The organism is Segatella sp., from assembly GCF_977051555.1.
Window position 1 is genome coordinate 1 of record NZ_CDRSSE010000007.1, and the last position, 57,671, is coordinate 57,671.

Genomic DNA, 57,671 nt, shown 5'->3' on the forward strand with positions numbered 1-57,671 from the left:
TTTCAAATCAACCTCTAAAATGCAATACCCAAATTCTGTGTGATGAATATCTCAGGATTTATTAACCGAGATGTTCATCCACAGAATTTTCACTTATCAATATCAATCGTTAAAAAACATACATTTTATTGTGTATCCAATAAATTGTTGTGTTTTTGCAAACGAAAAGAGTTGTTTGACAAGCAAACATATGCACATTGCAGAATTCAGATATATTCCTATTCATTTATAATATCACCCTTACTGACATAAGAAAGAACCAAACGGCGAACCACGGCATGAATGTCTTCATTAGGGAACTTCTGGCGATATTTCTCCGTAAGGTCTTCGCAGAAATACATCTTGCTATGAACCAAAGAAGAAGGAATATTTTGATGCATAAACACATCGTATGTTGCAACAGGCTTGCCATCCTTTGTGTCGACAGGCACAATATCCATCTTATACCAAGCATTTGCAGAAGCGGCAGAGAACAATCTATAATTGTCCTTACTCTCCACTTTACCAGCGATGCTCAGTATATATCCGTCAGCAGACTTATCGTCCTCAGGATTCACCGCATATAGCATATATACAGCAGGAAGCGTCGAGTATTTTTTTGTGATAAACTGATATTTCTTGCTTCCTCCAAAAGGAGGGTTTGCCTTCAAATCCTGCTCTATATCCTCACGAATTTGTGGCGCATCCACCACAAACTCTACTTCGCCAGTATAATTGACGACAGATTTCGATGACTGTGGATTTGGCGGAGTAACTTCACCATTGTCATTGCTGTTGTCACACGCACAAAAAGCCAAGACTACCAACAGTAGTAAGACTGATTTTTTTACTAGATATTTCATATCCTAATTTGTTTATTAAACCTATTTTGATATTAAACGTAGAATATGCCTAAAGCTTGCTCTATTTTACGTTTTTAACATTCCATCTAAAACTTGCCAACACTCACAAGAAGCCATCATTTCCCCGCTTCCTACTGTCCCTTACGATAGATGGCAACAAAGCGGTTAGCGATATTGATGAGTTTCTGCCGGGCGTTAGGATCTTTCACATCCTTAAAACTCCAGTTGGGGAATTCGCCGCGCATCTTGGAGAAACGCTTGGAGATGGCACTAGCATTGGTCAGATTGGAAGGCATGTCCAACTGTTCTGTAAGATACTTGCAGAAAGATGCGCCATTTTCAAAGTCGCCGTCAAAATCATCGATACTGGAGAGCGCTACCATAATCAGGGCATAGTCTTTCTTCAAAGGAATAGCCTTCTCGTTTATCATCTTCTGCAAGGCTCGCTTTACTCTTTCTTCCTGGCTCAAGTTGCTCCATTCCTCCTCATGTTCTTCTTCCGTTTTTTCCTGCCCGCCGTTTTTCTGCACCTCAAAATCTGTCACTTCCAATTCCAATGTTCTCTTCAGCTTGGGCTCGAATCCGTGAAGATAATCTTCATCATTGTTCTGGCGCATCAGTTCATTGATCTGAGATGAAACGAAGAAACCATCCTCGCCATAATAACCGATATTGGCTGCCAGCCGCTCAACCACCTCATGGTTCTTCACGACTGCTCCGAGGCACCGCTGAGAAAACTCCTGAGTTACGTAGCCTCTCCATTGCCCCATAATCATTGAGCAAAACTGAAACACTTTCGACTCCAAAGGCATCATCTGAAGTATCACAGCTGCCATATACAGGATGACAAATACGATCCTCTGCCGCTCTTCCTGAGCTGTAGCATACCCATCCTCGTCGACATAGTTTTTCTCATATTGCCCTATTCCCTCCACAAAGGCAAGGCGGCTCTCGGTATCGGTATGCGAAAACATCATTTTGTCTACGATGCAGAACACCTCATAAAAAACATCCTCGCATGAACATCTGGACGTAGGAAACCACGTCTTATCATTGAAGATATCATGGGTGATGGCTCGGAAAACCTGATAAATCATGTGTTGCGAAAAAGATTTATCTACCATCTGTCTGGTCTTCATCTTAAATAACCTCATCGTCGTAACCATTTAAATCATCAAGAATCACATCAAGAGAATTGATCAAAGCAAACTGAGAATTCCCATGACAATCGCAACAGACAGCATCTCCATTAACCAGAGCAACAATCTCAACATCGGAGATTTTCACCTTGGTTCGTTTCAGCGAACGGGAAGAGGTGCACGGACCTTTCCAATAATATACCTTGATGCCGTAATCTTCCTTGCTGCACAGGTTCACCATCAAGGCAATGTCTCTGTTTGCCTTGTCTAAGTGCAGCTGGTCACCTCTATCTGTACCAAATTTTACCTCATACATACTGGCATTGAGACACTCCATTAATGATTGCTGCATCTGTAATTGCATGACAAAGGAATATGGCGCGTCGCTGAGAGATTGATGGCGAGGAAAAGAAAACACCACAGCCCTTGGCCTGCAACCAGCCTTGATTCTTTCAGCCACGGCATCAAAGAAATCACCAGGTGGCAACTTGGCAGAAATCACCATATTCCAGCCATATTGATTCGCCACCCTGTTGATATTATCACGCAGAAGAGCCACCACCTTGTCCTGTCCCCTTTTGCCGCCGAAGATTCTAGATTCTTCCACAAAAAGGAAACCTCTGTTGGGGCGATTATCAATGATTACCTTGCAGAAAGGCTGGTTGTGAATTTCATTCTCCTTAAAGTTACTCCAATAAAATTCTTTTTTGTCTGCGCATACATCCAGCACAGCCACACCTTCGCGAAATCCCAATATTCGGTTGTCGTGAATAACGTCTTCCTCATTCTTCCGTGATTCCACCAAAGTCATTTTCTTGCTTTTCAGCAAACTGTCCATTACCTTCTCGAAACCAGTCTGACATTCCTGATATTTTTCAGGCGATGACATTTCGAGAAAATCCAAGGGTAGAGTACCCTCGATACTTGAAAGATTCCGGCTTTTGCAGAAATCAAACTTGAAGACAACGTAAGAAGTCTTTTCGGTGCTGTTTTTGGTTCGTCCAGTCATTGGCTTGCGATTTAAGTTGTACCATGAAAGTTATTTTTCATAGCAACTACAAAAGTAACACTTTTTCCCCGAATAAACAAATAAATTCTAAATTATTTTTTATCAAATTGTCTTTTTTTTATAAAACCATCAAAACGAAATGTGAATGTGAATGTGAATTTGAAATGTAAATCAATGTATCGGGTTGTTCCATCCATTCCTTTTATTGGATATTGTGAATGAAAGTCAGTCCTCGCGCGCGTACCTTATTATATATATAATATGAACCTATAATAATGGCTACTATTACTTAAACACTATTATACGCTTCTCCTTCAGGTAACATTGAAAAACATTTCAAATTCACATTCACATTCACATTTTCGGTTTAACATACATCCTTTGATGTTCCGTACTGCAAACTATCAATTCAACTGATCTTCCCCCAAACTGCGTCCCGACGTAGCCGAGATTACGTCCCGACGTAGCTGGCGATACGTGGCGACGTAGCCCTGGCTGCGTCGCCACGCAGTTTCAGCCCCCTCGCTGCATACCTTCACCATCGGAAAAACAGGGGGAATGCACGTGATTCGGGACAACTATTGCATTTCCCAGAAAAATGTTGTATCTTTGCATTGTCATTCAAAGAAAGACTGAATTAACCACTAAAAAAACTGACTGTTTAACCATTAAAAAAAGAAAGGAAAAAAGAAAATGAAAAAGGAAGTTTGGAAAACTATCTTGCAGGTGATTATCGCTGTACTTACTGCCGTAGGCACTACGCTCGGCGTAACCAGCTGCATGTAGGCTGATTCAAGTTTCGCAAGTTCAGAAGTTAAAGAAGTTAAAGAAGTTAAAGAAGTTATCACTCCCTACGGTCGTTCGGGAAGTTAAGAGACAATAGTCTTCTAGCATAAACTTAGGACATTTGTCCCTTTACTTCCCTCTAACTTCCCTTAACTTCCCCACATGCGAAACTTCAGTAAACTGATTTGTTTAACCATTAAAAAAAAACGATTTGAATTATGGGTATTAAAGTAAAAGCAATTGAGCGCAACGTAGCGTTCGAAAAAGGTAAGCAAAAGTGGGCATTCGTGATGCAGGCTGAACTCTACAGCCAACTCAACGCCACGAAGGTGATAGAAGAAGCTGCCGTTCGCAGCGGATTGCCTAAGGCGGTGATCAACGCCGGATGGTCGGCCATCGGCGAAGTGATTGCTGCATGGGCCACCGAGGGCCACAGCGTGGCTGTGCCAGGACTGGGCAGCCTCCGATTCGGTCTTAACTCTACCGCCGTAGAGGATGTGAACAAGGTGAGCGCCAACCTCATCACCCGCCGATACATCATCTTCGTGCCTAACACCGACATCAAGAAGGAACTCGAAGAGACCTCCGTCAACATCACCTGCTACGACCGAAACGGCAAGGTGGTGAAGCAGGTTACCTCTACCGATACGCCTCCTACTACCCCATCCGGAGGCGATAATCCATCCGGAGGCGATAATCCATCCGGCGGCGACACCCCATCGGGCGGCGATTCTACTGGCGGAACCGGAAGCGAAACCGGCGGCGACGGACTTGAATAAAAGGTGCTGAGCCTGAAAAGTAAAACCCTCCCCAGGTCTTAAAAAGTCCTAGGGAGGGTAAACTTTGTCTGGCAATTTAGATAGAAGGCAATTTGCCAGACGTCCCGAACACAACATGCTAACCCACACATAACCCCTTCGAAATCAGCATGTCGCTAACAATCCTTTGTGCCTCAAATAAATAATACTTTTTTTCAAACCAAATCAACAGCCTAGCCTCACGGCTAAAACGTATATAATGTTCTTATCTTATTTCAAAACATGATGGTAACATATTCTGCAGCGATATCAACCAGCTTCTTGCGGCGGGCTACACCTATTATATAATGAGCCTCCTTCGCCGAACAGTGGAAGTATTTCTTCACAGCTGTTACCAGTTCTTCCTTGCTTATCGAGCCTATACCCTTAGGATAAGCCTTGCGGATAGCCTTCTCGATGTCTGCCATCTTATATTCATGGTGGCGCTTGTGGAAGTACTGCGATACAATGATAGAGAGAACTATCACGAGCAGGATGATGATAAATACTATAGACTTGTTCATTTCTTTATCTCCTTTTAATTGATTAGACATATCAGGTTCCCCGAATCACCCTTCCGGGGTCTTCGTGTTTTTAGGCATCACCGATAGCTGTTATCGGTAAAACCACTGCAAATATAGCATTTTTTCTTGAAACAACAATATTTTTCGGCATTTTTTTCACTATTTCTGCAAAAAAACTTGCAAAATACAAAAAAAACACTTATTTTTGCAAGAAAATAACCCTTAAGACAGAAAGATAATGCAAGAAACTGTAAAGAAAGTATTGAATGGCGATTTTAATCGCAAGAAAGCATTGCTGTTTCTCATAACGGCTCTGCTTACCGTTATCGTCTGGAACCTGCCCATAGATAGCTTCGGCATCGACGGGCTCACCATTGTGCAGCAGCGCGTCATCGCCATCTTCGTCATGGCCGTGATGCTCTGGCTCACCGAGGCCATACCGGCATGGGCTACCAGCGTAGTGATCATCTTCGTGCTGCTGTTCTTCGTCAGCGACTCCGCCTTTAAGATTATGCAAGGCTCGGAGGCTGAGATGGGCAAGCTGCTCGACTATCAGGGTGTGATGGCGTGCTTCGCCGACCCTACCATCATCCTCTTCCTGGGCGGTTTCGTACTCGCCATTGCCGCTACCAAGAGCGGACTCGACGTGATGATGGCGAAGGCCCTGATTGCGCCATTCGGCAAGCGTTCTGAGAACGTGCTGCTGGGCTTCATGCTCATCACCGGCATCTTCTCGATGTTCATTTCTAATACAGCCACCGCCGCCATGATGCTCACCTTCCTCACACCGGTATTCAAATCGTTGCCGCCTTCGGGCAAGGGCCGCGTGGCGCTCACCATGGCTATCCCTATCGGAGCCAACCTGGGCGGTATGGGAACTCCTATCGGAACACCGCCTAACGCCTTCGCCTTCAAGGTACTGAACGACCCAGCAGGACTGAACCTGGGCATCAGCTTCGGCGACTGGATGCTCATCATGGCACCTATGGTGTTCATCATGCTCCTCATGGCATGGGTCATCATCCGCAAGATGTTCCCGTTCTCTGCCAAGACCATCGAGCTCAATATCGAGGGCAACATGCAGCACAACTGGCGCACCACGGTAGTGGCCGTCACCTTCCTCGTAACCATCCTGCTCTGGGTATTCGGCAAGCAGCTGGGCATCAACGCCAACACCGTGGCGATGCTCCCTATCGCCATATTCGCCCTTACGGGAGTGATTACAGCTAAGGATCTGAAGGAGATTGACTGGGCTGTTATCTGGATGGTGGCAGGCGGATTCGCCCTGGGTCTGGCGATGAACGGCACCGGTCTTGCCGAGGCAGCCGTAAAGAGCATTCCGTTTGCAGAATTCAATCCGCTGGTCATCATGATTGTATCCGGACTGGTATGCTTCATCCTGAGTAACTTCATCTCCAACACCGCCACCGCCGCCCTGCTCATCCCTATCCTTACGGTGGTATGCGCCGGCATGGGCGATAAGCTCAACACCATCGGCGGCACCTCTACCATCCTCATCGGAGTAGCGGTATCAGCCAGCTGCGCCATGTCGCTGCCTATCTCAACCCCTCCTAACGCCATCGCCTACTCTACCGGCCTCATCCAGCAGACCGACATGGTGAAGGCAGGTCTCACGGTGGGCGTGCTGAGCATGATTGTGGGCTACGCTGTGCTCATCACCTTCTGCAAGATGGGCGTGCTCTAAAGGGGCATCATCTGCGAAAATACACATTATTATATATATAAGGAATGAAAAAGATTGTTATAGGAATCGACGTAGGCATCTCTACGACCAAGATTGTGGGTATCGATGAAAGCGGCGTGGTGGTTAGCCCCATCCGCATCAAAGCCACCGACCCTATCACCTCACTCTACGGAGCCTTCGGCAAGTATCTGCACGACAACAAGATTGCGCTGAGCGATGTAGAACAGGTGATGCTAACAGGCGTAGGTTCAGCCTATATCGACGAGCCCATCTACGGACTGCCTACCTCGAAGAGCGAGGAGTTCGTGGCCGACGGACTGGGCGCCCGATACGAGAGCAAGCTCGACCGCATGATCGTGGTGAGCATGGGAACCGGAACATCGCTCGTAAAATGCGATGACAGCGGAATAAGACACATCGGAGGCATAGGCATAGGCGGCGGAACCCTGGCAGGACTGAGCCGCATCATGCTCAAGACCGATGACATCAAGCAGATTATCAACCTCGCCAAAGACGGCGACGTGAGCAAGATAAACCTGCTGATAGGCGACATCAGCGCCAAACCTCTGCCCGGACTCCCGATGAGCGCCACCGCATCGCTCTTCAGCAACGCCAAGGCAAACGCCTCGCGCGAAGACATCGCCATGGGACTCATCTGGATGGTGCTGCAGTCGATAGGTTCAGCTACCATCCTCTCATCGCTCGAATCGGGCATCAAGGATTTCGTGCTCATCGGCAACCTCACCCTGCTGCCGCAATGCCGCGAGGTATTCCCAGCCATGGAGAAACTCTACGGAGTGAGGTTCAGGATACCGAAATACTCGGAATTCTGCACCGCCATCGGAGCAGCGCTCGACTATAAGCAGAATGCAAAATAATCACCCATAAATCGCCGCAATGCCCTATACACGGGCGCTGCGGCGATTTTCTTTTCCACCCCCTGCCACGGCACACAGACAACAAGTTGGAAACGCACACAAGCGCACAAAATGCGCAACACGCTGATAGATAACAACTTAAACGTTTCGGAAAACAGAAATTTGTCAAAGTTTTCCAAAACTTTTTCGTTTTTACCTGATTATCAGCGACTTAATATTTTTTAACTATAAAAAAGTTGTCCAAAAGTAATTACTTTCAGAAATATTTTATACCTTTGCAATGTCGAAAAGAGATACTAAGATACCTCTTCAAGTCATAATGACTTAATACTAAGTAATTTAAATATTAATCGTAAAAGTAATACTAAAATGATCCAGACAGTAGTAAAGCGTGACGGACGCATCGTTGGATTCAACGAACAGAAAATCATGGCAGCCATTCGCAAGGCCATGTTGCATACCGACAAGGGTGAAGATACAACCCTTATCGAGCAGATAACCGACCACATCTCTTATCGCGGCAAGAGCCAGATGAGCGTTGAGGCCATTCAGGACGCCATCGAGATGGAACTCATGAAGAGTGCCCGCAAGGATGTTGCCCAGAAGTATATCGCATACCGTAACCAGCGTAACATCGCCCGCAAGGCGAAGACACGCGACGTATTCATGAGCATCGTCAATGCCAAGAACAACGACATCACCCGTGAAAACGCCAACATGAATGCCGACACACCAGCCGGCATGATGATGAAGTTCGCTTCAGAAACCACTAAACCATTCGTCGACGACTACCTCCTCTCAGAGGATGTACGCGACGCCGTCATGCACAACTATATACATATTCACGATAAGGACTATTACCCAACCAAGAGTCTCACCTGCGTGCAGCATCCGCTCGACGTGATTCTGAACCACGGTTTCACAGCCGGTCACGGTTCAAGCCGTCCTGCCAAGCGCATCGAGACCGCAGCCGTGCTGGCTTGTATCTCTCTCGAGACCTGCCAGAACGAGATGCACGGCGGTCAGGCTATCCCAGCCTTCGACTTCTATCTGGCTCCATACGTACGCATGTCGTATCAGGAAGAGGTGAAGAACCTGGAGAAGCTGACAGGCGAAGACCTGAGCGACCTCTATGATGCGCCAATCGAGGACTACATAGAGAAGCCACTCGACGGACTGCAGGGCCGCGAGCGCCTGGAGCAGCACGCCATCAACAAGACCGTGAACCGCGTGCATCAGGCCATGGAGGCATTCATCCACAACATGAACACCATCCACAGCCGCGGCGGTAACCAGGTAGTATTCTCAAGCATCAACTACGGTACCGATACAAGTGCCGAGGGCCGCTGCATCATGCGCGAAATCCTGCAGAGCACCTATCAGGGCGTAGGCAATGGCGAAACAGCCATCTTCCCTATCCAGATCTGGAAGAAGAAGAGAGGCGTAAACTATCTGCCTGAGGACAGAAACTACGACCTCTACAAGCTGGCCTGCAAGGTAACAGCCCGCCGTTTCTTCCCTAACTTCCTGAACCTCGACGCTACCTTCAACCAGAACGAGAAGTGGCGTGCTGATGATCCGGAGCGCTACAAGTGGGAGATTGCAACCATGGGCTGCCGTACCCGCGTGTTCGAAGACCGCTGGGGCGAGAAGACCAGCATCGCCCGCGGTAACCTGAGCTTCTCTACCATCAACATCGTGAAGCTCGCCATCGAGTGCATGGGCATCGAAGACGAAAAGCAGCGCATCGACATGTTCTTTGCCAAGCTCGACAATATCCTCGACATCACAGCCAAGCAGCTCGACGAGCGCTTCCAGTTCCAGAAGACGGCAATGGCTAAGCAGTTCCCTCTGCTCATGAAGTATCTCTGGGTAGGCGCAGAAAATCTGAAGCCGGAAGAGACCATCGAGAGCGTTATCAACCACGGAACCCTGGGTATCGGCTTCATCGGACTGGCAGAGTGCCTGGTTGCCCTCATCGGCAAGCACCACGGCGAGAGCGAGAAGGCACAGGAGCTGGGACTGAAGATCATCACCTACATGCGCGACCGTGCCAACGAGTTCAGCGAGCAGTATCATCACAACTACTCTATCCTGGCTACTCCAGCCGAGGGATTGAGCGGTAAGTTTACAAAGAAAGACAGAAAGCAGTTTGGCGTCATCCCTGGCGTTACAGACCGCGACTATTATACCAACTCCAACCACGTGCCTGTATACTATAAGTGTACAGCCCTGAAGAAGGCTCAGATCGAGGCTCCATACCACGACCTGACCCGCGGCGGCCACATCTTCTATGTAGAGATTGACGGCGATGCTACCCACAACCCTTCTGTTATCGAGAGCGTGGTAGACATGATGGATAAGTACAACATGGGTTACGGCTCAGTAAACCACAACCGCAACCGCTGTCTCGACTGCGGCTACGAGAATGCTGATGCCAACCTCGAGGTTTGTCCTAAGTGCGGCAGCCACCACATCGACAAGCTGCAGCGCATCACCGGTTATCTGGTAGGTACCACCGACCGTTGGAACAGCGGCAAGCTTGCCGAGCTCCACGACCGAGTAACCCATATCGGAGGAGAAAAGTAAAAATGATCAGCGTTTTAAGCATCGTACATGATACGATGGTAGACGGTCCGGGCTTCCGCACATCCATTTATTGTGCGGGATGCCCCAACCATTGTCCGGGCTGCCATAATCCGCAGTCATGGGACATCAGCCACGGCACGATGACCTCTACCGACGAGCTGATGAAGGAAATCATGAGCGACCCCTTCGCCAACGTCACCTTCTCGGGCGGCGACCCTATGTTTCAGGCAAAGGGCTTTGCCGAGCTGGCGCGCGCCATCAGGGAGCAGAGCAGCAAGAACATCTGGTGCTTTACGGGCTATCTCTTCGAAAACCTCGTGAAGAATCCCGAGCAGCTGGAACTCCTCCGCCAAATCGATGTATTGGTAGACGGCCCCTTCGTACAGGCATTGCACGATGAAGACCTCTTCTTCAGGGGCAGCAGCAACCAGCGCATCATCAACGTGCAGAAGTCGCTGAAAGAAGGAAGAGTAATAGAACTCAATCTTACAACAGAAAACCCGAATCCGGTATTGTAAATCTACATACCAGATTCGGGTTTCCCGTTTTCTTTTTTCAGACACGGATTACACGGATTTTCTTATCTTAAATATCTCCTATCCCTCTTAGCATCCGTTTCTTCGAGGTAGCTGATAGAACTCTGAATATAATCACGCTCCCACTCGCTCTCGTGCAATTTCTCATCGCCATAGAGCAGAAGGTCGAGATCCAGCGGAACATCTACCTTACGATAAGGACCACGGATTCTGCGTCCGCATCTCTGCTCCACACTCCGCAGCGCAGCAAGCACAGACTTCTTGGAGCAGATGGTCTCCCCCAACATCACCTGATTCAGAAACTTGTCTGAATTCTCCAGTCCGATAGGCTCAGTCCACATGCGCGGACCGAAGAGGCAGTTCTTGAACATCCATCTCAGATGTTCATGTGCCTTCAACACATTCTCCTCCTGATTTCTGTTAGAGCCGATAGCTATAATTACTTTTGTACGAGTTCTCATTATTAAAATCTTTATTTCTACAAAACAAGTCAGTTTCTCTCAGAAGAGACAGATTGCCCCTGCATTTGTATGTCATATTTTGTGCAAAGATATTAAAAATTTTGTAATAAACCGCGATTTATCCGTTTTTTTTTATATTTTTGCAGAATGAATCATCTAAAAGCAAACATTTTAGGGCTCGCTCTGCTCTGCTGTCTCCCGATGGGCGCACAGCTGAAGTGGAACCAGGCCTATCAGACATATATCAACCAGTATAAGGATCTTGCCATCGAGCAGATGCTCCGTTACCGCATTCCAGCCAGCATCACCCTAGCACAGGGACTGTTTGAGAGTGCGGCAGGAAGGAGCGACCTCGTACGCCAGGGCAACAACCACTTCGGCATAAAATGTCACAACTGGACGGGACCCACCCAGTACCACGACGATGATGCCCGGGGCGAATGCTTCCGCGTATACCAGGACGCAAGAGACAGCTACGAAGACCACAGCAAGTTTCTGGCGCGCCAGCCACGCTACGCACGCCTCTTCGAACTCTCGCAGCACGACTACAAGGGATGGGCTCGCGGACTGAAAGCCTGTGGCTATGCTACCAACCCGCAGTATGCCAGCAAGCTGATACAGATTATCGAGCTCTACAAGCTCAACGAGTATGACAAGGCCAAGCGCTACGACCGCTTCATGGCAACCCACAGCGGTACCGACCAGCCTGTAAACGCCGAAGGATTGCTGCACCCTATCCACATCTTCAACAAGAATTACTATCTCTATGCCCGCGAAGGCGACACCTTCAAGAGCATAGGCAAGGAGGTGGGCATCAGCTGGCGCAAACTGGCACGCTACAACGAGCGCGACAAGCATACCGTGCTGCACAAGGGCGACATCATCTATCTGAAGAAGAAACGCTCCAAGGCACCTAAGCAGTATAAGAAACGCCCTCACGTGATACAGCCGGGCGAAAGCATGTACACCATCTCGCAGAAGTATGGCATCCGACTGGAGAAACTCTACAAGATGAACCATCTCGACCCTAACATCCCGGTAAGCGTAGGAACACGGCTGAGGGTGAGATAAGTGATTAGTGATTCGGTCACTTGGTGATTCGGTGAGAAATGTGAATGTGAATGTGAATTTTAAATGAAAATACAATGAAGAGAATAATATTATCCCTCGCCACCATGGCGATGCTGATGGCGCCCGGCACCATAAAGGCGCAAAACTTTGACGACTATTTCACAGACAAGACGCTGCGGGTAGACTATACCTTTGCCGGCAACCAGAAGCAGCAGATGATAGCCGTAGACGAACTCAACGTAATGCCACGCTGGTACGGCAAACGGCAGCGACTGGCTGAACTCCCGGTAGAGGGCAACGGACAGATAACCGTACGCGACCACCGCTCGGGCAAAATCATCTACCGCAACTCCTTCTCCACCCTCTTCCAGGAATGGCTCTCCTATCCAGAGGCAGAGAAGAACACGCAGAGTTTCGAGAACGTATTCCTCGTTCCCATGCCGAAAGATACCGTAGACATCACCCTCGACCTGCGCAACAACCGCCGCGAGATAACCACCACGCTCACCCACCAGGTAGCGCCGAAAGACATTCTGATTCATCAGAAAGGCAACAAGCCTACACCATACGTCACCCTGCAGCAGGCTGCCGACACCACCCGATGCATCCACATCGCATACGTGGCAGAAGGCTATACCGATGCAGAGATGCCTGTCTTCCTGAAAGATGCGCAGGAGGCTACAGAGGCCATCTTCGCCCACGAACCCTTCAAGAGCATGAGAGACCGATTCAACATCGTAGCCGTAAAGTCGCCATCCAAGCAGAGCGGACCTAGCATCCCAGCCCAGGGCATCTGGCACGAGACCGCCCTCAGCTCTCATTTCGACACCTTCTACAGCGACCGCTACCTTACCACCCTGCATCTCAAAGACCTGCACAACTGGCTGGCAGGTACCCCTTACGAGCACATCATCGTGCTGGTAAATTCGGATAAGTATGGCGGTGGCGGCATCCTCAATTCATACAATCTCACCACCTGCCACCAGAAATGGTTCAAGCCGGTAGTAGTGCATGAGTTTGGCCATTCCTTTGCCGGACTTGCCGATGAATACGCCTACGAGCAGGAGCAGATACCGATGTATCCTCACGATGTAGAGCCTTGGGAGAAGAACATCACTACCCTTGCCGATTTCCACGGAAAATGGGAGAACATGATAGACAAGAAGACCAAGATTCCTACTCCGCTCTCAAAGAAAGAGAAGGAGGCGGTGAGCAAGGTGGGTGTCTTCGAAGGTGCCGGATACAGCTTGAAGGGCGTTTACCGCGGTGTGCAGGACTGCCGTATGCGCATCAACGAAACGCCAGAATTCTGCCCGGTATGCAAGAAGGCGCTGCAGGACATCATCGACTTCTACACGAAATAAAGAAATCATAAAAAAATTATATCTATGAAAGAGCAAAACCTAAACATCAGATACATGGTGGCTCAGCTCTCAGAGTTGAGCCAGCAGGAGCAGAAGCTCGTAAACAGGGCGAAGGCTGCCACCAGCAATGCGTATGCTAACTACAGCCACTTCTATGTGGGAGCAGCCCTGCTGCTGGGCGACGGAAGAATAGTGATTGGAGCCAACCAGGAGAACGCCGCCTTCCCGTCGGGACTCTGTGCCGAGCGCAGCGCCATCTTCGGTGCCCAGAGCAACTATCCCGACCAGCCTATCCTGGCACTCGCCATAGCAGCGAGAAACGGCAACGGCTTCCTCAAGTCGCCTATCTCGCCATGCGGAGCCTGCCGCCAGGTGATACTGGAGATGGAAGACCGCTACCAGCGCCCCGTACGCATCCTGCTCTATGGCGAGAACGGAACCTACTGCTTCGACAGCATCAAAGACCTTCTCCCCTTCTGCTTCGTAGATTCGAACATGAAGGAATAAGATTACAGAGCCCACTTTAAAAAGGGCTCAGGATATAAGAAAAAGCCCTACAGGAAGTTTGCATCATGCAGACTTTCCTGTAGGGCTTTCTTCTTATTCCTCCTTATACTCATTATTCCTCCCTATATTCAAAGCATCCTGCGGCAGGCTGCTCTTTCTTTCTCGGCAAACCATCACGGTCGGTTGCAGGCAGGGTTTCGGCATCAGCCTTTCCTATTGCTGCCGACTCCTTGCGCAGATGGAAATCATACTTCAGATTGTCGGTGTCGAAAAGGCGGAAATGCTTCTCGGCAAACACCGTCGTATCCTTGATGTCCTCATAAACCACATGGGTGAACTTCAGACTGTCGTCCGTCTCCAGCTTCTCCGTGCGCAACACACAATGGTCGAAGAGGAAATTGAAGGCATCCTCCTCTTTCGGAGCCTCCCAGACCACCTCATCATCATGATAGCCCGTTACGAGCGAATTTCTCACCTCGAAACGAGGCAGCGGAGAGGCAAAACCGATGGCAGACTCGCGGCGCCCGTCAAACGGATAGAACTGGGCTATGGTGCAGCCGTTTACCTCAACATCTCCACCCTCAACATAGAGCGGATGCTTCAGACAGTTGGTTATCTGCGAGTTATAAATCTGCACCTTGGCAGAATCAATCCTCACACCGTAGCCCTGACTGTTATGAATCGTAGCATTCTCAACTAGCAGTTTCTGCTTCGTAGCATCGCCCGCTTCTATCATCACAGCATCGTAGGCACTATGAATATCAGCAAATGAAATCTTGCAATCGTGAGCCGAAGACATCAGTCTGATGCCCTGCCATTGTCCCGGTGTGCGGTCGTAAGGCAGATAATCGAACATATGGTCCAGTCGGTCGCCCCGCATCACCACTTCCCTGTCCTTTTCGCCCTCAATCTTCAGCGACCCGAACACCTGCAAACCCGCATTCTCGTGGAAATAGAGTTGGGTGCCCGGAGCAATGGTCAGCGTAGCCGCCTCATCAACCCTGATTCCCCCATAAACCACTACCGGCAGCGTGCTCTCCAGAAACTTGTCTTCCTTCACCTCGAGCGAATTGAGTTTCATCGCATCCCATGAAAACGCCCTCAGATTCACCTTCTGTTCCACGCCACTTTCCAGCGCAAACACCAGGTTGTCGCTCACCAGCTGCGGCTTTTCGCTGTTCTGCATCGCCGAAGTCAATTCTACGAACACGCGTATGCTGTCACCCTTTCTGATCTCCACATTCTGCGTCTGGAATCCCGCTTCGCTGCCCAGATAAGATCCGTCAACATTCACCCTATAGCCCTTCTGGTTACCATTTTCCAGACGCACCGACTGGCAGCGCAGAGCCTTGCCCGTACGGTTGTAAACCCAGAAGCTTCGGGTAGGCGTAGGCACATTCGAGAAGGTGGTGTCCATCTTCAGCGTATCTACTGAAAACGAGAGCACATCTCCCCTCGACGTTGAAAAACTCTCATCGTCGGCACAACTGGCAAGCAGGGCGCTCATCGCCATCCCTACACCCATTATATACAAAAATCCCTTTTTCCGTTTCATATCTATAAAAACGGAAAAAGGGAAATATTATTGTATCTGCCTCTACATAAACAGAGCAAAGATGGATGAGCCAACAACCGTCATCACACCGCAAACCACTATGCTCAAGCTGCTCATGGCTCCCTCTATGGTACCCATTTCCATCGCCTTTGCCGTACCCAGCGCATGGGCAGAACAGCCGATGGCAATACCTTTGGCAATAGGCTCCTTGATGGAGAGAAGCTTCAGGAACTTCTCGGCAAAGATGTTGCCCAGCACACCCGTTACGATGATGACAACCACCGAAACCGAAACATGACCGCCCAACTCCTCAGAAACGCCGATACCGATGGCGGTAGTGATGCTCTTAGGCAGGAAGGTAACGTAGGACGCATGGTCGAAATGGAAGATGAGGGCGAGAATGAGCACGGAGCAGAGACTCGCCAGCACGCCCGAAACGATGCCGATCAGTACAGCCCGATAATTCTTCTTCAGAAGCTCAACCTGCTGATAAAGCGGCACTGCCAGACAGATGGTGGCTGGTGTGAGCAGATAGCTGATGCTGTTGGCGCCCGCCGAATAGGTCTTGTAATCTACGCCCGTCAGCAGGAGCGTGATGATAACGAGGATGATGGAGATGAGCAGCGGGTTCATCAGCGACCATCCCGTCTTCAGCTTCAGCAGCATGCCTATGCCGTAGGCAGCCAGACTGATGAGAACGCCGAAGAAAACTGAATCCTGGAACAACTGGTTCATTTCTTCGCCTCCTTTCCTTTTCTGATTACCAACTGCGTAATCCAGCCCGAAGCACCCATCACGACGAAGGTGCTGACCACCGTAACTACGATATACTGGAACCATGCATTACCGATATCCTGATAAGAATCAATCAGTCCTACGGCAGCCGGAATAAACATCACGGGCATGATGGCAATGAGGAAACTGCTGGTTTCGCGGATATGCTTCACTTTGATCAGTTTTGTTTCCAGCGCAAGGAAGAGCAGGATGATGCCATAGATGCTTGCCGGAATAGGCAATGGCAGCAAAAAATGGAGCAATTCCCCAGCAAAGGAGAACGCTATGATTATCAAAAATTGAATTAAAAACTTCATGTTGAATTACTTTAAACCTTGAAACTTTGAACCTTTGAATCTAAATCAAGCTAACATACTGCTCAATGAGGCTTGCCGTCTCTTCTACGCCCAGGCGCACAGTATCCAGGCAGATGTCATAATCATCGGCATTTCCCCAGGTAAGGCCTGTATAATACTTATGATAAGCCACTCTGCAATCCTCGGTGTGCTCCACAAACTCCTCAGCTTCCTCATACGAAAAGCCCTTCTCCTCCTGAATTTCCTTGATGCGAGCCTCCAGATTGCCGCTCAGGAAAACAGAAATCAAGTCCTTGCGCTCGCGGAAGATATAGTTTCCGCAACGGCCGATGATGATACAATCTTCATCGCCTATCATATCGGCAAGTGTACGGAGCGGTTTTTCTGTCAGCGCCCTCCGCGTTTCGCCAAGCGACGACATCGAGAAGAGCAGTTCATCTACCGGCCGCTCATCGAAGAAAGCCTCCATCTCGTCGAGCACTCCTCTCTGTTCAGCCATTTCCATCATATTTTTACGGGTATAAAAAGGAATACCATACTTTTCGGCGAGCAGCTTGCCCACGCGAATAGCGCCACATCCACACTGGCGCGCTATCGTTATAATCATGATTCTATAAAATTAAAACGTATATAATAATTACTCTGTTCCGTTATCCCCCTCCAGCCCATCCAGAGCGGGAGTTTTATATAGCAAAAAAGCTAAGAAGATTTGACTCTTCTTAGCTTTCTTGTGTCGGGGCGACAGGATTCGAACCTGCGACCACCTGTTCCCAAAACAGGAGCGCTACCGGGCTGCGCTACACCCCGCTTATGCTTTGCTAAAGGTTTGAGTGAGAGAAAAATAGAGTCGGGGCGACAGGATTCGAACCTGCGACCACCTGTTCCCAAAACAGGAGCGCTACCGGGCTGCGCTACACCCCGCTTACTCATCTCTACGATACCTCTTAAGCATTGCTTTAAGCATCATTTCTGAATTGCGAGTGCAAAGGTACTACATTTTTTCGATTCCACCAAATTTTTCCCTAACTTTTTTCAAAAAAATATGCATTTAGATGCAAAATCCTTGAAAACCGGGCACAAAATAAGGGCAACCCCTATCCGGAATTGCCCTTATACCTTATTATATATAGTAGCGGCAAAGAACCGTAACCATACTTGCTAAACTTTTAAATCAGAAACCGACTGCCCGAATCTGTCAAACCGAGAAGACCGGCAAATCTGATTTTACTTGATGATTCCCTCTTCTACGAAAATCTTCTTCAAGATCTGGACAGCCTGCTCAACCTGCTTTCTTGTATGAGTAGCCATGAGTGCGAAACGTACCAATGTATCCTGAGGAGCACAAGCTGGAGGAATAACAGGGTTGATGAACACACCTGCATCGTAAGCCATCTTGGTAACAACGAATGTCTTCTCAGCATCGCGTACGTAGAGAGGAATGATAGGACTCTCTGTCTCGCCAATCTCGAAACCTTCCTCGCGGAAACGCTTCAAGGCATAGTTGGTTACATCCCAGAGATTCTCGAAACGCTCTGGCTCATTCTGAATGATGTGGAGAGCCTCGAGAGCTGCTGCTGTGGCAGCTGGAGTGTTAGAGGCGCTGAAGATGTAAGTACGGCAGTTGTGACGGAGGAAGTTGATCGTATCCTTGTCTGATGCGATGAAACCACCGATAGAAGCCAGACTCTTAGAGAATGTACCCATGATGAGGTCTACCTCGTCGGTCAGACCGAAGTGGTCGCATACACCACGACCCTGCTTGCCGAATACGCCAAGACCATGAGCCTCGTCTACCATGATAGAGCAGTTGTACTTATGCTTGAGCTTAACGATTTCAGGCAAGTTAGCCAGGTCGCCCTCCATAGAGAACACACCGTCAACAACGATGAGCTTGATAGCCTCCTCAGGGAGCTTAGAGAGCACGCGCTCCAAATCTTCCATATCGTTGTGCTTGTAGTGGAGCTGGGTAGCGAATGAGAGGCGGCGGCCATCTACGATACTTGCATGGTCGCGGTCATCGCAGATAATATAGTCGTTACGACCTACTACGCAAGCCAAGACACCCTGGTTTACAGAGAATCCTGTAGAGAAACACAAAGTTTCATCCTTGCCAATAAACTCAGCAAGCTCCTTTTCGAGCTGCACGTGCAAATCGAGCGTACCATTGAGGAAACGGCTTCCTGCACAACCAGAACCATACTTGTCGAGCGCAGCCTTTGCTGCATCAATAACACGCTGGTCGTTAGTCAAACCCTGATAAGCATTAGAACCGAACATCAGGATTTTATGACCATCGATGTCGGTTACCTCTGTCATCTGCTTACTTGTGATCTCGCGGAAATATGGATACACACCGGCAGCCATATACTTCTGAGGTTCACGATAATTCTTGTATCTTTCTTGTAATTGTCCCATTATTAATAGGTGTACTTTATTTCTTTTTTATACTTTTCTAAGTTTCAGGGTGCAAAGATACAAAAAAGAACTCAATAAACGGCTTTTTTTATAAGAAAGTTTACTTTTATAGTTTTTTTAATCGATATTTCTTGTTATTTTGGGTATTTTTATTACTTTTGCAGCCTAAATTTTACAAACTCTTGACTATATAATGAAGAAAAAGATACTTTTCATCATGAATCCGATTTCAGGAACAGCCAGCAAGGCAGCAGTTCCCAGTCTGATAGATTCTGTTTTGGACAAAGAGCTTTTTGAGTACGAGATAAGAATGACTGAAAGAGCTGGGCACGCTTCGGAAATTGCTACCGAAGCGAAGAACAACCATGTAGATGTAGTTGTGGCGGTTGGTGGTGACGGAACCGTCAACGAGGTGGCCCGCTCACTGGTTCACTCCGATACTGCCCTCGGCATTCTGCCTTGCGGTTCGGGCAACGGACTGGCGAGACATCTGCTGCTCCCGATGAACCTGAAGAAATGCATAGAGGTCATCAACCAATGCCAGATTAGAGATCTGGATTATGGTGTCATCAACGACCACCCGTTCTTCTGCACCTGCGGCATGGGCTTTGACGCTTTCGTCAGCATGAAGTTTGCCGAGAGCGGCAAGCGCGGTCCTATCACTTATGCCGAAAATATCCTGCGCGAGGGATTGAAGTATAAGCCTGAGACTTACACTCTGGAGGACGAGACGGGCACCAAACAGTATAAGGCGTTCCTCATTTCCTGTGCCAACGCATCTCAGTATGGCAACAATGCCTATATTGCCCCTCAAGCATCCATGAGCGATGGTTTGATGGATGTCGTCATCATGGAACCATTCGATGTAATCGAGGCGCCTCAGGTAAGTTTCGACATGTTCAACAAGACGTTGGACAAGAACTCGAAGATCAAGTCGTTCCGCTGCAAGAAGCTCCATATTACCCGCAGTCAGCCAGGCTTAATCCATTATGATGGCGACCCTGTGATGACGGGTGCAGAGATTGATGTTCACCTGGAAGAAAAGGGAATCAAGATGCTGGTGAACCCATTTGCCAACAAGAACGACCGCAAGCCGAACATGATTCAGTCTGCCTTTGCCGATTTCTTCAACGACATCAATGCCGTGCGCGATGATATTCATAAAGACATCCAGCGCCAGAGCAAAAGAGTAGAAGCTATCAGCAAACTGGTACAGAAGAAGCTGAACCTTTAAGGGAATGTTGAGTGTTGAATTTAGAGGGAGTGTTGAGTGTTGAATGTTGAGTGTTGAATTTAGAGGGAGTGTTCATTCAACATTCAACACTCAACATTCAACACTCCTAGAAAAGATAGAATTCTTCCGTTATTTTCCTATACCATTCCGAGCGGTTTCCCTGCGAATCCATCATCATTTCAACATGCTCTTCATAAGGCGAAATGCGATGCTTTGCAAAACTCAGCATAAAGCGCTTTGGCTGCTTGCGTTCTACCGTCTTTACACCACACTTCCGTATAAGATAAAAACCTAATATACAAGACTCTGCAACAAACTGTTCCACTACTTCTACGGGAACAATTGCAGAGAAAATACCGTCATCAGAAAGTAACCGTTTTACACCCGCAAACAAATCGCGAAACGGAAGACTGTCCGTATGTCTCGCCATCGTCCTCTTACTGTCCGGATTTTTCAAGCTATCAACAAAGAACGGAGGATTACTCACTATCGCATCAAAAACACCGGCAGCCTTCAAACCTTCAGCAGTTTCCAAAGCCTCAGCAGTTTTCGAAACACCGGCTCCCCCGAAATCCTGCAGTCTGCAGCATTCTATTTCCACCCTACCGCGAAACGGACTTGCCATCACATTCTCCCTCGCCTGTCCGCAGGCATCAGCATCCATATCAATCCCTACGACCTCAGCTTCAGGAAAACGCTGCGCCATCATGAGCGAAATCAGTCCCGTTCCGGAACCAATGTCCAGAATCCGCCTGCCACCTTGCGCCCATGCACCCAGCAAAACGCCGTCAGTTCCCACTTTCATGGCACAACGGTCTTGCTCTATCTCAAACTGTTTAAATCGAAAATTACCCATAAATTCTTCTGTCTCTTTACAGAAGAAAACGAATGCGCCGCCGATTTATTTTATCGCAAACAGCAGAAATTGACGCTTCTACCTGCAAAAAGCAGCTACCCACATCTATAAAAACGGGTACTAATATAGAGAAAAAACACTTTTATTATTAAATAATCTATCATCTTCCACGATATTTCATAAAAAATGAGTACCTTTGCACGGAAAATAGAAATCATAACAAAATGGATAATAGAAGAACAAGTACCCGAATACAAATGATTGCAGACTACGAGGGCGACCCGAAAACCCTGATCGAAGACCAGGAAGAAGGCTTGTACCCTACCCTCTGCATGCGAGATATTGTAGTTTTCCCTACCAACATGACCCCTATCGTTGTGGGCAGAAAGGAAAGTCTGAATCTCGTCCGGATGCTGGAAAAGAAACCAGACACCATATTCTGCGTATTCTGTCAGAAGAATAAAGATACAGAATCGCCCTACGAAGAAGACCTCTACCCTGTAGGTGTCTTCGCCAAACTCATCAAGGTGATTAAGATGCCTGGCACAGAGCAGATGAGCATCATCATCCAGGGTCTGGGCAGATGTCAGATGAAACATCTCGTTCAAAAAGAGCCTTACACGGTAATTGATGTAAAAAGTCTTCCGGAGAAATGGCCTGACGAGAACAACGATGAACTCTTCAGAATGCTCTACGAGAACTTCCATTACGAAGCGACAGACTATATCAAATCAAGCGCCAACTATACTGATGAGGCCATCCAGGCCATCAACGAACTCTCGAGCATTCACATGCAGTGCAACTTCATGTGCTCCCTCCTCCCTTTCTCCATCGAGGATAAAATCAAGATGCTGAAAGAGGAAAATCTCAGCGAGCGCATCATGATTGCCATCAGATCTCTGAACAAGGTGCGCCATCTGCTACGCATCCAGACTGAGATTGAGAACAAAACCCACTACGACCTTGATGAACAGCAGAAGGAATACTTCCTCAAGCAGCAGATTAAGAACATCAGGGAAGAACTGGGAGAAGGCAACGCCAGTCCGGAGAAAAAGGAGATTCTGGAGAAGGCGAAACAGAAGAACTGGAGCGAAGAGACTGCCAAGATTTTCAAGAAAGAAATTGCCAAGCTCGACACCCTGAACCCGCAGAGTCCTGACTATTCGATACAGATAGGATTCCTGCAGACCATGGTAGATTTGCCTTGGAACTCCTACACTCAGGACGACCTCAGTCTGACGCGTGCCAAGCGCATTCTGAACCACGACCACTACGGCATGGAGAATGTGAAGGAGCGCATCCTGGAATTCCTCGCCGTAAGAGCACTGAACGGCGGCGGCAAGAGTCCTATCCTCTGCCTCTACGGTCCTCCGGGCGTAGGAAAGACCAGTCTGGGCAAGAGCATCGCAGCAGCCATGAAGCGCAAGTATGTACGCATGTCGCTGGGCGGTCTGCACGATGAAGCCGAAATCCGCGGTCACCGCCGCACCTATGTGGGAGCCATGCCGGGCCGCATCATCAAGAACATGCTGAAGGCAGGCAGCAGCAATCCGGTATTCATCCTCGACGAGATTGACAAGGTGGCGCAGAGCAATTTCAACGGCGACCCTGCATCAGCCCTGCTCGAAGTGCTGGACCCGGAACAGAACAATGCCTTCCACGACAACTATCTCGATATGGATTACGACCTCTCCAAGGTGCTCTTCATCGCCACAGCCAATGACCTGAGCGTCATTCCGCGTCCGCTCCTCGACCGTATGGAGCTGATAGAGGTAGGTGGCTACATCACCGAAGAGAAGACAGAGATTGCCAAGCGCCATCTCGTACCGGAAGAGCTGGAAAGCACCGGACTCGACAAGGTTTCGCCGAAGGTAAGCTTCAACAAGAATGCCCTCGAATTCATCATCGAGCATTACACCCGTGAGAGCGGCGTAAGACAGCTGAAGAAGCAGATAGACAAGAGTCTGCGCAAGATGGCTTACAAACTTGCCTGCAACCAGGAGCTGAAGAACTACACCATCACCCCTGCCGAAGTAAAAGACCTGCTGGGCAATCCGCCGTTCAACCGCGACATTTACCAGGGCAACGACTATGCAGGAGTGGTAACCGGACTAGCCTGGACCTCAGTGGGCGGCGAAATCCTCTACATCGAAACCTCGCTCAGCAAGGGCAAGGCTGGCAAGCTCACCCTGACCGGAAATCTGGGCGACGTGATGAAGGAATCAGCCATTATCGCACTGGAATACGTCAAGTCGCACATCGACCTGCTCCAGGTAGACTACCGCATCTTCGAGCAGTGGAACATCCACATCCACGTGCCTGAGGGAGCCACCCCGAAAGACGGTCCTTCTGCCGGAATCACCATCGCCACCAGCATCGCCTCAGCCATCACCCAGCGCAAGGTGCGTGCCAACACAGCCATGACCGGCGAGATAACCCTCCGCGGCAAAGTGCTCCCGGTAGGCGGAATCAAGGAGAAGATTCTGGCAGCCAAGCGGGCAGGAATCAAGCACATCGTGATGTGCAGGGAGAACCAGAAGAACGTAGAGGAAATACCGGAGAAATATCTCAAGGGCGTAGACTTCCACTATGTAGAGAATGTGGCTGACGTCTGGCAGTTCGCGCTGACCGACGAGAAGGTGAAAAACCCGACAGACTTCAGCATTGAGGAAAATGATAAAAAAGAATAGAAATGAAATTTGAATTACAAGTAACAGATAAAGCAAGCGATGCGCGTACAGGCATCATCACCACCGACCACGGACAGATCAAGACCCCAATCTTCATGCCCGTAGGAACCGTAGGAAGCGTGAAAGGCGTCCACTTCGAGGAACTCAAGAAGCAGGTCATGGCACAGATTATCCTCGGAAATACCTATCACCTCTACCTGCGCCCAGGTCTTGACGTCATTAGGGCAGCAGGCGGCTTGCACAAGTTCAACGGCTGGGACCGTCCTATCCTCACCGACAGCGGCGGCTTCCAGGTCTTCTCGCTCACCGGCATCCGCAAGCTCAAGGAAGAAGGCTGCGAGTTCCGCTCCCACATCGACGGCAGCAAGCACTTCTTCACACCGGAGAATGTAATGGACACCGAGCGCATCATCGGAGCCGACATCATGATGGCCTTCGATGAATGTCCACCGGGACAGAGCGATTACCAGTACGCCAAGAACAGCCTCATGCTCACCCAGCGCTGGCTAGACCGCTGCATCAAGCGGTTCAACGAAACCGAGCCCCTCTACGGCTATCAGCAGAGTCTCTTCCCTATCGTTCAGGGCTGCACTTTCCCGGACCTGCGCCGCGAAGCAGCCAAATACATTGCCGACAAGGGAGCCGACGGAAATGCCATCGGCGGACTTGCCGTAGGAGAGCCTACCGAGGTGATGTATGAGATGATAGAAGTAGTGAACGAAATCCTGCCGAAAGACAAGCCGAGATATCTGATGGGCGTAGGAACTCCGCAGAACATCCTCGAAGCCATCGAGCGCGGCGTAGACATGTTCGACTGTGTAATGCCGACCCGCAACGGCCGCAACGCCATGCTCTTCACCTATCAGGGCACGATGAACATGCGCAACAAAAAGTGGGAGAAAGATTTCAGTCCGGTAGATCCAGACGGCTGCGACATCGACCTCGTAACCACGAAGGCCTACCTCCACCACCTCTTCAAGGCACAGGAGCTGCTGGCGATGCAGATAGCCAGCATCCACAACCTCTCTTTCTATCTGCGCCTCGTGACCGATGCCCGCCATCATATCGAGCAGGGCGATTTCGTGGCATGGAAGAATTCCATCATCGACCAGCTTGGCCGAAGAATTTAAGTAAGCAAGCATCATGAAAGATTTTAAGAAAATAAGAAAACACCGCCGGCTCTACCGCACCGGCCGATGGGCTTCCCGCAAGTTCGGGTGGCTCATCAGGGCTGTACGCTGGCTGGCTCACAAGCTCCGGTTCCTGCGCATATTCCGGTTTCTCAACCCGTTCAGGTACATCAAGAAGCTCGACTGGTACATTATCAAGAAGTTTCTGGGCTACTATTTCTTCTCCATCGCCCTGATCATCTCCATCGCCATCGTCTTCGACTTCAACGAGAACCTGTCAAAATTCACAGAGCACCATGCACCGGCGCGCGCAATCATCTTCGATTACTACGCCAACTTCGTGCCCTATTTTGCCAACCTCTTCAGTGCGCTGTTCGTGTTCGTGGCGGTCATTCTCTTCACCACCAAGCTGGCAAGCAATTCCGAAATCATCGCCATCCTGGCGTCGGGAGTATCCTTCAAGCGTCTCCTTCGCCCATACATGATTACCTGCGTGCTGCTCTCAGCCCTCTCCTTCGGACTCTCAGCCTACGTCATTCCCCACGGAACCGTCATCAGGCAGAACTTCGAGACGATGTACAAGAACAAGAAGAAGAATACCAGTGCCGAGAATGTACAGCTGCAGGTAGACAAGGGAGTGATTGCCTATATGCAGCATTACGACAACAGCATGAAACGCGGCTACGGATTCTGTCTCGACAAGTTCCAGGACAAGAAACTCGTAAGCCACCTTACAGCGATGGAAATCCAGTACGACACCATTTCCGACAGCAAGTATCACTGGCAACTGAGCAACTGGAAAATCCGCAAGCTCCAGGGCATGAAGGAGCATATTACGAGCGGAGCCCAGAAGGACACCACCATCATGATGGAACCTACCGACCTGGTCTATTCCAAGGGTCAGCAGGAAACCTTCACCAGTCCTGAGCTCCGCGATTACATCTCCAAGCAGATCAACCGCGGTTCGGGCAACGTAGTGCAGTACGAGGTAGAATACCACAAGCGCATCGCCTCTTCCTTCGCCTCATTCATCCTCACCATCATCGGTGTCTCCCTCTCAGCCCGCAAGCGCAAGGGCGGCATGGGAGCAGCATTGGGCGTAGGACTTGCGCTGAGTTTCGGCTACATCATGCTGCAAACGGTTTCTGCCACCTTCGCCATCCAGGCCAACTTCCCGCCTGTTCTGGCAGCGTGGCTTCCTAACTTCCTCTTCGCCATCGTAGCCTACTTCTGCTACCGCAAGGCACCGAGGTAATTATCAATTAATAATTAAGAGTTTATAGTTTATAGCAGCTGTGCCCCCCCTATAAACTATAAACCGTAAACTGTAAACTATAGAAGAATGTATTTCGACGAATTAGATTTAAACGACAACGTGCTCGACGCATTATATGACATGCGCTTCGACACATGCACTCCAGTACAGGAAAAGTGCATTCCAGAGATATTAGAAGGTCACGATGTCTTGGGTGTAGCCCAAACCGGAACCGGCAAAACCGCAGCCTATCTGCTCCCAGTATTGAGCAAGCTCGATGACGGCGGTTATCCTAAAGACGCCATCAACTGCGTCATCATGTCACCAACCCGCGAGCTCGCACAGCAGATAGACCAGGCGATGCAAGGCTTCGGCTATTACCTGCAGGGCGTGAGCAGCGTAGCCGTATACGGCGGCAACGACGGCAACCGTTACGATCAGGAGTTGCGCAGCCTCCGCATGGGCGCCGATGTAGTCATCGCCACCCCGGGCCGCCTCATCTCCCATATCTCTCTGGGCAATGTAGACCTCAGCAAGGTAAGCTTCTTCATCCTCGACGAAGCCGACCGCATGCTCGACATGGGTTTCTCTGACGACATCAAGACCATCGCGTCAAAACTGCCAAAGACCTGCCAGACCATCATGTTCTCGGCAACCATGCCTGAGAAGATAGAAGAACTGGCTAAGACCCTGCTCAAGAATCCGGTAGAAATCAAACTTGCCGTCAGCAAGCCAGCCGAGAAAATCAAGCAGGAAGCATACGTATGCTACGAAACCCAGAAGATGACCATCCTCAAGGACATCTTCAAGGCAGGCGACCTGAAGCGTGTCATCGTCTTCAGCGGCAGCAAATTCAAGGTGAAGCAACTCGCAGCTTCCCTCCAGCAGATTGGAGTAAACTGTGGAGCCATGCACAGCGACCTGGAACAGGCTGAGCGCGATGATGTAATGTTCAAGTTCAAGAGCGGACAGTATGATGTTCTCGTAGCTACCGACATTGTGGCGCGCGGAATCGACATTGATGATATTGAGATGGTCATCAATTACGATGTTCCTCACGATACAGAAGATTACGTTCACCGCATCGGCCGTACAGCCCGTGCCAACCGCGATGGTAGAGCCATCACCTTCGTGAGCGAAGAAGACCAGTACTGGTTCCAGCAGATAGAGAAGTTCCTGGAGAAGGTGGTAGACAAGATGCCTCTCCCTGAAGGATGCGGCGAAGGTCCTGAATACATCAAGCTTAACAAGCCGAAGAAGAAAGGCGCAAACGGAAGAAACAACAGACGCGGAAACAGCGGAAACGGCGAGAGCGGAAAGAACAGCGCCAAGAACCGCCGACAGAAAGACCGCGACCAGACTTCTCACAAGCGCAAGCCAAACAAGCCAAACGAGCGTCAGGAAAAAGCACCACGCAGCAACGAGCAGCAGCCTCAGCAAGGTAACAAGCAGCAGAACGCAAAGCAGCAGCCTCAGCAGGGCAACAGGCAGCAGAACGCAAAGCAGCAGCCACAGCAGGGTAACAGGCAGCAGAACGCAAAGCAGCAGAACAGAAAGCCAGCCCAGCCAGGCGAGCAGCCAAAGAACAGCAACAGCCAGAAGCGCCGCAATAACAGCAACCAGCAGCGCCCAGGCACCGAGAACAATGTTCGCCCAGGCAGCAACGGCCGTGGCAGAGGCGTAGCCCAGAAAAAGGGCGACAAGCCGGCGGCACGCAAGCACACCCCTATCGTAAATCCACAGAAGAAAGAAAACGCTGTGAAGAAATTCATCAAGCGCATCTTCGGATTCAAGAAATAGGTAAACAATCATCTTTTTAAAAAAGGAAAGAGGAACGATGAAAGAGCTACCCCTCACCCCGCTCATGACCATCAGCCTCACACTGACGATCGGAATCATCATAGCCAAATGGGGCTATGATGATTTCAATATGCGCTTCTGGCTCATCATCTCCATCATTTCATGCGCCCTTGGCAGCATCATCTTTTTCCTTACTGAGTTCTTAAGCCAAAAAGCTTACTTCAGCAGGAGCCACCAGTTTCTCATCTTCTCCCAATGCGTGATGATTCATTTATGCATCCTGAGCCTTGGGGCTTTTCTTACCTGTAAGCAAATAGCTGATTCCCAAACCTCTACACAACTGAAAAACTGGCAGGAACTGCCTTACCTCACACGGGCAAAAATCAATACCGAACGCTATAAAAGCAATATTGAAAGCAAACTGGTTTCCCTTCACGTAAAACAGCAAGACTATGCAGTCATCGCAGCCATGGCGCTGGGCGACAAGAGCGCACTCGACTCGAACACCCGAAACAGTTACTCCATTTCCGGAGCCAGTCACATCTTGGCAGTAAGCGGACTTCATATAGGCATTATCTTCCAGCTTTTCATCTTTCTGCTAGGCGGCAGAAAGTACTCAGTTTACACCATCATCCTGTCCCTCATCTCCATCTGGACCTACGTTTTTCTCATAGGATTGCCGGCAAGTGCAGTCCGTGCAGCCATCATGCTTTCAGCCTACAGCTTAAGTTTAGCTTTCCATCGTACCAGTCTGCCGCTCAACACATTAGCCTCAGCTTATATATTTATGCTCTTCATCAGTCCGCTCTATCTATTCGAGTTGAGTTTCCAGCTTTCGTTCCTGGCAGTAGCCTCCATTCTGCTGCTCTTCACACCCCTTTACACCCTCCTCCACATCCGCAGCCGTTTCATCCGTTGGGCATGGGGACTCCTTTGCGTTTCACTGGCAGCCCAGATAGGAACCCTTCCGGTCATCGTCTACACGTTCGGCAGAATATCGTGCTATTCACTTCTCACCAATTACATCGCCATTCCCGCAGCAACCCTCATCCTATATCTTGGAGCAGCATTAATCCTGTTCTCCCCACTCACGTTATGGGCGCCCATAGCACCGGTTGTCGCCCCACTCATCAGCCTTACATCAGGCGCCCTGACCAGCATCACCCAGTTTTTGAATACAGCCATAAAACTGATCAGCATGCTGCCTGGAGCAAGCATCGAAAACGTAAGAATCAGTCTGCCTCAGGTAATCGGTCTCTACGCTATCATCCTGCTCATTTATGCCCTATGGCGCAGGATAGATAAACAGAAGTCGTCAGAATGCAAGATTCCCTAAAACGGAGATAAAGGCTTAAACCCCGAAAAACGTCTCTTATATAATAAGGTGTTCGTACACAAAAGCGCTACAAATCGAGGCTAAGAATGTTAAAAAATAACTTTTTCATACTTTTTCTGCATTTTTTCTTTCTTTTTGTTGGTGTTTTCAAGAAAAACATGTATCTTTGCAATCAGAAATTAAAAATAAGAATTTAAACACAATAAAAGATTAAAGATTATGAAAGCATCAGAAGTCATCGCGAATCTCCAAAGAAGATTCCCAAATGAGCCTGAGTACATTCAGGCAGTTAGTCAGGTTCTCGGTACTATCGAGGAAGAGTACAACAAGCACCCAGAGTTTGAGAAGGCAAACCTCATCGAGCGTCTCTGCATTCCAGACCGCATCATCCAGTTCCGCGTATCTTGGGTAGATGATAAGGGCAACGTACAGACTAACATGGGTTACCGCGTACAGCACAACAACGCGATTGGCCCTTACAAGGGAGGTCTTCGTTACCACAAGTCAGTAAACTTGGGTATTTTGAAGTTCTTGGCTTTCGAGCAGACATTCAAGAACTCTCTTACTACTCTCCCAATGGGTGGTGCTAAGGGTGGTTCCGACTTCTCTCCACGTGGCAAGAGCAATAACGAGGTAATGCGTTTCTGCCAGGCTTTCATGACAGAGCTTTATCGTCACATGGGTCCAGACGAGGATGTTCCAGCTGGTGACATCGGTGTAGGTGGCCGCGAGGTAGGTTACCTCTTCGGAATGTACAAGAAGTTGACACACCAGTTCCAGGGCGTCTTGACCGGTAAGGGTCAAGAGTTCGGCGGTTCATTGATCCGTCCTGAGGCAACAGGTTACGGTAACGTATACTTCCTCTGCAACATGCTCGCTACCAAGGGTATTGACATCAAGGGCAAGACTGTTTTGGTTTCAGGTTCAGGTAATGTAGCCCAGTACACTATGGAGAAGTTGCTCCAGTTGGGTGCTAAGCCAGTTACATGTTCAGATTCAGACGGTTACATCTACGACCCAGACGGAATCGACCGCGAGAAGCTCGATTACATCATGGAGCTCAAGAACGTAGAGCGTGGTCGTATCAAGGAGTATGCTGAGAAGTATGGTGTAAAATATGTTGCGGGTGCTAAGCCTTGGTTTGAGAAGGCAGACATCGCTCTCCCATCAGCTACTCAGAACGAAATCAACGAGGAGGCAGCCAAGGCTCTCATCGCCAACGGCGTAATCGCAGTAAGCGAGGGTGCCAACATGCCTTCTACTCCAGAGGCTATCAAGGTATTCCAGGATGCTAAGATTCTCTACTCTCCAGGTAAGGCAGCCAACGCAGGTGGTGTTGCAGTATCAGGTCTTGAGATGAGCCAGAACTCAGAGCGTCTGAAGTGGTCTCGTGAGGAGGTTGATGCTAAGCTTCACGACATCATGAACGATATTCACGCTAACTGCGTGAAGTATGGTACTGAGCCAGACGGTTACGTAAATTACGTAAAGGGTGCAAACGTAGCCGGCTTCCTGAAGGTAGCTAAGGCTATGATGGCTCAGGGCATTGTATAAGGCTAGAAAATTTACAATAAACATTGTTTTAAAATTTAAAATGTTAGGAAATAGCGGGTCTGTGACAGATCCGCTATTTTTTGTGTCTACTCCTTCCCCCACTCCTTCTTTACATCAAAGCAGGGACAGGCTTTGTTGGCAAATTCATTATGACCATGAATCGTGGCTAATGGATATTCCTCCTTCAGCTGCTCGATGAGCGAGCGCATTGCCGCTTTCTGTTCTCGGGTTCTTGTATCCTTCGGCTTGCCTTTCTTTGATAAGCCGCCGATGTAGCAAATGCCTATACTGATGGAATTATGGCCCTTGCAATGGGCACCTACCTCCTCTATCGCACGGCCTACATGAATGCTGCCGTCACGATAAATCACGAAATGATAACCTATGCAGCGCAGTCCGCGCTCCCGGTGCCAGCGGTCAATATCCGCTACGGTGAAGTTGCGACCTTCCTTGGTCGCACTGCAATGAATGATGATTTCCTTTATCTTACGCATGATATTGAATATTAATTATTGAAAAATAAGCAGATAATTGAAGGGGATTTCGTCAACACCCAAATCCCTGATAAACAGATTGATTCTGCACGGTAGATGCTTTTTCTTCATCCTCTTGAATTCCTCATCCAACAACTGGCAAAATGCATTATAGCATTCTTCTGATTGCGTAACGATTCCGGTATAATGAGACTTGCCCAGAATGATACTCTTGTTTCTCAGACGTAGCGGACCGTTGCCAGGCACGAAGCGAGCTCTGCGCCTAACAGTACGAGGTACGTAATTGGATCTTAACAGAATAACAGGCTTGATAACAATTTCATATTTTCCTCTTTCATACTTATTTTTCTTCTTTGTCTCCGACACCTTCTTTTGCTTGGTAGGAATAAGAGAAATCTTATAACGTCCTGCTGGCAAATGACGGTTAGGACGTTCTAAGGTGTCGCAGAAAATCTTGCCACCTATAACCATTGTGCCATCCACACTCCATGGAGTGAAGCGACGGCGGAATATATTGATGTTCATGATAATTTACAATTAATAATTGATAATGAATAATTGGATCAAGGCCGGCCATTAAGGCTGATTTAAGAACCCGAAAAACTTGATGACACTTAGTGACCTTGACCCTTAATAACCCTCCAAAATTATATGGTAGGCGAAACTTTCTGATAATGTCTGTCTGGCAATACGCTGATTAAGCCCTGGCGTTTCCAGTTTTTCAGCATCTGTTTCACTGATTCATGAGTGGCACTTGCCCCTTTAACAGCAACACTCTGCTGCTCTGCCTGTTCGAAGGTGAAGGTTACATCCAGACATTCGAAGATGGAATCATTCTTACCCCGACGACAACGGTCCCAAGCAGATTGACAGCAATAATCCTTTGATGAGAAAGCCTCTTCAATACGGCTACGGAAGAAGTAGAGCGCATTATCCAACTGATAGTCAGCCAGCACATCAAAGACATTCAGCATAGTTGGTGTCTGCATCTTTACGAGCATTCCCTTCCACAAGTCAGGTGACTCCTTCAGCTGTTTCTCGGCTCCATTGAAACCATGCTTCTGAATCAGCGTTTCCAGAACCTTGCAGAGCATGATGCAGGTCATCAATCTCATGGTGGTTGGACAGATACGGAAACGCTGGCGGGCTTTCACCTTGTCGTCATTTTTCATTGTTTCCAGTCTTATCTGTTCCAGCCATTTTCTACCCTTTTCCTCCAGCTTCGGCAGCACTACCTCACCCGACATCAGCGGCAGCAGATGAGCTATCTGAATAATGCGGTCGCGCTGACGTTCGTTCATTACATGCATGTTGTCAGAAAGTGGAGTGAAGGTATTATCGGGCGTTTTTGCCACGATGATACGGCTCTGGAAACCATCCGTATAATTGCTTACCACACGATAGAGCGCATCAGGCGTTCCACACATCACTACGTTCCATAACAGTCTGTCTATATGAACATTCACTGCATCCGCACTTCTTGCTTCACGCTCATAGCTTGTTCCGTCATAAGCCTGTCTCAACATGACTGAAAAGTCGCTCATCGCCGATTTCCACTTCTGCGCTACGGTGTCAGCTTCCGGAGTAAACGAGAAGGCGTGCTTGCCTTCTGTGTTCGCCAGTCGTTCAGCCAGATTCGCCACCGTATTGTTCAGTGTCAAGCATCTTACAGGCAGTTTCGGCTCTTCCGGCTGCTCCTTCTTGTTCTTGGCTGCACGTTTCTTGGCTCGCCATTCATCCTCCTTCTGCAGATACATTTTGTCCATTTCCTTCACTTCCGAAGTCCATGCGTCAATCACGGGGTCAATACTTCCCTTGCCAGATGCGAAATCACCAGCGATGTAGGAGATGAGGTTCAGCGAGTTCATCTTGCCGTGAACGGAAACCTTCACGCCAGTTGCGAGCATTCCGATGGCAGGACAGATGGCTGTGATTACAGGCAGTGCCAGTGCCGGACCCACTGCGCTGATGGAATCCCGAATGCCTTGCGGCAACTTAGGCAGCGCATTATAATAGAACAGATCATCCTTGGCGTTAGCCTCGTCCAGCGCATTTACCAGCGCCTCATTGTCAGTCGCCGAACCACCACCCGCATTTCCCTGTTTCATTCGTTCCTGACGGATGGTAGAGAGCACATCCTTCAGCCGCTTAGGCATTTGTGTGATTTTCTCGTTTAATGCCGAGTTGATGCAAGCCATCTTTTCCTGCTCGGGAAACCCATCGTAGCAGGGAATAATCTGAGCCAGCAGATTGCGGTCAAAACCACAGATGTGGCGCAGGTTCACAGCCAGCTCAAAGGTCAGCGTATTGCGGTTGGAGCGCATCGGCTCCTGCCCATCATTATACATCTGCCACCACTTCTTAATGATTTCCCCATAAGGAATCCCAAGATAATTGTCCTGAGCAGCAGAAGTAGTTGAAGTAGCAGAAGTTGCTGCAGCAGAAGTTGACGCAGCAGAGGCAGAAGCAGCAGAAGTAGAAATTCTCGAATTCTTAAATTCCTGCCCCTTAAAAACCCCTTGAGAATCCTTCTTGAATTCTTCCTTCCAAGGCTCATAATGCTTGTTTGCCTTGTGCGCCCCTTCCGGCAGTTCCTCCTGTCCGTATCTTTCACGCTCTTCCAGCACTTTCCCTTCAGCAGCCACGGCAGCCTCATCGTAAGCATCCTTGAAGAGCCGTGGCGAAAGGAAGAGCAGATCTTCGTCATCCGATGTGGTCGTGAAGTAAACCCGATTGATGTCGTGAGCCGAAGTATCCATTTCGCACTTGAGCATCGTAGCAATCCTCACCTGATTCTCCAGAACCGTCTTGCCCTTTTCACGTTCAAACACCGCATGTCCACCTTGTCGTGCACTGCGTTCCAGCATCAGCAGTCCGTACTTGTCCGGTTCCTTCAGCAGCAGCTTGGCGGCCTTGGCGAAAGCCTCCGGCTCATCCATATCAAACCCGAATGCACAGCTTGGCAGTTTCATTCCCTTCACTACCCCTTGCGGATAATGGCCGGAATAATTAAACTGTACCAGTCTCCGTTTCGCAGCATCGTTTCCGGCACGTGCCAGACGAAGATTCGCCTTCTGCTCATTGCTTCCACGCAGCTGCTTATACTCCTCTTCCGAGGTAATGGAGCGGGCAACCTTGTGCCCATTCTCCACCTTAATTAAATAACAACTCATCTATCTTTTCCTTATCGTTTCAATTGATAATCCACAACTGCATCAGCAGCCTCTTCTGCCTCCTTCACGAGAGTATTGGCGATATTGATTCCCTCGTTGCAAAACACCTTCAAGGTAAGCTGAATAGCTCCGTCCTTGGTTTTACTTACACGTCCGTGAGCCAGCTTTCTGATCAGCTCCGACTGCGAACGGATTCTTGGTTTCGCCACAAAGTCGAAAGTACCATCCGTCAACTGCTGGGCAATGCCCTGCGAGCGGAATCCCTCCACCTTGTTTCTCACCCCTTCTTCATCTGGTGAAAACATGAAACACTTGCTCTCATCATAGAAAGCCATACCACCGAGCTGCACATGCTGGCAGCCGTTCATCTGATTATTCTGTACATTAACCGTCTTTTTCATAATCTTCTTGAATTAAAAAATTAGGTTGAACGAAAGAAGTGTCGTAAGTTTCAGTTTGCGCAAATTATCCCGGGACAATTCTCACGCCACCTATTTCAATTCAAGATTAGTTACTAGCCAAGTTTCACGATGTCCGTAACCAGGATGTCTTGATAAACCTGACCATTATACTCACGAGTCGTAAAGCGGAGCGTAACCGCTACCAATGTTCCCGGAGCAAACTTGCACTGGGCAATGTTGCCGAGCATTGCAGCAGCATACTGGTTCTCATACTTGCCGCCCATCTCCTGGAGAACAATGTTGCATTTCATCATCTGTCCGTTCTCACTCTTCTGACTCTGCACAGCGAAGGTCTCGCCCTGCTGCACCACTCTCATAATCTGAGTATACATATTATATAATTGTACGAAGAGGTTTCAAGAGCACCAAACCATTTCAGCGTTGTCTTGTTTCTTCGACGCTGCAAAGATATAATGATTTCCAAACGTAAAAGCAAAAAAAATCCTCCACGAATCCGTTTGGGGGATGTGGGGGATATAGTTTATATTTTTAGGGGATACTATTGGGGGATACTATCTGAACTTTTCCACTCTTTTTGTATTTATCACCGTTCCCGGCTTAGCATACTTGGCGTCTTGAAATTCATCATCCAACTTGTCAGCAATCTCTCTGTAAATGTCACAACATTGTGGCGCATCACAATCAGCAAGTGTCCATTCATTATAGTCATTTTGCTTGAAATAAGAATTTATCTCATGAAAATCGGCCGTAGAACATTTTAGTAAGGTACTGAATGCAGAATTGATCTGGTCAATGAAAAGACGCTGAGTTGACTTCTTCAGCCAATTCTTGTTGAAGAAAACCTTATAAACAATAAACCAATGTTTCTGGGCGTTGAGCGTTTTGTCTTCGATTAAGTCTTTAAGTTTAAGCATCAGCTTGTCTACATCCACATTCTCCTTGAATGCGATGTTCTTGAATACGGCTTCAACCTTCATTCTGCTATGCTCCTTGGCAATCTGATAAGAAAGATACTTATCGAGAAAATCGTAAATATCGTTGTAGGTCTGTTCTTTCTGTTCCAGAATATAAGCAACAATCAGTTTGATATTCCTGCCATTGTTGTGAAATACCTGTCCGAATCGGCAAGCGAAAAGAATATTAGCCCGTTCTACGACAATGGTATTCTTCAGCTGGGTAGCATCAGGATAGATAAGCGCTTCATCCTGGCTGTCCTGCATGTAGATTAGCTCCAATCTCTCCTCATTTTCCTCACGATAACGTTTCAGTACCTTCCAGAACAGGTCTTCGTAATAGGTTTCACTGATGAAGGATTGTCTGAAACCATGAAATCCCTCATCAAGCATGAGGATGATGTCATTGATCATTTTGCGCATTTCTTCTCCTTCATAGTCTTTATAGTTGGTAAGCATAGGTTCCAATTCTATCTTAACCTGATAGAATCGCTCTTTCTTATCATCCAGCAAAGACCATGCAATATTTTCTTTCAACAAATTCAGTAAATCGAAAATATCTCTCACATAATTACGCAAGATTAGTTTCCAGGCTGTTATTACTTCCTCTTTGTTTGTTTCCACTTCTTCTTTGCCCAAAAGGCGAAAGCTGAATTTGAATCGGGCGGCTTTATCTTCCAGCAATGTCAGTTGCTCATCTTGTTCCTCTGTCTGCATATTACTTTTCTAGGTTTGTTTGTTATGTTGTTTAAATAAGCGGCATGGGGTTCCCTGTAAGTACCGGTATTCGGGTACCTGCAAGAACCTTCGGTAAGGTACAAACAAGTACTGCCCACGCCGTAGAGGAGTGGACGCCTTGCTGTCACCGTCTTCTTACCGAATTTCTGAATTGCAGGTTCTGAATACCGTAGAAGTGCAGATAATCAGCGTCAATATTCTAATATGTTATTTTCTTTCTGTTTACTTTCTGTTTCTTACTTCAAATTTTAAAGGGTTTATACTACGTTTTCTTCATCATCCGCCCAGTGGTCGCATTGGCGCATCACGGTTTCCAGCGCCTTTTCTGCACCCTCTGGTGGATACTTATACTTCTTGAGCAGTCGCTTCACCATCACTCGCATCTTCGCCCTCGCCGATTCCTTCCGGTTCCAGTCGATGGTGCGGTTGCGGTGCAAGACTTCTGTCAGTTCCCGGGTCAGCGCCACAAACTCCTCGTCGGAGTAAGCCTGCCGCACTCCTTCGGGCGTGGAGAGCGCATCATAGAATGCCTTCTCCTCGGGCGAAAGTCCCAGGTCGTTGCCCTCTGCTTCTGCCTGCTTCATCTGCTGAGCCATCTTCAACAGCTCCTCTATCACTTCCTCGTTGGTGAGCAAGCCCTTCAGATAGTTGGAGAGACTCTGGCTGAGCATGTCGGAGAAGAGGTCGCTCTGAACCACGTTGGTCTTCTGCTGCTGCTTGATTTTCTCTTTCATCAGTTTGGTGAGCAGTTCCACCGCCAGATTCCGCTCCTTCATGTTCTTCACCTCCTGGATGAAGGCGTCGTCGAAGAGCGAGAACTCTATCTGGCGGTCGCCGAAGAGATTGATGACTCCATCGGTCTTCACACTCTGACGGAGCAGGTCGCCGATGCGCTCGTTGATTTCATGGCGGCTGATCTTGCCCTTCTGCGAGAGTTTGAGCATCATCACGCGCAGCGCATCCATATAGCACACCTCTGCCTTCTGCTGCTCATTCAGAAGCGAACGGCAGAGCGTGGTAGCGTTGTGAAGCAGATTGCTGTGCTCCATGAAATTCTTCTTGCGCTGAACCATGGCTGGAGAGCTCAGGAAGTTGGCTCCGCTCGTAATGGCGAAGGCACACTTCGAGTTGTCCTGTTCGAAGAAGCCGGAATAGTCGAAACCATGAAGCTGGTCTCGGCAGATTTCCATCTCTTCCTTCCATTTCACCAGGGCGGTCTTGGCGATGTCGGGGTCTCCGAAGCGGCGGCGGTCACGGTTGGTGTACTGCTGCATGGCACTCTTCAGCGCCTGCGCAATGCCTACGTAATCCACTATCAGTCCGCCTTCCTTGCCCGGGAACACCCGGTTCACACGGGCTATTGCCTGCATCAGGTTATGACCGCTCATCGGCTTATATACGTACATGGTGGCGAGCGACGGAACATCGAAGCCCGTAAGCCACATATCTCTTACGATGGCGATTTTCATCTCATCGTCGTTGTCCTTGAATTTTCTTGCCAGTTCCTTCTTGTAGGCTTCGTTGCCGATAATCGGCTGCCAGTCTTCGGGGTCCTGGTTAGAACCGCTCATCACCACCTTTACCTTCTCCGTCCACTGGGGGCGAAGTTCCAGCATCTTGCGGTAGATTTTGATGGCGATGCTTCGGGTCAGTGCCACAATCATTGCCTTGCCGGTGAGTTCCTGCGCACGGTTTTCCTCGTAGTGCTTCACAATATCCCTTACCAGTGTGTCGATGGTGGCGTCTTCACCCAGGAGTACTTCCAGTCGGCTGTGCTCCTGCTTTGCCTGCCTGATTTGCTCCTCGGTGGCTCCCTCATCGGCCAGGTTGTCGAACTCATCGTTCAACAGGTTCATCGTGTCTTCATCGAGGTTCAGGTTCACCACACGGCTCTCGTAATAAACCGGACGGGTGGCGCCATCGTCTACCGCCTGACTCATGTCGTAAACGTCGATGTAATTGCCAAACACCTCCTCCGTGTCTCTGTCACGGTCGCTGATAGGCGTTCCGGTGAAGCCGATAAATGAGGCGCCTGGCAGGGCTTCTCTCATCTTCTGGCTGAATCCCTTCTTCATCATCAGACTTTTGTTGTCCCAGTGCTCCTCGCCGTATTGAGAGCGGTGTGCCTCATCGGTCATCACGATGATGTTGCGGCGGGTGGAGAGTGCCGAATCGCCTTCTTCAAACTTCTGAATGGTGGTGAAGATGATTCCCCCACTCTTTCGGTTACGCAGCAGATTACCCAGGTCTTCACGGCTCTGGGCGTTCTGTGGTTCCTGACGAAGGAAGTTCTGGCAGCGGCAGAACTGACCGAAGAGCTGGTTGTCGAGGTCCTTGCGGTCGGTTACTACCACGATGGTTACTTCGGGCAGTCGCTGCACCAGCTGGTGGGCGTAGAACACCATGGAGAGGCTCTTGCCCGAACCCTGCGTGTGCCAGAACACGCCGATTTTTCCGTTGCCTTCCACTGCGGTACGGGTGCGCTGCAGAGCTTTGCCCACGGCGTAGTACTGGTGGTAGGCGGTAAGAATCTTGGCGTATTTGCCCTGGTTCTTGTCGAAGCAGATGAAGTTCTGCAGGATGTCGAGCAGTCGCTGCTGCTGGAACATGCCGAGGAAGAAGGTGCGATAGTCGGCAAAGAGGGTTGACTCGTATGAGCCGTCTATGGTCTTCCATTCCATATAGCGTTCCAGCTTGGCGGTGATGGTTCCGGCACGGGTCTCGCTCATGTCGCTGATTACGTTGAAGGCGTTGTAGCTGAAGAGGCTTGGAATGCTCTGCTGATAGTTCTTGATCTGCTTGTAGGCATCTTCTACGGTTGCATCTTCGGAAATGGCGCTTTTCAGCTCCACCACCACGAGGGGCAATCCGTTGACCATCACCACCATATCGCAGCGCTTGTTCTTATACTCTTCTACTCGCCACTGGTTCACCACCTTGAAGAGATTCCTTTCGGGGTGGTCGAAGTCGATGAGCCTCATCAGGGCTGTACGTTCTTCTCCATCCTGCAGGAATCCCACCTCCAGACCGTTTTGCATCCAGAGTGTAAACTGCTCGTTGTTCTGTTCTAAAGTTCCGGTGCTGATGTTGGTAATCTGCTTGATTCCTTCATCCATTGCATCGGATGGCAGTTCAGGATTAAGTCGTCGCATCGAGGCGACCAAATCGGCACGATAGAAAGGCTCCTTATAGTCGCGCTCCACCTCGTAGCCACATTCGTACGCATAGCCGAGTTCGTCCCGGAACAGGGCAATGAGCGTTTGCTCGTATGCGTCTTCGGTGAATTTCTTGTCGTCTGCCATAATGTTATATTTTTTAATTTTCTTTCTCGTTATTTTTTCGTTGCTCTTCTTATTCCGGGATTTCCAGCTCGCCTGACATGAGGCGAGGGAGAAGGGTGTCGCGGAGAAGGGAGAGGGTGCGAGATTCTTTATCATTCATTTTTCTTTTATTGTAGATTGGACATAATGTCTCATCATACATTTCTAGGACCTCATGGGTTGGTATTAGAATCTGCATCTTATTCAATCTTGCAGCCGTATTGGATGGAACAGAAGTTCCTTCATTCATTTTACTAAAATCGAAACGCTTAATATAATTATAAACGTATTTCATTACATAGTCCATCTTAGGAATACTAAAGAACATAGTATCTACCGTCCAGAATTTCTCGCAGACGTACATAATATTATCCAATGTTCCTTTTCTAGGTATTAAAACGGATTCTCCATTATAGAGCCAAGAATTGACAAATCGCATTAATCCACCAGATCCGTAGACGGGAAAAGTTCCATCTTCTAATTTCTTATGATCTTTACCATATTTTATGGTTATTAAATCTTCCAATGTCCCTACTCGCCATCCTTCCGGAATCATTCCCAATTCACTATCCACGAACTTACCATCCTTGAAAGGCTCAAAGTCAACGAACCAATTCTTGAAAATAGCCTGCGCCATCTCCTCCAAATCAGCATTGATCTTGTTGTTCAACTCTATCTTGCGGTCGAGAGCAGAAAGGATGGAGGCAATGCGGAGCTGGTCTTCTAACGTTGGTAGTTTAATAACAAAATCTTTAACTATATCCGTTTTCAGATTCATAAAAACACTACCATTAGCTTGATTAGAAAGTCTTCTGCGAATGTTTATAAACACATAATACAAAAAAACTTTATCTATACCATCTAAATCACGTATTATCAACCATCCATCATGCACGCAAGCTTCTATTGCCATGAATTTGGGTAACCCGGGCGTAGCACTATTTGAGACTATTAAATCTCCAGGATGAACTATTCTACTCTTGGATACACCTTCTTTTATAATGTATTCTGAAGTGCTGCTAATGTAACGAGATGATATTCCAGTTGCATCAGCAATTTTCACCCATGGCATTCCTTCTTTTGAAATGAATTTCTGAATTGGTCTTGGTGAAGCTCCCCTTTGAATACTACACACATCCCCCAATCTAACTTCTTTCCACTCCATACTTACACCTCCCATCCAATTTTCTTCAACTGCAATCTAATCTCTTCTTCCTGCTTCTTGCTTTCCTCAAACAGCTGCTTCAGCTCCCCGGTGAGATTCGTCATTTTCTCCTCGAAAGGCACTCCGTCGCCTTCGTCTTCGGCGATTCCTACGTATCTGCCAGGAGTCAGAATGAAGTCCTGAGCAGCAATCTGCTCGGTGGTGCATACGGCACAGAAGCCCTTTTCATCCTCCAAGGTTCCCTGCTGGAAAGCATGGAAGGTGTCGGAGATTTTTTTAATATCCGTATCAGGCATCAGCTCACGAAGCTTGCGGGTTACCATTGAGCCTAAGTTGCGGGCGTCGATAAACACGGTCTTGCCCTTCTGCGCCTTGTTTCGGCTGATAAACCAAAGACTTACAGGAATACCCGTACTGTAGAACAGCTGCGAAGGCAAAGCCACGATTCCCTCTACCAGGTCGGCTTCGATGATGGCTTGGCGAATCTGACCCTCGCCGCCACTCTGACTCGAAAGCGCACCATTCGCCAGCACCAAACCAATCTTGCCATTAGGAGCCAGATGGTGAATCATGTGCTGCATCCACGCAAAGTTGGCGTTGCCAGCTGGTGGCAACCCATACTGCCAGCGCACATCTTCCTGAAGCGCACTCTGTCCCCAGTCGCTGAGGTTGAAAGGAGGATTGGCAAGAATGAAATCTGCCTTCAGCGTTGGGTGCTGGTCATCATAGAATGTGTCGGCAAAGACATTGCCCAGGTTCGCATCCAAGCCACGGATGGCAAGGTTCATGTGCGCCATCTTCCACGTATCAGGGTTTGCCTCCTGACCGTAGATACTGATTTTGCGCAGGTTTCCCTTGTGGCGCTCTATAAACTTGGCGCTCTGTACAAACATACCACCGCTTCCGCAGCAAGGGTCATAGACTCTGCCCTCGTAAGGCTCCAGTATCTCTACCAGCGTGCGGACAATGCAGGAAGGCGTATAGAACTCGCCACCATTCTTGCCCTCTAAGGATGCAAACTGCTGCAGACAGTATTCGTAGGTTCTGCCCAGCAGGTCTTTCTCCTCGCCAGCATCGTGCATTTCTATGTTCGTAAAGAGATCTACCACATCGCCCAGACGACGCTTGTCCAGCTCCGGACGGGCGAAATTCTTAGGCAGAATGCCCTTCAGTCTTTCGTTTTCACGCTCAATGGCGGTAAGTGCTTCATCTATTATCACGCCTATTTCCGGTGTGTGGGCAGCAGCACTAATCTTGCTCCATCGGGCTTCAGCAGGCACGAAGAAGATGTTCTCGGCAGTGTATTCGTCCTTATCTTCCGGGTCGGCGTATTCGTCGCCCTGCAGCTCCAGGAACTTCTGTTCGAAGCGGTCGCTGATGTATTTCAGAAAGATGAGTCCGAGCACAACGCCCTCGTATTGCGAAGCGCTGAGATTGCCTCTCAGAATGTCGGCAGCCTTCCATATTTTCTCTTCGAAACCAATGCTGATTGTATCTTGTTTCTTAGCCATAATTTATTTATTTTCTACGAGCACAAGTTTCCAGTCCTCATTCTGCAGAACGAGGGTTCCGTTTGTGTCCGTAATGTTGAATATCTGATTATCTATCTGTATTTTGTTCTCCTTTATTAAATAGGTGTAGTTACCGCAAGCAACGTTTTCGGTGGTTGTTTGGGTAATTTTACCGTTTGAATCGAATTGGTTCACTTCCTTCGTTTCGGAGAAATAAATAGCGTCTGAGGTGAAACGGCAGAACAAAGGAGCCTCTTTTACGTCGATAAAGAGGCTTCCAACGCGCTGATAAAGGGCTGAAATCTGCCAATTATGGGCTAAAAATGTGGTTTTGTAATCAAAAACCTCTGATTTTTCTGTTTCTTCGTCGCTAGAACAGGCGGTGAAAGAAAGCATAAAAAAAGCGACTATTATCATATAAAAAGAAGATAATATTCGCCTACGGATAAATACATGCTGACTTGGAGTTAACTTTGCCTGAGCAAAATTACCCCCCCCTAAAGCCTTATACGTCAATGAGTTATATATTTTCATCTTAGTATTGTTATTATGTAGTTTCTAGCTTTCCGGACTATTGCTACGTCAATATTTTGTTAATTGCTAGCAAAGATAATAAAAAGTTAGCAAACCCAAGAATTTTATCACGTTATTTAACGGAAAAATGCAAAATATGGAGGTTAGGAAGATGTTTTACCCCCTCTTCTAAGGGTAAAAAATGCCCCTCCTCGGACGTGAAACCATACTCCAAAGGTAGGTATTTTTGACAAATACAAAGAATTGGGATGGAGGAAATGAGCACTAGAGCGGTGCAATATGCAGTATTTCTCACCAGAGAATGTAGATTATCATTATACACACATAAATAAAGCACAACTGATATAAACTTTCATAACCATCTCATACACAAGTGATTTAGAACTATCACACACTCTAACAAACAATCCATTCAAGCATTACACTTAGTGGGTCATTAGGTCAAAGTCATTTAGGGTCATTATGTTTTCCGAGAGTTAAAAAGTCACTATAGTATATATAAATAAATATTTATATATACTATAGCAAAGAAAGTGACATTTACTTTTCCAAATGACCCTAAATGACATTGACACCAAATGACCCCTTTTCATTTCTTCAGCTACTTCCGAGTCTTTTCTTGCTTTTTCATTGTTTCTGCAATAAAGTTCAGATAAAAAACCAATAGAACTTATTGTATTACAGCCACTTATAGCTTTTCTCGCATAGAAAGTCAGGGTGAAAGCTTGTATTCTGCCCGAAAATGTTGTATCTTTGCACCGGCAATCGAAAGAACAGCCTTTTGTGCCTTGCTCGGGTCTTCTATTAAGACCTAGACGGGTCATAAATGATGGCAGGCGCCGGTCATCAATGAAGACCCCGAAAACGGCAGGAACGGGGCGTTCTGGGGAGTTGCAAAACAAAGGACTCTAAACATACTACAAACGACTATGATTAATTACAGCATCGTAATGCGTAGCGTGAACGCAAATCTTCTGGAAATCAACCAGGCTAAATCACGCATCAACCAGGCGAAGAAGGAGGGTAAGAATCCTGACCAGAAAGACCTGGAACTCGTGAAGACTGAGAAGCAGAACGCTTTTGCTATCTCGCAGTACACCGACATCATGACCATCGAGAAGTTTGCCAAGCACATCACTTCACATGGTAGTGTCTATTCGAGAGCCGACATCAGCGCCATCCTCTACATTGCCGTAGACTGCATGCGTGAGATGTTGCTTGAGGGCAAGAAAATCCGTCTGGGCGATCTTGGTGATTTCTCTCTCCTTCTCACCTCAAAGGGTGCCGAGGATGCTGACAAGTTCACCGCACAGAACATCACTGGCGTGAAGGTTCAGTGGGAGCCTGGTCAGGAGTTCAAGAACCTTCGCGATGACGCCGAGTTCAACCTCGTAGCCAGCCGCAGTGCTCAGGCAGCCGTTATCAAGGCGATTAAGGAGGGTAAGACCAACGTAGACCTCAACGCACCAACCACTCCGGATAATACGCCAGGCGGTTCTACCCCAGGTGGTTCAAACACCGGTCAGACCGGTAGCGAAGGCCAAGGCTCTGAATCAGGCGGCGGCACTACCGGCAAGGACGATACTGGCAACGGCCTTGAATAGCCCAAGGATAGACTGGCTAGGGTGCTAGCCCCTAGCCCAGCCTATCCGCCCACAAAAAATTCAACATTCAACACTCAACATTCAACATTCAAAAAAATGAAAGCGAACACTTGGAAAACAATTCTTCAGATAGCCATCAGCATTCTGACCGCTATCGCTACTACGCTCGGAGTAACGAGCTGCATGGGATAAAAAATCGGGTAGGAGGTAAATGCTAATCATAAAAGGCATTTGCCTCCTATTTTCACATTTACCGACCTCCCACACCACCGTACGTGCGGTTCCGCATACGGCGGTTTCGTGCTTTCTCATCTTGCGATGTGTGGCAAGTTGATTTCAGTTATCCCTATGAGTAGCGTCACTTCTATCCTATTGTCGGATTCCGTCCTATCGTCTTGGATAGAGAGTTCCTTTCGGACATCTGACGAGGAGTCTCACAAGGTAACATTCAATTACTATTGCACTGCACGATTCAGTCCTTCCCTATAAGCACACGTGCCTTGGGTACTATGACCTCTGCTGACTTCTCACGGCAAGCTTTACTCCGTCATGGTACATCGAATGATTCATCTTCACCCATGCGTCCGTGAGACCTCCTCGGATAAGGGCTTATTCTTTCCATCTTATACCCACTTCATTTACACCAACCATTCCGAATAGCTATAGGACTTTGATTTGTTTGGCAATCTCATCCATGGTCAAATGCCTTATATGAAGTTTCTGTACGTTAGGTCAGATGTTTGCCGCCAGCTTCTTTCTGATTCCACCTCGCAGTGGACACCCTTGCTATTGGCTATACAATTCCCGCTATTAGGGCTTGTTAGGGACTTGCACCCATTAGAATAAGCTCATGCCGAGCATACAAATAAAAGAGAGGAGAGGATCTCTCTCTTCTCTTATTTACTGAGTTTCGCAAGTGGTTCCAAGAACGGGTTTAAGGCCTAAAAGCTCCTGAAGCAGCACGCCCTTTTAGGGCGTGTGGGGCTTACTTGCTTTTTCAGGGCGTATAGGTTACTATCCATACCTATCGGGAAAACTGCAATCGGCAAATACCATACTTTTAGCCTTTACATAATAGAACGGATTTGCTCCTGGGTCAGACCTGTTATTTCCATAATGGTGTTTTCATCCATGCCCTTTGCCAGCATTTTTTTTGCAATTTCCAGCCTCTTTTGGTTCATACCCTTCTCCATTCCTTCAGCAAGCCCCTCTTCTTTTCCTTGGACTAAGCCTTTCTCCATGCCTTCAGCAAGCCCCTCTTCTTTTCCTTGGGCTAAGCCTTTCTCCATGCCTTCAGCAAGTCCTTCTTCTTTTCCTTGGGCTAAGCCTTTCTCCATGCCTTCAGCAAGTCCCTCTTCTTTTCCTTCTCGCTTGGCGGTATCAATCGAATTCTTGATGTCACGATATGCCATCTTGCTGGCTTCATATTCACGCTGCTCCTGCGGAGTAAATCTAGCAATCTCGGCTTCTTCAAAAAGTCGGTCGAAGACCTTGTCGTATAAAGCCTTAGGACGCTGGGTGAGCTTGTAGAGGTTCTTAAGGGCATAGAGCCACTTGTCGTAGAGCGTTTCCAACTCCTCAAGCGATTTGTTGAACTTGGATATTTCCACGTAGATGAACTCCAGCTTGTCGTAGAATACCTGATGCGTGGCAGTATCACAGAGCTGTACATGATGGCGAATTTCCTCCTTATCAAAGGCCTCTTCGTTCATTCTGAAGTTAAGCAGGGCTATCGTGTAAATATGATTGAGCTTGAAGTCCCATTCGTTACCCTTGGGTGCCTGCTCACGAATCGGGAAGGTGGAATAGAACAGAGCACGGTCTTTGAAGTAGGTCTGATACGCATTCTGCATTTCAACGATAAACTTCTCGCCGTTTTCTCCTTCACAATATACATCGAAAATAGCTTTTCTGTCGGTGTAGAGGTCGCCCACCTTCTCCGGATTCAGGAACGAGACATCCTTTACAACTTGTCTTCCATTGAACAAGCTGTTGAGGAAGCAGATGAGTAAATCCTTATTCATTGCCGTTCCGAAAATGCGCTTGAAACCGAAATCGGTGAGCAAGCTGATATATCTTTCTTCTACCTGTTTCATACTCCTTGCCGTTTTATATCTATTTTAATACTGATACTTTTTAAAAAAATGTATCTTTGGTGCAAAGATAAGGTGTTTTGGTTTAATCTCCAAACTTTTTGGGAGTTTTTTATCAGAATTGAGTTAAAACAAGTATCTGTATTAAAATCGAGTAGGAGGAAAACGAAGTAGTTTTTCTCCTACTTTCGTTTTCCGACCTCTCACACCACCGTACATGCGGTTCCGCATACGGCAACGGTCCTCCTTGGGGAGTGCCTTCCTCACTTGCCTCGAACATGCCTTTGTTCATCACACCACTGCGGAGATATTTGTGGATAAGGCTTATCACCCTACCGTCCTTTATCGTGCGGCTGAGGATTTCTATGAGTTTACTGTGGCACACCGTGTCGAAGAAACGCTCCAATAAGTGTTCCTTGTCGAATGGTACTTCCACGATGTTGTCTTCACATATCCACATGAAGATCTGCACTCCCACATATCCTTCGGATTCCGTCCTATCTTTCTGTGGGCAGCCCTTGACTTCTGCCAATGTTTTCTGCATTCTTTCCTTCATAAGGTACGTTTCAATTACTATCGTTTAATTTATAGGTTCTGCCCTTCATGGAGCGTTATCGAGAACTCCACTACTATGGCATCTGCTGACTTCTCACAGCAAGCTTTACTCCATGACTTTCGTAAAGGCAACTAATCGCCATGTCTGTGAGACCTCCTCGGATAAGGGCTTATTCTTTCCATCTTATACCCACTTCATTTACACCAACCATTCCGAATAGCTATAGGACTTTGATTTGTTTGGCAATCTCATCCATGGTCAAATGCCTTATATGAAGTTTCTGTACGTTAGGTCAGATGTTTGCCGCCAGCTTCTTTCAGATTCCACCTCGCAGTGGACACCCTTGCTATTGGCTATACAATTCCCGCTATTAGGGCTTGTTAGGAACTTGCACCCATTAGAATAAGCTCATGCCGAGCATACAAACAAAACGACTGCCCACCTCAATATGAGGAGAGCGGTCGTTTTGGGAGGGGAATGAAAAGGAATGATTTTCCGGAATCTGACGGAACGAAAAAGCCCCCGATGCATCTCGCACTAGGGGCTCAAGAGTTCATTTAATTTTTATGAAGTACAACCAACTTTTGGTTGCACATCGTTCAAACATACTGTAGAACTGGTTTATCTATCAAGAGACCAGCGTCTAAATCTCCTTTTATTTTGGCAATGCCTTGCCTTATTCTTTTCAAGCTCTTGGACTGTGGCACCTTGATGCCAGCGGCATATTGCCTGAGCAATGATGCATTCATATCGATATACTTTGCAAAAGCGGAGATACTAATCGTAGTATTAACTATGTTTAAGCTTTCTGACCATCAGAAAACGGTTGCTTGTAAATCCGCTTTAATATTGCTCATGCAGGCGTTGAGTCGCTGATGTCCCCGGCACGGAATCGTGTCGGGGACTGAGTTGAGTTATCGAACATGTTAGCTATGCTAACTGCAATGCACTGATGCGATTGCTTATTTCCTTGACTGCCTGGTTAAAAATGCCTTTCTGCTCCTGGTTGAGCGTATAAATCTTTCCACGCACCTGATATCCGTTGAGACGCTGCAAAAGCCATGATGCGCTCTTATTGAAATAGGTCTTGGCAATATAAGAGATAGGAAGCAGTTTGTAATCCTCCGCATCTATCTGGCTTCGGAGAGCTTTCATTTCGCTCTCCAGGCGAGTTACATTCTCCTCCACGAATGGCTTTGCCACTTCAGCAACAGCATCCTTATCCATCTTTTCCAACTTAGCGATAATTTCTTTTTTTCGCTCTTCGCTCCTTGCATCGGTATTACCAGCAAGAGACTGATATTCCTCCAATAAAATCTTAATATTTTCCATATCAATAATATATTTTATAATCTCCTCCCAAAGGAGGGGAAGTGAAACTTTACTTTCTATTCTTCATCAGTCTTGAAAGGTCATCTAAGAGATAATCAAGTCTCTTTTCGATTTCCTTCTTCTTTCTCTCGATTTCATTTTCTAAATCTTCTTGCATAGCTTAAAAATCTAATTGATTAAACATGTTCCTTAACTCGATTGCAAAGGTACATAATAATTTTGATATGTACAAATATCCCATAATAAATTTATTATGTATAACACATTTTTAACGTCTTGATATGGGAAATGAGCGGAAAAAAGCGTATCTTTGCAGGAAAGAAATGTTTCACCTATTTATATATATATAAGGTATGGAAAAGATAGCCGGTCATGAAGGGTCAAAGTCATTAAGGGTCATTATCATTTTCAAACCGGTGTATCGGTGGCTGAATCCTTGAAGAGGTCATCGGCTGATGGAATCTCATCTTCATCAAACCACTTCTTCAACTTGTCCTGAGCCTTTGCTTTTACATCTTCTGAAACCTCGCCCCAAACTTTCTTGAGTACAAACAGCAATACGGCTAGGTCATCGCCCAAACCGGCAATAGGAATGGCGTCAGGAATGACATCGAGCGGACTGATGAGGTAGCCCAATGCTCCTACGATCAGAGCCTTGTCCTTCAGCGAAACCTTGTCACTCTCTAACGTATAATAGAGAATGAGCGCTGTATAAACCATCTTGGCACCGGCACGTTTGGCAACATGCGAAATCTTCTCGACAAATGCACGCTGGGTGAACTTGTCCTTATAGTCCATAAAGTCTGGTAATGTCATACTACTTATAGTTTATAGTTTATATTTTATATTTTATAGTTTATGGTTACGACCGCTTCTCGTAGAAGAGGACTGCCTTGATGAAGGTCTCCATCTTAGGCTCCTTATGATGGTTCACGCGATAGGCGATAATCATCTGGAGAAGTGCCTTGACAAAACACGCCAGCAGCAGTCCGATGATGACGGCGATGACCGTGGCGAGCATCTTGCCATTCTCATAGATAGGCGACTTGTCGGGGAAAGAGGACAGCACCAATACGGGGAGGACGGTGATGAAACCGCCAATGGTGAGCTGGCTGCGCTTGGAACCGCCCATGTCGAGTATCGCCTGCTTATCGAAAAGATAATCATCCAGCTCCATGCGGGTAATGCCATAGTTCTCCAACTTCGGGAAATCGGACTCATTGCCATATTTCGCTATCTTGCCCGTTACCTTATGTTCGAAATCATCTAATATCTGCTTTTCCGGTTCTCTGAGTTTCATAATCTTGCTAGTTTTTAAAATCGTTTAAAATGAATGCATCTTATACCTTATTATATATATAGCGGCTGCGATGCAGAAAAAGAAAAGAAAAGCAGTGCCCCTATAAGCCGAGTTCTGTCTTCTTACCGAAATAAGAATGTCTGTCATTTATCTAGTCCCAAAGTCACCCTTGGGCTCAAGCACTCTACCCTCCACAGCAGCCCGAAGGCAATCGGACGAGCCGCCCTCAATCTGCGGTATACATGAGCTTACAGCTCCCAGATGGCACAGCCTGACGATCACCCGCCAGCTGGTGGTCTCTTACACCACCTTCTCACCCTTACTCTCACCACCCCAGACTGGACAAACGGGATAAGTGAAAGCGGTTTTTTTCTTCTACCGACACCTACTGTCACCAATAGCTTCTAGTTTCGGAAGTGGGATGCTCTATGCTGCCCGGACTTTCCTCTCGCACCTGAAAAGATGCCAGCGACAGACCGGAGCACTGCTTTCGATATGCAAAAGTACAAAAAACTTTTGATACTTTCGCACGATTCCTTACTTTTTTATGCATCATTAGTTATTCGCAAGCCTATTTTTCACTCTTTTTGTCGGTTAAACCGTGTTTTTAGACCTCTTTCCTTTAACAGATATTCAGCAATCCGCAAAAGATAGTTTCATATACAAAACTACAATTTTCATACTGACATTCAAATATTTGTGAATTTAGGGCATTTCTTGTTTAATAGCCGTTAAAGTGTTAATTTGAAATGTTAAAACGGAATAAATTTATGCAGAGAATGAACCGAATATCAAAAAATGACCCTATATTTGCAACCGGAAAACAGAGCGATGCATGACAAGCTGACTTTGGCATGATATTAGCTGCTGCAGTTCCAAGGAAAAGAAATGTAAACAATAAAAAAATAAGAGACATGAAAAAATTAAGTAATTATGTTGTGGCTGTGCTCTGCGTTGGTTCGCTCGCATTTTCAGCCGGTGCTTTCATGAAAGTTAATGCTACACCTGCAGCTACCGCTGCACCAGCAGGTCAGCCTGTAGACTTAACCTATGCTGCCGAGAAGGCGCTGCCTGCTGTAGTACATATTAAATACGTACAGAACTCGAAGGTGAAGACGGTAGATGTTCAGGACGACCCATTCGGAGGTTTCTTCGACCCGTTCGGCTTCTTCGGCAACCCGGGACAGGGCAACGGAGGTACACGCAAGCAGCAGGTGCAGACTCCGAAGAGAGAGGCTACAGGTTCGGGCGTCATCATCAGCTCAGACGGTTACATCGTTACCAACAACCACGTGGTAGAGGGTGCTGACGAGCTGACCGTAACACTGAACGACAACCGCGAATACTCGGCACGCATCATCGGAACCGACAAGACTACCGACCTCGCCCTCATCAAGGTAGACGCCAAGAACCTGCCTACCCTGCCTATCGCCGACAGCGACAAGGTGAAGGTGGGTGAATGGGTCATCGCCGTGGGCAACCCATTCGGACTGAACAATACGGTTACAGCCGGCATTATCTCTGCCAAGGCACGTTCGCTCGGTGCCAACGGTGTAGAGAGTTTCATCCAGACCGATGCTGCCATCAACGCAGGTAACTCGGGCGGTGCACTCGTCAACACCCAGGGCGAACTGGTAGGCATCAACGCCATGCTCTATTCTCAGACCGGTTCTTACTCCGGCTACGGTTTCGCCATCCCTACCTCTATCATGAACAAGGTGGTAGACGACCTGAAGAAATACGGCAGCGTACAGCGCGTGATGCTGAGCATACAGGGAAGCGATGTGCTGAACTATATCAACGCCCAGAAGGAGAACGGCAAGGAAGTGGATCTGGGAACCAACGAGGGTGTTTACATTGCCAAGGTAGATGAAGACGGCAACGGTGCTGAGGCAGGACTGAAGGAAGGTGACGTGATTACCAAGGTTGACGGCAAGAAGGTGACCAAGATGGCTGAGCTGCAGGAAATCCTGAACGGCAAGCGCCCTGGCGACAAGATGAGCATCACCTACCTGCACAACAAGAAGGCAAGCACCAAGACCATTACGCTGAAGAATGCCCAGGGTAATACTTCGGTTATCAAGAGTGCCGACCTCGATGTGCTCGGCGGCAGCTTCCGCCCTATTACTGAGAGCCAGAAGAACCAGCTCAACATCAAGTATGGTGTAGAGGTGATGAAGGTGAACAGCGGTGCCCTGAAGGATGGTGGCATTTCACGCGGTTTCATCATCCAGCGCATCAACGACAACAACATCAATACGATTGATGACCTGCAGAAGGCTGTAAAGAGTGCTTCTACCAGCAAGGACCCAGTGCTCTACATCCAGGGTGTATGGCCAACAGGCAAGAAGGCTTACTTCGCAGTTCCGCTGCAGAAAGACTAAGGGTAAGAGTTTTAAGAGAAACGTCTCATGATTGAGTAGTGAAAAAGGCATTTTTACTGCCAAAAAACTCAAGAAACAGACAAAAAACAATAAAATAGTAGGTATTTCTGAAAAATATCTACTATTTTTTTTGGTATTTAAACAAAAAAGTGTATTTTTGCAACTACTTAAAATTTGATGCCAGCATGAGACAATTAAAAATTACTCAATCAATTACGAATCGCGCAAGCGCATCGTTAGAAAAATATCTTCAAGATATTGCTCGTGAGGAGCTGCTCTCTACAGATGAAGAGGTGGAGCTCGCTCAGCGTATAAGAAAAGGTGACCGTAGGGCATTGGAGAGATTAACAAAAGCCAATCTCCGTTTCGTGGTGTCTGTTGCCAAACAGTACCAGAACCAGGGGCTCAGTTTGCCTGATCTTATCAACGAAGGAAACGTGGGGCTTATCAAAGCCGCACAGAAGTTTGATGAAACCCGAGGCTTTAAGTTCATCTCTTACGCCGTATGGTGGATTCGCCAGAGCATTCTGCAGGCCATAGCCGAGCAGAGCAGAATTGTGCGCCTTCCGCTCAACCAGGTGGGAAGCGTTAACAAGATTAACAGAGAGATGAGTAAGTTCGAACAGGAATTTGAACGCAAACCGAGTGTAGATGAAATGGCTGACCGCGTAGACTTGCCGGAAGACAAGATAGAGGACGCCATGAAGGCTACATCGACAAGTCGCCACCTGAGCGTGGATGCTCCTTTTTCTGATGATGAAGATGGCAGCATGCTCGACCTGATGGCCAATTCGGATGATCCGACCGACAATGAACTGCTGACAGAGTCGCTGAGAGCAGAAATAGAAAGACTGCTCAAGACGCTGCCGGACAAAGACCAGAAAATCATTGCTGCCTTCTATGGCATAGGAACACCTGAACTGACGCTCGAAGAAATCGGAACCAAGTATCATCTCACCAGGGAAAGAGTACGCCAGATCAAGGAAAAAACGATAAGGCGACTCCGGAACAGTACGACAGATAAACTGCTGAAGTCCTATCTGGGATAAGGAAAGATCCTGCATGACTGATGGGGCAGACAGCACAAAACAAAATAAGACAGAAAAAGAAATGAAAATTACAAAAATTGCATTAGCATCTATTGCATTAGCATGTTTCAGCTCGCTCTCTGCATCAGCCAAGAACGACGTTAAGACTGCATACATCTTTGGATTTGCCTCGTCGTTTAATGACTCTACAGTCTATTTCACAGACGTTCAGAAGGTTGATTCTGCCTATTTCACCCGCAAGAGCAAGTTTCTGGTAAGCCGCGAGAACTATTCATACCAGTTGCGCGACTATCTGGAGCAGAAAGGTGCCGGCAACCGCACGTGTATCGTGATGTTTGACTTCAACCAGAAGAAGGCTGAAAAGAAATGGAACAAGCTCTATGCAAGATACATTCAGAAGCCAAAGGCTAAGAAGGCAAAGAACGGACAGCAGATGAACGATGCGCCTAGCCCTTATCAGGTGAAGACCATCAACTCTACAGATTTTCATTTTTCATCTGTTCAGCCAAACGATGAAGAGGTTGAAGAGGTAAAAGTGAAGAAGGCTAAGAAAGCCAAGAAAGAAAAGCGCAGAAAAGGCGCTAAAACTGAATAAGAAATCAAACTTATCCTTACTCTGCAAAGTAATGAGGATAACATTAAATTAAGAAGCCATTCCCTTTCAGCCGGGAATGGCTTCACTTTTTTATATCATATCATTTTCTACTTCAGGTTCTGCTTGAACCAGTTAGCTATCTGGCGAAGCAGATGGTTGCGGGTATTGCCACCCGAAATGCCGTGATTACGGTTCGTGTACCACAGGGTCTTGAAGTCCTTGTCTGCCTGGACCAAAGCCTCAGCATATTCGAAGGTATTCTGCGGATGAACATTGTCATCTGCCAATCCGTGACAGATAAGCAACGCACCATGCTGCTGCTTTACACGCTCGATAGGGTTCACCTTGTAACCCTCCTCGTTCTCCTGAGGAGTACGCATGTAGCGCTCAGTATAAACCGAATCATAGAAGCGGTAGCAGGTAGGAGGAGCCACAGCCACACCTGCCTTGAACACAGGACGGCCCTCGCTCATACTCATCAGCGTATTGAAACCACCATAGCTCCAACCCCAAATGCCGATATTATCCTTGTCTACATAAGGCAGAGAACCCATGTAGAGAGCTGTTTCAACCTGATCTTTCGACTCTAAATCGCCCAGACGGAGATAAGTAGACTTCTCAAACTCTGCTCCTCTACCACCTGTTCCGCGACCATCTACGCAGGCAATGATGAATCCTTCCTGTGCAAGAAAATAATCGAAAGCACCGCCATTGCCCATACTGCCCGTGCTCCATGAATCGAGCACCTGCTGGTTGCCCGGACCGGAATACTGGAAGAGGATGACAGGATACTTCTTGCTGGCGTCGAAATCTACAGGCTTCACCATCCAGCCGTCCAGTTTCACACCTTCGGAAGTGGTGAAAGAGAAAGTCTCGCGCTTGCCCCAATTATACTTCCGGGTCTTTTTGAGCAGCTGCTTGTTGTCTTCCAATGTCTTGATAAGCTTGCCCTTGTTGCTGCGTACGGTGAAGACATAAGGATGGCTGTAGCTGCTCCAGGTATTGACGAAATAGCGGTAATCGCCCGAGAAGTAAGCCGAGTTGGAACCAGCCGCATCGGTAAGGCGCTCCACCTTTCCGTTCTTATGAGCCACGTAAACCTGGCGGTCGTGCGCATTGAGCTTGGCAGCCTGGAAATAAACATCGCCCGTCTTCTCATCCATTCCGTAGATAGAGGTAACATCATAGTTGCCCTTCTCTACCTGGCGCAGGAGCTTGCCGTTCATATCATAGAGATAGAGATGCATGAAGCCGTCGCGGTCGCTAGGCAGCAGGATGTTCTTCTTGCCCACGATGCTGTTTTCAATCACCTCTTCCTTTACAAACTTAGGCACACTCTCCTTGATGAGCATCCTGCTCTTGCCGGTGAAAGGATTGACTGCATAGAGGCGCATGTCGTCCTGATGGCGGTTCATCGTATAGACAATCAGACTGTTGGCGTCTGGCGATGTCTTGATGCGTGGATAATAGCCGTCAGAATCTACAGGCACATCGAGCGCCACGGTCTTGCCGTTCTTCATATCATAGCTCCAGAGGCTCACCTTAGAGTTGTCCTGTCCTGCCTTAGGATATTTATAGGAATACTCTCCAGGATAGTCGTGATACTCGCTACGGATAGGATGAGAACCTTCGAACATCTGCAGAGAATAAGTCTTTACGTGAGATTCGTCGAAGCGTATCCATCCGATGGCAGTTCCATCCGCATTCCATGCAAAGGCGCGGTTGAAGCTGAACTCCTCTTCGTAAACCCAATCAGGAATACCATTGATTACTTCATTGAACTTACCGTCGCGGGTAATCTGGGTTTCCTTATCTCCATCGGTAACAAAGAGATTGTTATCCTTAACGAAGGCGATGTGGCGTGAATCAGGCGACCAGGTAGCCACCTGCTGGTTAACGCCCTGAGAGAGCTTCTTCAAACTCTTCTTGGCAATATCATATATGAAATACTCTGCCTTGAACGAGCGGCGGTAGATAGCCTCGCGATGGGTCATGATAAGCAATTTCTTGCCATCAGGACTGATTACATAACCCTCAATCTGTTCGAAGGGAGCCTTGACTGCGTTCACATCGAAGAGGATGCTCATCTGCTTGCCCGTCTTGAACGAATAACTGATAACCTGCTTGCCATCATTGCTGATAGAAGCGTACAAATCGGTGCCATCAATAGGGTTAATACCGGTAACATAAGAGGCAGCAAACTCGCCGGAGGTAATGGCCTTCAGGTCGAGTTTATCTGCAGCTTGCATTGCTGAAACCATCATGACAGTTGCAATAAAAACTGGAAATCTTTTCATGTGTTAATCTTTATGTAATGCCTCAATAGGCGAATAATCTTCGTCCTTGAGCAGTTGTTTTACCGTTACTTTAGGGTTGCGCTTTACATAAGCGTTGATTGTATTCACATACTTGGTCTTGAAAATCTCCTTGCCCATCGCCTTGTTGACAGCCCACATAATCTTGCCCATGTGCAGATCGCGGTCGAGCTGCGGACGGGTGTCGAACTGATCCATCGGATAGATGCTCAGCAGATAGAAGGTAAGGCAATCAGGCACAATATACTGGCGCGACATGGTGCTGCGCTGCTGCGGTGTATAGAACTTCTTGTAGAGCGGATAGTTTTCGCCCATGTATTTATCGAGCGAAATTCCTACTGAGTGCTGTCCTACTACGATGCTCTGGTCGAGAGCACCAATCTGGGCATAGAAACAAGGCTGCTGAAGCTCAGGAATCCAACTGTTCAGACGCGAGAAGGCAGTTTTCAGCTGCTCGTTGATGTCTTCCATATTGGCAAATTCTGCCTCAGCATCGGCGATAAGCGCCTGCAGGGTAGAATCCTGATAGAACATGAGGAAACGGTTGCTGATATTGGCGTCGGTAATGGTGCCAAGCTGGAGCATTTTCTCTATCAGCGTACGGGTTTCTATCGGGTAATCGGTGTTCATCTGCTGCAGGGCTGAGAAATCACCGGTAGTAAGATATCTGCTTTCCAATCGGTCGTAACGCTGTACCGACAGGGGCACAGCCTCTCCTTCCTCGTTCGGCTTGAACTTAAACTCGCAGGCCGAACTGAGAAGCACGATTGCTAATATGACTATATAATTTAAAAACCTTTTCACGATAATTTACAAATCTTCGAGTTACGACTGCAAAAATACTAAAAATTATTTAAATTACCAAGCTTTTTTGCTAAAAAATCATACGCATTCGCAAAAAAAATGGGTTTTTCTCTTAGATTTGTTTGAAAAATAGCCAGCAATGAGCAAAACGTAAGGCTTTTTTGCTCATTGCTGGCTATTTGCGCAGTTTTTCTGCTTATCAGAT

General features: G+C 47.8%; 48 protein-coding genes, 2 tRNA genes, 1 other RNA gene and 1 pseudogene. 21 read left to right on the forward strand and 31 right to left on the reverse strand.

The genetic code is table 11. The features are described 5' to 3' along the window. Positions 1 to 218 precede the first annotated feature (218 nt). The 3 genes from ACWJAO_RS02675 to ACWJAO_RS02685 form a co-directional block, all read right to left on the reverse strand. Positions 219 to 842, reverse strand: a complete 624-nt coding sequence (locus tag ACWJAO_RS02675) for a hypothetical protein (RefSeq protein WP_449139172.1) — start codon at positions 840 to 842, stop codon at positions 219 to 221. Between the two features lie 131 nt (positions 843 to 973). Continuing rightward, the gene (locus ACWJAO_RS02680) at positions 974 to 1,996 is read right to left on the reverse strand and encodes a hypothetical protein (protein WP_449139173.1); all 1,023 of its coding nucleotides are present in this window, start codon (positions 1,994 to 1,996) and stop codon (positions 974 to 976) included. Next, positions 1,983 to 2,990, reverse strand: coding sequence for a hypothetical protein (locus tag ACWJAO_RS02685; protein ID WP_449139174.1), 1,008 nt, complete (start codon positions 2,988 to 2,990; stop codon positions 1,983 to 1,985). The genes ACWJAO_RS02680 and ACWJAO_RS02685 overlap by 14 nt, the downstream gene beginning before the upstream one ends. 693 nt (positions 2,991 to 3,683) lie before the next feature. Here ACWJAO_RS02685 and ACWJAO_RS02690 point away from each other — a divergent pair. Both ACWJAO_RS02690 and ACWJAO_RS02695 read left to right on the forward strand, forming a co-directional pair. Next, entirely contained in the window at positions 3,684 to 3,776 is a 93-nt protein-coding gene (locus ACWJAO_RS02690; protein WP_022121332.1) for a smalltalk protein, read from the forward strand. 218 nt (positions 3,777 to 3,994) lie between these two features. Continuing rightward, positions 3,995 to 4,555, forward strand: coding sequence for an HU family DNA-binding protein (locus ACWJAO_RS02695; RefSeq protein ID WP_117586902.1), 561 nt, complete (start codon positions 3,995 to 3,997; stop codon positions 4,553 to 4,555). A gap of 254 nt (positions 4,556 to 4,809) precedes the next feature. Here the strand turns inward: ACWJAO_RS02695 and ACWJAO_RS02700 are convergent, their stop codons facing one another. After that, positions 4,810 to 5,097 carry a hypothetical protein gene (locus tag ACWJAO_RS02700; RefSeq protein ID WP_449139175.1) on the reverse strand — a complete coding sequence of 96 codons (288 nt, stop codon included), beginning with the start codon at positions 5,095 to 5,097 and terminating at the stop codon, positions 4,810 to 4,812. A 238-nt stretch (positions 5,098 to 5,335) separates the two neighbouring features. Here ACWJAO_RS02700 and ACWJAO_RS02705 point away from each other — a divergent pair, with 238 nt between their 5' ends. The 4 genes from ACWJAO_RS02705 to nrdG all read left to right on the forward strand — a co-directional run bounded on the left by ACWJAO_RS02705 (position 5,336) and on the right by nrdG (position 10,787). Beyond that, positions 5,336 to 6,802 (forward strand): SLC13 family permease, encoded by a 1,467-nt coding sequence (locus tag ACWJAO_RS02705; protein WP_449139176.1) that lies wholly within the window; start codon positions 5,336 to 5,338, stop codon positions 6,800 to 6,802. A gap of 44 nt (positions 6,803 to 6,846) precedes the next feature. Continuing rightward, the gene (coaW, locus tag ACWJAO_RS02710; protein ID WP_337503167.1) at positions 6,847 to 7,680 is read left to right on the forward strand and encodes a type II pantothenate kinase; all 834 of its coding nucleotides are present in this window, start codon (positions 6,847 to 6,849) and stop codon (positions 7,678 to 7,680) included. 369 nt (positions 7,681 to 8,049) lie between these two features. Beyond that, positions 8,050 to 10,269: an anaerobic ribonucleoside triphosphate reductase gene (locus ACWJAO_RS02715; protein ID WP_449139177.1), complete on the forward strand. Its 2,220-nt coding sequence runs from the start codon at positions 8,050 to 8,052 to the stop codon at positions 10,267 to 10,269. Positions 10,270 to 10,271: 2 nt separating this feature from the next. After that, positions 10,272 to 10,787, forward strand: coding sequence for an anaerobic ribonucleoside-triphosphate reductase activating protein (nrdG, locus tag ACWJAO_RS02720; RefSeq protein ID WP_449139178.1), 516 nt, complete (start codon positions 10,272 to 10,274; stop codon positions 10,785 to 10,787). Positions 10,788 to 10,849: 62 nt separating this feature from the next. Here nrdG and ACWJAO_RS02725 read toward each other — a convergent pair whose 3' ends face one another. After that, positions 10,850 to 11,266: a 2-amino-4-hydroxy-6-hydroxymethyldihydropteridine diphosphokinase gene (locus ACWJAO_RS02725; RefSeq protein ID WP_449139179.1), complete on the reverse strand. Its 417-nt coding sequence runs from the start codon at positions 11,264 to 11,266 to the stop codon at positions 10,850 to 10,852. 147 nt (positions 11,267 to 11,413) lie between these two features. On the opposite strand from ACWJAO_RS02725, the gene ACWJAO_RS02730 reads away from it, so the two are divergent. The 3 genes from ACWJAO_RS02730 to cdd all read left to right on the forward strand — a co-directional run bounded on the left by ACWJAO_RS02730 (position 11,414) and on the right by cdd (position 14,208). Further along, positions 11,414 to 12,337: a glucosaminidase domain-containing protein gene (locus ACWJAO_RS02730; protein WP_449139180.1), complete on the forward strand. Its 924-nt coding sequence runs from the start codon at positions 11,414 to 11,416 to the stop codon at positions 12,335 to 12,337. A 74-nt stretch (positions 12,338 to 12,411) separates the two neighbouring features. Beyond that, complete coding sequence (locus ACWJAO_RS02735; RefSeq protein ID WP_449139181.1) at positions 12,412 to 13,701, forward strand: M64 family metallopeptidase; 1,290 nt, start codon at positions 12,412 to 12,414, stop codon at positions 13,699 to 13,701. Between the two features lie 24 nt (positions 13,702 to 13,725). Beyond that, positions 13,726 to 14,208, forward strand: a complete 483-nt coding sequence (gene cdd, locus ACWJAO_RS02740) for a cytidine deaminase (RefSeq protein ID WP_449139182.1) — start codon at positions 13,726 to 13,728, stop codon at positions 14,206 to 14,208. Between the two features lie 112 nt (positions 14,209 to 14,320). Here the strand turns inward: cdd and ACWJAO_RS02745 are convergent, their stop codons facing one another. The 7 genes from ACWJAO_RS02745 to spt form a co-directional block, all read right to left on the reverse strand. Next, complete coding sequence (locus tag ACWJAO_RS02745; protein WP_449139183.1) at positions 14,321 to 15,763, reverse strand: right-handed parallel beta-helix repeat-containing protein; 1,443 nt, start codon at positions 15,761 to 15,763, stop codon at positions 14,321 to 14,323. Positions 15,764 to 15,805: 42 nt separating this feature from the next. Next, a complete protein-coding gene (locus ACWJAO_RS02750) occupies positions 15,806 to 16,498 on the reverse strand; it encodes an LrgB family protein (protein ID WP_006849545.1) in 693 nt (230 codons plus the stop codon). After that, positions 16,495 to 16,800, reverse strand: a complete 306-nt coding sequence (locus ACWJAO_RS02755) for a CidA/LrgA family protein (protein ID WP_233338974.1) — start codon at positions 16,798 to 16,800, stop codon at positions 16,495 to 16,497. Before ACWJAO_RS02755 ends, ACWJAO_RS02750 begins: the two co-directional genes overlap by 4 nt. A 94-nt stretch (positions 16,801 to 16,894) precedes the next feature. Beyond that, the gene (locus ACWJAO_RS02760; RefSeq protein WP_449139184.1) at positions 16,895 to 17,461 is read right to left on the reverse strand and encodes a cytidylate kinase-like family protein; all 567 of its coding nucleotides are present in this window, start codon (positions 17,459 to 17,461) and stop codon (positions 16,895 to 16,897) included. Positions 17,462 to 17,587: 126 nt separating this feature from the next. Continuing rightward, positions 17,588 to 17,661: transfer RNA gene (locus tag ACWJAO_RS02765), tRNA-Pro, on the reverse strand. 40 nt (positions 17,662 to 17,701) lie between these two features. Continuing rightward, a tRNA-Pro gene (locus ACWJAO_RS02770) sits at positions 17,702 to 17,775 on the reverse strand. Between the two features lie 303 nt (positions 17,776 to 18,078). Then, positions 18,079 to 19,269 carry a serine palmitoyltransferase gene (gene spt / locus ACWJAO_RS02775; RefSeq protein ID WP_144155079.1) on the reverse strand — a complete coding sequence of 397 codons (1,191 nt, stop codon included), beginning with the start codon at positions 19,267 to 19,269 and terminating at the stop codon, positions 18,079 to 18,081. 193 nt (positions 19,270 to 19,462) lie between these two features. Here spt and ACWJAO_RS02780 point away from each other — a divergent pair, with 193 nt between their 5' ends. Further along, positions 19,463 to 20,503, forward strand: coding sequence for a YegS/Rv2252/BmrU family lipid kinase (locus tag ACWJAO_RS02780; RefSeq protein ID WP_144155081.1), 1,041 nt, complete (start codon positions 19,463 to 19,465; stop codon positions 20,501 to 20,503). Between the two features lie 106 nt (positions 20,504 to 20,609). On the opposite strand, the gene ACWJAO_RS02785 is transcribed toward ACWJAO_RS02780, so the two are convergent. Beyond that, on the reverse strand, positions 20,610 to 21,359 hold the full coding sequence (locus ACWJAO_RS02785; RefSeq protein ID WP_449139185.1) for a tRNA1(Val) (adenine(37)-N6)-methyltransferase: 750 nt from the start codon (positions 21,357 to 21,359) through the stop codon (positions 20,610 to 20,612). Between the two features lie 224 nt (positions 21,360 to 21,583). Between ACWJAO_RS02785 and lon the strand changes: the two genes are divergently transcribed. The 6 genes from lon (at position 21,584) to ACWJAO_RS02815 (ending at position 31,124) form a co-directional block, all read left to right on the forward strand. Beyond that, complete coding sequence (gene lon, locus ACWJAO_RS02790) at positions 21,584 to 24,049, forward strand: endopeptidase La (RefSeq protein WP_287860987.1); 2,466 nt, start codon at positions 21,584 to 21,586, stop codon at positions 24,047 to 24,049. A 2-nt stretch (positions 24,050 to 24,051) separates the two neighbouring features. Next, complete coding sequence (gene tgt / locus ACWJAO_RS02795; protein ID WP_006849113.1) at positions 24,052 to 25,179, forward strand: tRNA guanosine(34) transglycosylase Tgt; 1,128 nt, start codon at positions 24,052 to 24,054, stop codon at positions 25,177 to 25,179. A gap of 13 nt (positions 25,180 to 25,192) precedes the next feature. Next, entirely contained in the window at positions 25,193 to 26,434 is a 1,242-nt protein-coding gene (locus tag ACWJAO_RS02800) for an LptF/LptG family permease (RefSeq protein ID WP_287829252.1), read from the forward strand. 87 nt (positions 26,435 to 26,521) lie between these two features. Next, complete coding sequence (locus ACWJAO_RS02805; RefSeq protein ID WP_449139186.1) at positions 26,522 to 28,234, forward strand: DEAD/DEAH box helicase; 1,713 nt, start codon at positions 26,522 to 26,524, stop codon at positions 28,232 to 28,234. 37 nt (positions 28,235 to 28,271) lie between these two features. Then, positions 28,272 to 29,570, forward strand: a complete 1,299-nt coding sequence (locus tag ACWJAO_RS02810; RefSeq protein WP_449139187.1) for a ComEC/Rec2 family competence protein — start codon at positions 28,272 to 28,274, stop codon at positions 29,568 to 29,570. Positions 29,571 to 29,789: 219 nt separating this feature from the next. Continuing rightward, the gene (locus ACWJAO_RS02815; protein ID WP_006847509.1) at positions 29,790 to 31,124 is read left to right on the forward strand and encodes an NADP-specific glutamate dehydrogenase; all 1,335 of its coding nucleotides are present in this window, start codon (positions 29,790 to 29,792) and stop codon (positions 31,122 to 31,124) included. 86 nt (positions 31,125 to 31,210) lie between these two features. Here the strand turns inward: ACWJAO_RS02815 and ACWJAO_RS02820 are convergent, their stop codons facing one another. The 10 genes from ACWJAO_RS02820 to ACWJAO_RS02865 form a co-directional block, all read right to left on the reverse strand. After that, a complete protein-coding gene (locus tag ACWJAO_RS02820) occupies positions 31,211 to 31,618 on the reverse strand; it encodes an N-acetylmuramoyl-L-alanine amidase (protein WP_217756323.1) in 408 nt (135 codons plus the stop codon). 15 nt (positions 31,619 to 31,633) lie between these two features. Continuing rightward, positions 31,634 to 32,143, reverse strand: a complete 510-nt coding sequence (locus ACWJAO_RS02825) for a DUF5675 family protein (RefSeq protein WP_144155355.1) — start codon at positions 32,141 to 32,143, stop codon at positions 31,634 to 31,636. Between the two features lie 122 nt (positions 32,144 to 32,265). Beyond that, complete coding sequence (locus tag ACWJAO_RS02830; RefSeq protein ID WP_449139188.1) at positions 32,266 to 34,791, reverse strand: DUF3987 domain-containing protein; 2,526 nt, start codon at positions 34,789 to 34,791, stop codon at positions 32,266 to 32,268. An 11-nt stretch (positions 34,792 to 34,802) separates the two neighbouring features. Further along, positions 34,803 to 35,192, reverse strand: coding sequence for a hypothetical protein (locus ACWJAO_RS02835; RefSeq protein ID WP_449139189.1), 390 nt, complete (start codon positions 35,190 to 35,192; stop codon positions 34,803 to 34,805). A 113-nt stretch (positions 35,193 to 35,305) separates the two neighbouring features. Then, positions 35,306 to 35,584 carry a hypothetical protein gene (locus ACWJAO_RS02840; protein ID WP_449139190.1) on the reverse strand — a complete coding sequence of 93 codons (279 nt, stop codon included), beginning with the start codon at positions 35,582 to 35,584 and terminating at the stop codon, positions 35,306 to 35,308. A gap of 180 nt (positions 35,585 to 35,764) precedes the next feature. Further along, complete coding sequence (locus ACWJAO_RS02845) at positions 35,765 to 36,883, reverse strand: hypothetical protein (RefSeq protein WP_449139191.1); 1,119 nt, start codon at positions 36,881 to 36,883, stop codon at positions 35,765 to 35,767. A 278-nt stretch (positions 36,884 to 37,161) separates the two neighbouring features. Beyond that, complete coding sequence (locus ACWJAO_RS02850; protein WP_449139192.1) at positions 37,162 to 40,206, reverse strand: type I restriction endonuclease subunit R; 3,045 nt, start codon at positions 40,204 to 40,206, stop codon at positions 37,162 to 37,164. A 49-nt stretch (positions 40,207 to 40,255) separates the two neighbouring features. Continuing rightward, positions 40,256 to 41,389, reverse strand: a complete 1,134-nt coding sequence (locus ACWJAO_RS02855) for a restriction endonuclease subunit S (RefSeq protein WP_449139193.1) — start codon at positions 41,387 to 41,389, stop codon at positions 40,256 to 40,258. A gap of 2 nt (positions 41,390 to 41,391) precedes the next feature. Further along, positions 41,392 to 42,900, reverse strand: a complete 1,509-nt coding sequence (locus tag ACWJAO_RS02860; RefSeq protein WP_449139194.1) for an N-6 DNA methylase — start codon at positions 42,898 to 42,900, stop codon at positions 41,392 to 41,394. Between the two features lie 3 nt (positions 42,901 to 42,903). Continuing rightward, entirely contained in the window at positions 42,904 to 43,434 is a 531-nt protein-coding gene (locus ACWJAO_RS02865; protein ID WP_449139195.1) for a hypothetical protein, read from the reverse strand. Between the two features lie 929 nt (positions 43,435 to 44,363). Here ACWJAO_RS02865 and ACWJAO_RS02870 point away from each other — a divergent pair. Then, positions 44,364 to 45,038 carry an HU family DNA-binding protein gene (locus tag ACWJAO_RS02870; protein ID WP_449139196.1) on the forward strand — a complete coding sequence of 225 codons (675 nt, stop codon included), beginning with the start codon at positions 44,364 to 44,366 and terminating at the stop codon, positions 45,036 to 45,038. 96 nt (positions 45,039 to 45,134) lie between these two features. Next, the gene (locus ACWJAO_RS02875; protein ID WP_153072405.1) at positions 45,135 to 45,230 is read left to right on the forward strand and encodes a smalltalk protein; all 96 of its coding nucleotides are present in this window, start codon (positions 45,135 to 45,137) and stop codon (positions 45,228 to 45,230) included. 875 nt (positions 45,231 to 46,105) lie between these two features. Here the strand turns inward: ACWJAO_RS02875 and ACWJAO_RS02880 are convergent. The 6 genes and pseudogenes from ACWJAO_RS02880 to rnpB form a co-directional block, all read right to left on the reverse strand. Further along, positions 46,106 to 47,134: an Rpn family recombination-promoting nuclease/putative transposase gene (locus ACWJAO_RS02880; RefSeq protein WP_449139197.1), complete on the reverse strand. Its 1,029-nt coding sequence runs from the start codon at positions 47,132 to 47,134 to the stop codon at positions 46,106 to 46,108. Between the two features lie 232 nt (positions 47,135 to 47,366). Next, positions 47,367 to 47,687 (reverse strand): annotated as a pseudogene (locus tag ACWJAO_RS02885) (hypothetical protein); the annotation flags it as partial. 930 nt (positions 47,688 to 48,617) lie between these two features. Continuing rightward, entirely contained in the window at positions 48,618 to 49,019 is a 402-nt protein-coding gene (locus ACWJAO_RS02890; RefSeq protein WP_006847481.1) for a DUF5053 domain-containing protein, read from the reverse strand. A gap of 408 nt (positions 49,020 to 49,427) precedes the next feature. Further along, on the reverse strand, positions 49,428 to 49,835 hold the full coding sequence (locus tag ACWJAO_RS02895; protein WP_118080795.1) for a YkvA family protein: 408 nt from the start codon (positions 49,833 to 49,835) through the stop codon (positions 49,428 to 49,430). Between the two features lie 46 nt (positions 49,836 to 49,881). After that, the gene (locus ACWJAO_RS02900) at positions 49,882 to 50,319 is read right to left on the reverse strand and encodes a hypothetical protein (RefSeq protein ID WP_449139198.1); all 438 of its coding nucleotides are present in this window, start codon (positions 50,317 to 50,319) and stop codon (positions 49,882 to 49,884) included. 87 nt (positions 50,320 to 50,406) lie between these two features. After that, positions 50,407 to 50,807, reverse strand: an RNA gene (rnpB, locus tag ACWJAO_RS02905) — RNase P RNA component class A. Between the two features lie 426 nt (positions 50,808 to 51,233). Here rnpB and ACWJAO_RS02910 point away from each other — a divergent pair. The 3 genes from ACWJAO_RS02910 (at position 51,234) to ACWJAO_RS02920 (ending at position 54,347) form a co-directional block, all read left to right on the forward strand. Further along, positions 51,234 to 52,703, forward strand: coding sequence for a trypsin-like peptidase domain-containing protein (locus ACWJAO_RS02910; RefSeq protein ID WP_449139199.1), 1,470 nt, complete (start codon positions 51,234 to 51,236; stop codon positions 52,701 to 52,703). Between the two features lie 185 nt (positions 52,704 to 52,888). After that, positions 52,889 to 53,752 carry a sigma-70 family RNA polymerase sigma factor gene (locus ACWJAO_RS02915; protein WP_144151629.1) on the forward strand — a complete coding sequence of 288 codons (864 nt, stop codon included), beginning with the start codon at positions 52,889 to 52,891 and terminating at the stop codon, positions 53,750 to 53,752. Between the two features lie 61 nt (positions 53,753 to 53,813). Further along, positions 53,814 to 54,347, forward strand: a complete 534-nt coding sequence (locus ACWJAO_RS02920; protein WP_144151632.1) for a hypothetical protein — start codon at positions 53,814 to 53,816, stop codon at positions 54,345 to 54,347. 107 nt (positions 54,348 to 54,454) lie between these two features. Here ACWJAO_RS02920 and ACWJAO_RS02925 read toward each other — a convergent pair whose 3' ends face one another. Next, on the reverse strand, positions 54,455 to 56,644 hold the full coding sequence (locus ACWJAO_RS02925; protein ID WP_449139200.1) for a S9 family peptidase: 2,190 nt from the start codon (positions 56,642 to 56,644) through the stop codon (positions 54,455 to 54,457). Positions 56,645 to 56,647: 3 nt separating this feature from the next. Next, positions 56,648 to 57,466, reverse strand: a complete 819-nt coding sequence (locus ACWJAO_RS02930) for a gliding motility protein GldB-related protein (RefSeq protein ID WP_144151635.1) — start codon at positions 57,464 to 57,466, stop codon at positions 56,648 to 56,650. Positions 57,467 to 57,671: the final 205 nt, after the last annotated feature.

Excerpts from the sequence above, each read along its gene's own strand:
- ACWJAO_RS02675 (WP_449139172.1), bottom strand. The coding sequence starts at position 842 with ATGAAATATCTAGTAAAAAAATCAGTCTTACTACTGTTGGTAGTCTTG.
- ACWJAO_RS02680 (WP_449139173.1), bottom strand. The coding sequence starts at position 1,996 with ATGAGGTTATTTAAGATGAAGACCAGACAGATGGTAGATAAATCTTTT.
- ACWJAO_RS02685 (WP_449139174.1), bottom strand. The coding sequence starts at position 2,990 with ATGACTGGACGAACCAAAAACAGCACCGAAAAGACTTCTTACGTTGTC.
- ACWJAO_RS02690 (WP_022121332.1), top strand. The coding sequence starts at position 3,684 with ATGAAAAAGGAAGTTTGGAAAACTATCTTGCAGGTGATTATCGCTGTA.
- ACWJAO_RS02695 (WP_117586902.1), top strand. The coding sequence starts at position 3,995 with ATGGGTATTAAAGTAAAAGCAATTGAGCGCAACGTAGCGTTCGAAAAA.
- ACWJAO_RS02700 (WP_449139175.1), bottom strand. The coding sequence starts at position 5,097 with ATGAACAAGTCTATAGTATTTATCATCATCCTGCTCGTGATAGTTCTC.
- ACWJAO_RS02705 (WP_449139176.1), top strand. The coding sequence starts at position 5,336 with ATGCAAGAAACTGTAAAGAAAGTATTGAATGGCGATTTTAATCGCAAG.
- coaW (WP_337503167.1), top strand. The coding sequence starts at position 6,847 with ATGAAAAAGATTGTTATAGGAATCGACGTAGGCATCTCTACGACCAAG.
- ACWJAO_RS02715 (WP_449139177.1), top strand. The coding sequence starts at position 8,050 with ATGATCCAGACAGTAGTAAAGCGTGACGGACGCATCGTTGGATTCAAC.
- nrdG (WP_449139178.1), top strand. The coding sequence starts at position 10,272 with ATGATCAGCGTTTTAAGCATCGTACATGATACGATGGTAGACGGTCCG.
- ACWJAO_RS02725 (WP_449139179.1), bottom strand. The coding sequence starts at position 11,266 with ATGAGAACTCGTACAAAAGTAATTATAGCTATCGGCTCTAACAGAAAT.
- ACWJAO_RS02730 (WP_449139180.1), top strand. The coding sequence starts at position 11,414 with ATGAATCATCTAAAAGCAAACATTTTAGGGCTCGCTCTGCTCTGCTGT.
- ACWJAO_RS02735 (WP_449139181.1), top strand. The coding sequence starts at position 12,412 with ATGAAGAGAATAATATTATCCCTCGCCACCATGGCGATGCTGATGGCG.
- cdd (WP_449139182.1), top strand. The coding sequence starts at position 13,726 with ATGAAAGAGCAAAACCTAAACATCAGATACATGGTGGCTCAGCTCTCA.
- ACWJAO_RS02745 (WP_449139183.1), bottom strand. The coding sequence starts at position 15,763 with ATGAAACGGAAAAAGGGATTTTTGTATATAATGGGTGTAGGGATGGCG.
- ACWJAO_RS02750 (WP_006849545.1), bottom strand. The coding sequence starts at position 16,498 with ATGAACCAGTTGTTCCAGGATTCAGTTTTCTTCGGCGTTCTCATCAGT.
- ACWJAO_RS02760 (WP_449139184.1), bottom strand. The coding sequence starts at position 17,461 with ATGATTATAACGATAGCGCGCCAGTGTGGATGTGGCGCTATTCGCGTG.
- spt (WP_144155079.1), bottom strand. The coding sequence starts at position 19,269 with ATGGGACAATTACAAGAAAGATACAAGAATTATCGTGAACCTCAGAAG.
- ACWJAO_RS02780 (WP_144155081.1), top strand. The coding sequence starts at position 19,463 with ATGAAGAAAAAGATACTTTTCATCATGAATCCGATTTCAGGAACAGCC.
- ACWJAO_RS02785 (WP_449139185.1), bottom strand. The coding sequence starts at position 21,359 with ATGGGTAATTTTCGATTTAAACAGTTTGAGATAGAGCAAGACCGTTGT.
- lon (WP_287860987.1), top strand. The coding sequence starts at position 21,584 with ATGGATAATAGAAGAACAAGTACCCGAATACAAATGATTGCAGACTAC.
- tgt (WP_006849113.1), top strand. The coding sequence starts at position 24,052 with ATGAAATTTGAATTACAAGTAACAGATAAAGCAAGCGATGCGCGTACA.
- ACWJAO_RS02800 (WP_287829252.1), top strand. The coding sequence starts at position 25,193 with ATGAAAGATTTTAAGAAAATAAGAAAACACCGCCGGCTCTACCGCACC.
- ACWJAO_RS02805 (WP_449139186.1), top strand. The coding sequence starts at position 26,522 with ATGTATTTCGACGAATTAGATTTAAACGACAACGTGCTCGACGCATTA.
- ACWJAO_RS02810 (WP_449139187.1), top strand. The coding sequence starts at position 28,272 with ATGAAAGAGCTACCCCTCACCCCGCTCATGACCATCAGCCTCACACTG.
- ACWJAO_RS02815 (WP_006847509.1), top strand. The coding sequence starts at position 29,790 with ATGAAAGCATCAGAAGTCATCGCGAATCTCCAAAGAAGATTCCCAAAT.
- ACWJAO_RS02820 (WP_217756323.1), bottom strand. The coding sequence starts at position 31,618 with ATGCGTAAGATAAAGGAAATCATCATTCATTGCAGTGCGACCAAGGAA.
- ACWJAO_RS02825 (WP_144155355.1), bottom strand. The coding sequence starts at position 32,143 with ATGAACATCAATATATTCCGCCGTCGCTTCACTCCATGGAGTGTGGAT.
- ACWJAO_RS02830 (WP_449139188.1), bottom strand. The coding sequence starts at position 34,791 with ATGAGTTGTTATTTAATTAAGGTGGAGAATGGGCACAAGGTTGCCCGC.
- ACWJAO_RS02835 (WP_449139189.1), bottom strand. The coding sequence starts at position 35,192 with ATGAAAAAGACGGTTAATGTACAGAATAATCAGATGAACGGCTGCCAG.
- ACWJAO_RS02840 (WP_449139190.1), bottom strand. The coding sequence starts at position 35,584 with ATGTATACTCAGATTATGAGAGTGGTGCAGCAGGGCGAGACCTTCGCT.
- ACWJAO_RS02845 (WP_449139191.1), bottom strand. The coding sequence starts at position 36,883 with ATGCAGACAGAGGAACAAGATGAGCAACTGACATTGCTGGAAGATAAA.
- ACWJAO_RS02850 (WP_449139192.1), bottom strand. The coding sequence starts at position 40,206 with ATGGCAGACGACAAGAAATTCACCGAAGACGCATACGAGCAAACGCTC.
- ACWJAO_RS02855 (WP_449139193.1), bottom strand. The coding sequence starts at position 41,389 with ATGGAGTGGAAAGAAGTTAGATTGGGGGATGTGTGTAGTATTCAAAGG.
- ACWJAO_RS02860 (WP_449139194.1), bottom strand. The coding sequence starts at position 42,900 with ATGGCTAAGAAACAAGATACAATCAGCATTGGTTTCGAAGAGAAAATA.
- ACWJAO_RS02865 (WP_449139195.1), bottom strand. The coding sequence starts at position 43,434 with ATGAAAATATATAACTCATTGACGTATAAGGCTTTAGGGGGGGGTAAT.
- ACWJAO_RS02870 (WP_449139196.1), top strand. The coding sequence starts at position 44,364 with ATGATTAATTACAGCATCGTAATGCGTAGCGTGAACGCAAATCTTCTG.
- ACWJAO_RS02875 (WP_153072405.1), top strand. The coding sequence starts at position 45,135 with ATGAAAGCGAACACTTGGAAAACAATTCTTCAGATAGCCATCAGCATT.
- ACWJAO_RS02880 (WP_449139197.1), bottom strand. The coding sequence starts at position 47,134 with ATGAAACAGGTAGAAGAAAGATATATCAGCTTGCTCACCGATTTCGGT.
- ACWJAO_RS02890 (WP_006847481.1), bottom strand. The coding sequence starts at position 49,019 with ATGGAAAATATTAAGATTTTATTGGAGGAATATCAGTCTCTTGCTGGT.
- ACWJAO_RS02895 (WP_118080795.1), bottom strand. The coding sequence starts at position 49,835 with ATGACATTACCAGACTTTATGGACTATAAGGACAAGTTCACCCAGCGT.
- ACWJAO_RS02900 (WP_449139198.1), bottom strand. The coding sequence starts at position 50,319 with ATGAAACTCAGAGAACCGGAAAAGCAGATATTAGATGATTTCGAACAT.
- ACWJAO_RS02910 (WP_449139199.1), top strand. The coding sequence starts at position 51,234 with ATGAAAAAATTAAGTAATTATGTTGTGGCTGTGCTCTGCGTTGGTTCG.
- ACWJAO_RS02915 (WP_144151629.1), top strand. The coding sequence starts at position 52,889 with ATGAGACAATTAAAAATTACTCAATCAATTACGAATCGCGCAAGCGCA.
- ACWJAO_RS02920 (WP_144151632.1), top strand. The coding sequence starts at position 53,814 with ATGAAAATTACAAAAATTGCATTAGCATCTATTGCATTAGCATGTTTC.
- ACWJAO_RS02925 (WP_449139200.1), bottom strand. The coding sequence starts at position 56,644 with ATGAAAAGATTTCCAGTTTTTATTGCAACTGTCATGATGGTTTCAGCA.